This is a genomic window from Nonomuraea corallina, assembly GCF_027620315.1.
GTDB lineage: Bacteria > Actinomycetota > Actinomycetes > Streptosporangiales > Streptosporangiaceae > Nonomuraea > Nonomuraea corallina.
Map to the genome: position 1 here is coordinate 1 of NZ_JAPNNL010000004.1, position 57,671 is coordinate 57,671.

Genomic DNA, 57,671 nt, shown 5'->3' on the forward strand with positions numbered 1-57,671 from the left:
GCGCGCCCGCAGGGGGTTCTTCGCCCGCTGGTCAGGATCGCCGGGCTGCTCGCCTTCAATGTGCGGGTCGCGGCCCGGGTCCTGCGTGGCGGGCGTTCCGGGGCGGTCGTGGCGGTGCACGACTGGATGGGGTGCCTCGCCGGGATCCTGTGCCGGCTGCTCGGCCGCATGCCGGTGGTGTTCCACGTGCACACCTGCGAGCACAACACCGCGCCCGGCGCGCGCCGTACCGCCGTGACCGCCGGCATCACCGCGCTGGAGGACGCGCAGGCCCGGCTGGCCGACCTGGTCGTGGTGCCCAGCGCGAGCATGCGCGACCAACTCGTGGCGCGCGGCTGGCCGTCCGGCCGGATGCGGGTCGTGCCGCACGGCTTCGAGGACCCGGAGCTGGTGCGGCTGGCCGGGCTCTCCCCCGCCGACCGCGACCGGCTCCGCGCGCGGGTGCGGGCCCGCTACCTGCCGGGCGGCGCCGGGCGGCTGGTCGTCTTCGCCGGGCGGCTGGCGCCGCACAAGGGCGCGCACACCCTGATCAGAGCGGCGCGGTCACTGCTCCGCGACGGTGACGAGCTGCGGGTCGTGCTCATCGGCAGCGGCGACCACGCCGAGGTGACACGGCTGATCGAACGGGAGGGCGTCACCGGGCACGTGGTCGCCGACTGCCGGTTCCTCGACCCGCCCGAGGTGTTCGCGCACTTCCTGGCCGCCGACGTGTGCGCCTTCCCCTCCACGTACGAGCCGTTCGGGCTGGTCGCGATCGAGGCGATGGCGCTGGGCCGGCCGGTCGTGGTGGGGCCGGGCTACTCGCCGGAGGTGGCCGGGGACGGGGCGGTGCGCTGCCGTACCGGCTCGCCGGAGGAGCTGGCCGCGGCGCTGTCCCGCTGCCTGGACGACCCCGGGCACGCCGCCGGGCTGGCCCGGCGCGGCGCCGCGCACGTCCGCGCCCGCTACTCCTGGGCGCGTACGGCCGAGAGCACGCTCGCCGCGTACGCGGAGGTGGCCCGGTGACGTCCGGCTCGATCCGCGACCGGGCGGCGCGGCTGCTCGGCGGCCGGGGCTGGGCGGTGTGGCCCACCCTGGGAGGCATCGCGGCCAGCGGCACCGCGGCGGCGACCACGCTCGTCATCGCCTGGGGGATCGGCGCGGCGGCGTTCGGCCGGTTCACCCTGGTGCTGACGATCGCGCTGATCCTGACCGTCGGCATGCTGCTGAACCTGAACTACGTCATGTTCCAGGAGCTGCCGAGAGCCGACCCCGCGGACCGGCCGGCGCTGGTGACGACGGCGCTGTTCACCACGCTGGCGCTGGGCGGCGGCCTGGTCGCGGCCGGTCTGGCGGCCTCCCCGGTGCTCACGCGCCTGATCGGCGTCGACGTCCGCACGCTCTGCTTCGCGCTGGCGCTCGCCCTGTCGATGACCGTCAACCAGCTGACCGAGAGCTTCCTGCGCGGCCTGAAGAAGTTCGCGTTCGTGGCCGGGCTCAAACTCGCCGTCGCCGCTGTCTACCTGGCCGCGGCGGCCTACTGCCTGCTCGTCGCCGGCATCCGGGACGCCGAGGTCTACCTGGCCGCGCTCATCGTCACGAACGTCGTCTTCGCCCTCGTGGCCGTCGCCGGCTTCGACGTCGTCCCCCGGTCCTGGTCGGCGTCGCTGGCCCGCTCGCTGCTGCGGCACGGCGCGTACATGAGCGTCATCGCCGCCTTCACCGCCGTGCTGTTCGGGGTGGACGTGATCTTCCTGAACCACTGGGCGTCCGACAGCGACGTCGGCGTGTACTCCATCTACAACGGCTTCCCGAAGCGGCTGCTCGGCGTGGTGTTCACCGAGGGGATCGGGCTCGTGCTGCTGCCCGTGCTGGCGACGGCCGACAAGGTGGCGGCGCTGCGGCGGATCGGCCGCCTCGGGCCGGCGATCGCGGTGGCCACCGCGGTCTTCTCCTTCGCCGCGAGCGCGCTGTTCTTCCTGGTGCTGCGCGCGGAGTACCCGTACGAGCCCGGGCTGATGGCGCTGTCGGCGGTGGGGATCGGCGTCCACACGGTGTTCAACCTCTACCTCTTCGCCCTGTCGATGGACGGGGTGCGGGGCGCGAAGGTGCTCATCGCCTGTCTCGCCGTCGGGTCGCCCGCCGCGCTCGCCTGCCAGGCGGCGCTCATCTCCTGGCACGGGCTGACCGGGGGCCTGGTCGCCTTCGCCCTGACCAACCTCGTCCTCGTCGCCGTCGTGGCCGCAGCCTCGGCCCGGGTGTACCGATCGCAGACTTCGGAGGTCGAACGGTGAGAGTCGCCTGCGTCATCAACCAGTTCCCGCCCAACATCACCGCCGGCCTCGGCCGCTACGTCGAGGAGATCACGCCGCACCTGGCGGGCGAGCTCCGGCTGGCCGTGTTCACGCTGAACGACGGTCACCTGCCGGCGCACGAGCGGCGCGACGGCGTCACCGTCCACCGGCCGCTGGGCCGCGTGCTCGGCGCGATCAGCCGCCGCCGCAGGCTCAACCGCACGCGCCGGGCCGAGTTCGTGCTGCTGGCGGTGAACGTCGTGGTGAGCAACTGGCGGTACTTCCTGCGGCTGCTGCGGCTGCCGCGCGGTGAACGGCCCGATCTGGTCGCCGTGCACGACTCGACGAACTTCCTGACCGCGCTGCTGTGCCATTACGCGCTGCGGCTGCCGGTCGTCTTCCACGTCCACACCACCGAGTACGGCGTCGCCCCGCAGCGCAGCATCACCGACCCGCTCGGCGTGTTCCCCGCCCTCGAGCGGTGGCTGGCGCGGATCTCCCGCCGGGTCGTGGTCGCCACCCCGGAGGTGCGCGACCAGCTCGCCGCCGCCGGCTGGGGCCGGGAGAAGATCGACGTGGTCTGCCTGGGCGGCACGTTCGAACGGCGGCTCGCCGGATGCGACCGGGCCGCGCTGCGCTCCGGCGCCGCCGCGCTCCGCACCGGGCTCGGCCTCTCCGACGACGACCAGGTCCTGCTCTTCGTCGGCCGCATCGAACCGCAGAAGGGCGTCTACCAGCTGCTGGAGGCGATGGAGAAGATCGCCGTCGCGCTCCCCCGGCTCCGGTTGGTGATCGTCGGCGAGGGGGACGAGGCCGGGGTCGCGAGGATCGTGGCGAACGCCGGACTCGAAGGGCGCGTCCTGACCTCCGGCGGGTTCGTCGACGGCCAGGAGCTGCTGGAGTACTACGAGATGGCCGACCTCTGCGTCTTCCCGTCGCTCTTCGAGCCGTTCGGCCTGGTGGCGACCGAGGCGATGGCCCTGGCCAAGCCGACGATCCTGGGCGACGGGTTCTCCCAGATCTTCCTCGGCGACCCCGCCGAGCCCGCCGTGCGGTACGCGCGGGCCGCCGATCCCGGGTCCATCGCCGACGCCGTGATCGGTCTCATGGAGGACCCGGCGGCCCGCCGCGCCCTGGCGCGGAACGGGGAGCGGTTCGTCCGGGAGCGGCTGAGCTGGTCCAGGGCGGCGGAGGAGACGATCGCGGTCTACCGGGCCGCGCTCACCCAGCGGTGACCCTGCGTCCCGGCCGCGCTCGTCGGGCGGCGGGTGCGGCGTCGGGGGGCTTCTACCGGTGTCGCCTTCGCTTCGATCCCGGGTGGCGGGCGGCGGGCTCGCGGCCGGGCGGCTGGTGGATCTGCCCGTCCGCCGGCGGGTGCGGCGGGTTGGGCCGGGCGATGGCCTCCTGGTCCAGCCGCAGTTCGTCGCCGTGGTGGGTCAGCGTGATCGGCGGGCCCTGCAGCAGTTCGTAGGTGGTCGCCTCGTCCGTGGCGGTGACGCTCAGCAGGCTGCCGCGGTAGCGCAACCGGAAGGTGAGCCGGGTGATGTTCGCCGGCAGCCTCGGGGCGAACCCCAGCCGCCCCTGGCCGGCGCGCATCCCGCCGAACCCCGTCACCAGGACGATCCACGCCCCCGCCAGCGAGGCCATGTGGACCCCGTCGACGGTGTTCTTCTCCAGGTCCTTCAGGTCCATCAGGGCCGCCTCGCCGAGATAGCGGTAGGCGAGGTCGAGGTGCCCCACCTCGGCGGCGATCACCGCCTGGGTGCAGGCCGACAGGGACGAGTCCCGGACCGTCAGTGGCTCGTAGTAGGCGAAGTTCCGCGCCTTGTGCTCCGGGGTGAAGGCGTCGCCGCGCAGGTGCATCGCGAGGACCAGGTCGGCCTGTTTGACGACCTGCCGGCGGTAGAGGTCGAAGTAGGGGAAGTGCAGGAGCAGCGGGTACTGGTCGGGCTTGGTGGCGGCGAAGTCCCACGGCGCGTGCTGGGTGAACGCCTCGTGCTGCGGATGCACCCCCAGGTCCTCGTCGTACGGGACGGACATCGCGGCCGCGGCCTCCCGCCAGGCGGTGATCTCCTCGGCGGTGACGCCGAGCCGCCCGGCGTCGTCGGGATAGCGCGCGGCGGTGTCGGCCGCCACGCGCAGGTTCTGCTGGGCCATCAGGTTGGTGTAGACGTTGTTGTCGACGACGGCGCTGTACTCGTCGGGGCCGGTGACCCCGTCGATGCGGAACCCTCCGGCCGGGTCGTGATGGCCGAGTGCCTGCCACAGCCGGGCCGTGCCGACCAGCAGCGGCAGGCCGCTCTCCCGTTCGAACGCCGTGTCGCCGGTGGCGTCGACGTACTGGGCGACCGCGTGCGCGATGTCGGCGTTGACGTGGAAGGCCGCGGTCCCGGCCGGCCAGTAGCCGGAGCACTCCTCACCGTGGATGGTCCGCCACGGGAAGGCGGTGCCGTGCAGCCCGAGCTGGGTGGCGCGGGCCCGCGCCAGCGGGATGATGGACCGGCGCCACGCCAGCGCGTCGGCGACGGCCCGCGGATAGGCGTGGGTGAGCACCGGCAGGACGAAGATCTCGGTGTCCCAGAACGCGTGCCCGTCGTACCCCGAGCCGGTCAGCCCCTTGGCCGGTATGGGGCGTTCCTCCAGCCGCGCGGCCGACTGCAGCAGGTGGAACAGCCCGAACCGGACGGCCTGCTGCACCTCGGGGTCGCCTTCCACCTCGACGTCCGCGCCGTTCCAGAAGTCGTCGAGGAAGCGTCGCTGGTCCGCGCACAGACCGTCCCACCCGGCCAGCCTGGCGGCGGCGAGCGCCGCGACGACCTGGTCGTGCGTGGCGGCCCGCGAACGCCGCACCGACCACCCGTAGGAGAAGAACTTGACCAGTTTGAGCGGCCGTCCGGGGACGAGGTTCGTGGCGACGGTGATCCGGCTGACGTCGCCGCTGCCGTCGGCGTCGACCAGGGTGCCGTCCGGCCCGTCGATCTCGTGGCTCATGCCGGCGGCCACCCGGATCCCGCTGACCCGGGTGCGGTGCACCATGATGGCCGGGCCGTCCTTGTTCGGGACGTTCTCCTCCAGCACCAGCGGCGACCGCAGCGGCGCGGCCTCCCTCGGGTCGTGGCCCGCGGTCTCGTCGGTCTCGTTCGCCACCAGCTCCGACTGCACGACGACGCGCAGCGGCTCGTCGACCGCCTCGACCTCGTACCGGATCGCGGCGACCGCGCGGTGGGTGAAGGACACCAGCCGGGTGGAGGTGACCCGTACCCGGGTGCCGGTCGGCGAGCTCCACAGGACGGTGCGCGTCAGGGTGCCGGCGCGCAGGTCGAGGACCCGTTCGTGCTCGTGCACCGTGCCGTAGCGCACGTCGAAGGGCTCGTCGTTGACCAGCAGCCGGATCACCTTGCCGTTGGTCACGTTCACGACCGTCTGCCCGGACTCGGGGTAGCCGTAGCCGGCCTCCGCGTACGGCAGCGGTCTCTGCTCGTACACCCCGTTGAGGTAGGTGCCGGGCTCACCGTGCGGCTCGCCCTCGTCCAGGTTGCCGCGCAGGCCGATGTGCCCGTTGGACAGCGCGAACACCGACTCGCTCTGCGCCAGCACCGCCAGGTCCAGCCGGTGCTCCCGCACCGACCACGGCTCGACCGCGAACGCGGGATGCCGGATCATCGCCTGCCTCCCGGTCCCAGCAGGTCGGCCAGGTCGTCGACGACGACGTCGGCGCCGTGCTCGCGCAGCGCGTCGGCCTGTCCCACCCGGTCGACGCCGACGACGAAGCCGAAGCCTCCGGCCCGCCCGGCCGCCACTCCCGCCAGCGCGTCCTCGAACACCGCCGCCTGCGACGGCTTCAGCCCCAGCGCCTCGGCGCCCGCCACGTACATGTCCGGGGCGGGTTTGCCCGCCAGGTGCCGATCGCGGGCGACCACGCCGTCGATCCGCGCCTCGAAGTGGCCGGCGATCCCGGCGGCGGCCAGGACGTGCGCGGCGTTGGCGCTCGACGACACCACCGCCCTGCGCAGGCCCGCGCCCTCGACGGCCTCCACGTAGCGGACGGAGCCGGGGAACACCTCCACGCCGTCCCGGTCGAGTATGGCCTGCACCAGGGCGTTCTTCCGGTTGCTCAGCCCGTACAGGGTCTGTGCGTCCTGCGGGTCGTCCGGCTTCCCCTCAGGGAGGCTGATCCCGCGCGCCCGCAGGAAGCTCCGGGTCCCGTCCAGCCGTTTCTTGCCGTCGACGTAACGGTCGTAGTCGGCGACCGCGTCGAACGGCACGAAGGGAGTGCCGGTGCGCTCGGCCCGGTCGCGCAGGAAGTCGTCGAACATCGACTTCCACGCGGCGGCGTGCACGGTCGCGGTGCGGGTGAGCACGCCGTCCATGTCGAACAGGCACCCGCGCACCCCGTCAGGCATCCCCAGCATCGATCCCCCCGATCAGCCGGTCCCACCTGCACCTACCCCGTCTGCCGCTCTTGTCACCGGGCGGGCGCCGATGCCGGAACGCGGACGGCGGCGCGATCCGGGGTCGCGCCGCCGTCGCCGGTCACTGGAGGATCTTCACATCGTCGACGCCCGCCTCCACCAGGCTCGCGGTCGAGGCGTCGGCGGCCTCGACCAGCACCCGCACGCTCTGGCCCGCGAAGGCGGACAGGTCGACGGTCGCCGCCGCCCACGCGCCATCACGGTCGGTGGCGGCCCCGAGCTGCTGGAAGACGGTGCTCGTGGTGCTGCCGACCACTCGTACCCGCAGGTAGTCGGCACTGGAGGAGTTGCTGCCGTGCGCCAGGTACCAGGAGAACGACAGCTTCGGCGCCCCGGCCGGCAACGTGATCGGCGGCGACTGGATGGCGGTCACGCCGCCGTCCACGTCGTGGGCGCCGGCCGACGACCCGGCCAGCCGTCCGGTGACCAGGTCGTTGACGCCGCTGACCGTGGTGCCGAGCTGCTTGGCGCCGCTGGAGGTGGTGGCCTCAGGGTCGCCCCGCTCCCACAGGCCGCTCGTGGCCGTGCCGGCCACCGGAGTCCAGCCCCGGTCGGTCTCGAAGTCGTCCGACCAGACCACGACGGGCGGGGTGGCGGTGGCGATCGTCCAGACCGCGTACGCCACGGCGTCGGCGTTGCGGTCGAGCGCCGTGTCGTTGATGTTGGCCGTCGTGTCGCAGGCGCGGTGGTAGCAGGGGTCGAAGGCCTGCCCCGCCGTGCCTCCCCAGAGCTGCGCCTGGGCGCTGGACTTGACGCCCTCGGCTCCGGTGAACGTGCCGCCCGCCGGGATGCCGCGGGAGATGAACGGGCCGTAGTCGGAGCGGCCGTCGAAGTCGGTGCCGCGCGTGGGCACGCCGATCGAGCCGAAGTAGTCCTGCAGGACCCTTTCCAGCTCGGCCGATCCGGCGGGTCCGGGTCCGGAGCCGACCCCGTCGGAGTTGTCGCCGTCGTAGATGAAGTAGCCGGCGTTGGGCGAGCCGACCATGTCGAAGTTGAGATACCCCTTGATCTTCGCCCGTTCGGTGGTGGACAGGTTGGTGACGTAGTACTGGGAGCCGCGCAGTCCCAGCTCCTCGGCGCCCCACCAGGCGAAGCGCAGGTGCTTGGCAGGCTGGAGCGACTGCCGGGAGACCTCCAGCGCGGTCTCCAGGATGGCGGCGCTGCCGGAGCCGTTGTCGTTGATCCCGGGCCCGGCGGTCACGCTGTCGAGGTGGGCGCCGATCATGAGGATGTCATCGGGGTTGCCGCCCGGCCAGTCGGCGATCAGGTTGTAGCCGGTGGCGCCGTTGTAGGTGAACGACTGCAGGGTCGTGGCGAACCCGGCGGCGTCCAGGCGGCCCCTGACGTAGTTCGCCGAGGCGAGGTAGCCGGGCCGGCCGTGGGCGCGGTTGCCTCCGTTGGCGTTCGCGATGGACTGGAACTGCGCCAGGTGGGCCTTGACGTTGGCCAGCGGGATGTCGGGCGCGGCGAGCGCCGTCTCGGCCTGCGCCGGCGCCCCGGTGAGGGCACCGGCCAGGGCCAGGGTCACGGTGGTGAGTACGGCTAACAGACGTGATCTCATGCCATTCCTCTGGGGTCGTGAGGAGAGCAGGGTGAGAGCGGGCGGCAGGTTCGGGGTGCCGCGCGAGGTGCCTCCATCGGGATCTGACAGGACGGGACAATCCCCCGGGGATGGTGCTGCAAGGAACGTAATGTCGCAGAGGGATGTCGCCTAGACCCGATCTCGCACCGTCACGACGTCGCGCGTCTCGCCGTCAGGGGCGGTTGTCCTTCCCGTCGAGCCACAGGGTGTCCGATTCGTCGCGGTGAGTCCCGGAGCTGCCGACGTGCTTGGCGTCGATCTTCGGGCCCTTCTTGATCACGTGGACCAGCGCCATCGCGTGACCGCGGCCGAGGCCGTAGTCCTGCTTGAGCCATTCCACGATGGGACCCGCCTTCACGGACGGGTCGTCGAACCCGCGCTCCTTGGCGAGGCCGATGAACTGCCGGGGCGTCAGCCCGGTCTTGTCCTCGATGTTGTCCAAGTACGCCTGGAAGGACATGTGGTTCTCCTTGCCGATCATGGAACGGGACGCGCGCGTCGTACGCGACGGCCTGCGTTCATCTTGGTGACGGCGCCACCCGGACGCCAGAGCAAACCGAGTTCCCGGCATGCCGTTACCGGCGATACCGTTTCCGGCAACGCCATTGCCTGTTCGAGACGGCGAGGGGGACGCTCTGAACGAGAGCCGCGAGTTGCTGGGCCGGTTCCTGCGCGAGCGCCGCGCCAGGATCACCCTCAGCCAGGCGGGGCTCCCCGCCCGGCGGGCGCGCCGGGGGAGAACCCTCACTCAGGAGGACGTCGCCTACCTCACGGGCTACTCGATCCGTACGATCAGCGCGCTGGAGCAGGGAGCCGAGCACCGGCCCACCCCCGGCCTGCTGGAGGCCATAGCGTCGGCGCTGCGGCTCAGCCAGGACGAGCGCAGCGTCCTGTGGTATCTCGCGAACGGCACCCCGCCCCCCGAGCCCGACAGCGTGACCGAGCCCGACCCGGCGCTGCACCGTCTGGTGAACGCCCTCGAACCGCATCCCGCCTACGTGACCGACGACCTGTGGAACGTCCAGGGCCAGAACTCCGCGTTCGCCCGGTGGATCTGCGACTTCACCGCCATGCCCGCCGATCAGCGCACGATCCTGCACTGGTTCTTCCTGCACGAGCACTCCAGGCACGTCATGGTCGACTGGGAGTACGAGGCGACGGCGCTGATGTCGCTGGTCCGCGGCCGGGCGATGCGGTCGCCGCGCGGCCACGAGCTGATGGCCGTGGTGGACGACCTCCGCGAACGCAGCCCGGACGCCGAACGCATCTGGGCGGGCGGCACCGATCTGCTCGTCCAGGGCCCGTCCAGGCCGATGCTCTTCCGCGAGCCGGGCCGCACCGGCGTTCCCCGGCCGGACGACGAGGACCATCACGTCCAGTTGACGATCACCACGCTCGCTCCGGTGCGGGAGGGCGCGGGTCATCGGCTGCTGGCCTTCCTCCTGCCTGACGGCTACCTGGCGCCCGCCGGCTCCGACGGGGTCTGCGCCGCCTGCCACCCGGCCCGCTGACGCGCCTCACGGAGTTGCCAGCAGGGCCGACAGTCTGCGCAGGCCGCGGGACGTGCGGGCCTTGACGGTGCCGAGCGGCACCCGCAGCCGCTCGGCGATCTCGCGCTGGCTCAGGTCGCCGAAGTAGGCCAGCTCGATCGCCTGCCGCTGGGCGTGGGACAGCTCGGCCAGCGCCCTGTCGAGCCGGTCGCGGTCGGCGAGGTCGTCCACCTGGGAGCGCCCGCGTCCCGGCGGGTCGCCGGCCTCCTCCAGCGGCACCGTGACGGGCCGGCGGGCGCGCAGGTGGTCGACGGCGCGGCGATGGGCGATGGCGAAGATCCAGGCGGCCAGGCTCCTGGACGGGTCGTACCTCTCGCGCGAGCGCCAGACGTCCGCGAAGACGACCTGCACCAGGTCCTCGACGTCCTGGGCGGGCACGAAGCGGCGCAGGTAGGAGCGCACGGCCGGGCCGTGCGCGCGGTAGCACGCGCTGAGCGATTCCTCGTCACTGATCCGCATGGCCCTGCCCCTCACCCGAAAAACCTATTCAAAACTTATTCATAGCCGGGCATAGGGGGATGCCACAAGTCCTCAGGTGAAAGCCGTGCTCAGCCGAGCGTGGCCGCGATGCGCGCGATGGCCTCGGGCAGCGTCGACACCCGGACGACGCCCGCAGGCGGCTCGCCCTGCCAGCCGAGCCCGCCGATGACGATCTCGCACGCCGGGCGGAGCCTCGGCAGGGCCGCGAGCGGGGCGGTGTCGCCGGTGATCGCCTGCTGCGACCAGACGAACACCACCACCGGGCCCAGCCGCCGCATCGCGTGGGCCAGCGCCGCGTAGGGGGTGCGCGCGCCGAGCACCCGGGTCTGCACGCCGACCTCGGCGAGCCCGGCGGCCAGCGCGTGCACCGGCAGGCTGTGCTGCTCGTCCTCGGCGCAGGCCAGCAGCACCGGACGGCCCTCGTGCGGCGGGACGCCGCGGGCGATGCGGTGCAGCGCCGCCTGGGTCCGGTCCGACAGCAGGTGCTCCACGTCGATGCCGGCGCCGGTGTCGTCCTGGCGGCGGCAGATGGTGTCGAAGACGGGCAGCAGGAGCCGCTCCCACGTCCACACCACGCCGTGCCCGGCCAGCGTCTCCTCGATCAGGCCGGAGACCTCGTGACTGTCGAGCATGAGCGCGGCACGAGCCAGCGCGGCCGTGGCCGGCCGCCCGCCGGCGCCGGTCACGGAAGAGCCGGTCGCGGGGGCGTCGGTCACGGAAGAGCCGGTCGCGGGGGAGCCGGTCACGGGGGAGCCGGTCACGGAAGAGCCGGTCGCGGGGGAGCCGGTCACGGGGGAGCCGGTCACGGAAGAGCCGGTCGCGGGGGCGCCGGTGGTGCCGGTGACGGGCGTGCCCATCGGAGGTGTGCCCGGCTGGGCTTCCTCGCCGGGTTCCGGCGGGCCGGGGGGCGCGGCGGGCAGGGCCAGGGCGAGTCTCGCCGCCTCCGCCGGCCCCAGGCCCGTGGCGATCAGGCGTTTCATCTCGGCCAGCCGCCGCAGGTCGGTGGCGTCGTACCGGCGGTGGCCGCCCGCGGTGCGGCGGCTGGGCCCCAGGCCGTAGCGGAGGTTCCAGGTGCGCAGCGTGGGCGCGGGCACACCGAGGCGACGGGAGGCGGCTCCGATGCCGTAGCCCGCGTCCTCCACGTTGTCCGGTGTCTCCTCGGCCATGGTCTTCCCGCTGACGTTCGACGTGTCCGACCATCTTTTCGCGGTTACGGACCTGCTTGGACGCATGGAGCAGGCGTGTCCCCCGTCGAATCCCGGCATCCGCTGGTTACCGTGAAGAGGCGATTCGAGATCGCGTGCAACCGGGTCAGCTCCTCCTGCGAAGACTTCCCATAGCGACAGAAGGGGCAGCGTGCATGGACACGGTGATCGCGCGAACGACCCACGTGCGCGAACAGGTCGACCGGCATTTGGCGCGGTTGCTGGACCAGCAGGTGCGCCGGCTCGGCTTCCTGGATCCGGCGGAGATCGGTCTGGTGCGCGAGTACCTGGCGGCGTTCGTCCTGGGGGGCGGGAAGAGGCTGCGGCCCTCGTTCGTCTACTGGGGCTACCGGGCGGCCGGCGGCGAACGGCTGGAGCCCGTGCTGCCCGCCGCCTGCGCCGTGGAGCTGGTGCACGCGGCGGCGCTGCTGCTGGACGACGTGATGGACGAGGCGGGCTCGCGGCGTGGCCGGCCGGCGGCGCACGTCGCGCTGGCCGAGCTGCACCGGCGGTCCGGCTGGCGGGGCGACGCCGGCCGGTTCGGCGAGTCGGCGGCGACCCTGCTCGCGCTGCTGGCGCTGAGCTGGGCCGACGCCGCGCTGCTGGACACGGGGCCGCACCTCGGGGCTTCGCTCGACCTCCTCACCCAGCTGCGGGTGGAGGCGATCGGCGGCCAGTACCTCGACCTCGCCTGTACGGCCGGCGCCCGGACGGGTGAGGAGCCGTCGCGGGTGATCTCGCTCTACAAGTCGGGCAAGTACACCGTCGAGCGGCCCCTGCATCTCGGTCACGCCGTGGCGGACGGCTCCCCGGAGACGCGCCGCACGCTGAGCGCGTACGCGATCCCCCTGGGCGAGGCTTTCCAGCTCAGGGACGACGTCAACGGCGTGTTCGCCGACCCGGCGCGCACCGGCAAGCCCGCCGGGGCGGACCTGCTCCAGGGCAAGGCGACCTACCTGCTCGCCTACGCCAGGAGGAAGACGGGCAGCGCGCTCCTGGACGACATCACCGACCAGCGGGGGGTGGCGGCGGCGCGGGAGCTGATCGTGGAGTGCGGGGCGCTCGACGCGGCCGAGCGGCGCATCGCCGAGCTGGCCGACGAGGCGGTCACGGCGCTGGACCGGCCGCCCGGCATCCCGCACGAGGCCAGGAGGGCGCTGGCGGACCTGGCCGCCCTGTGCACGGAAAGGGACTTCTGATGAGCTCCGTGGTCGTCGTCGGCGCGGGCCTGGGCGGGCTGTCGGCCGCCATCCACCTGGCGGCGGCCGGTCGCGAGGTCACCGTGGTGGAGGCCCTCGACGAGCCCGGCGGCTGCTGCGGAACCGCCCGCGCCGGCGCGTACCGCTTCGACACCGGCCCGTCCGTGCTCACCATGCCGGACGTGCTCGCCGAGGTCTTCGGGGCCGCCGGGCAGGAGCTGCGGGACTGGCTGCCGCTGCGCCGTCTCGATCCCTCGTACCGGATGGTCTTCGACGACGGGTCGCGGCTGGACGTGCGGGCGGAGCGTGAGGCGATGACGGCGGAGGTCCGCGCGGTGTGCGGGCCGGCGGAGGCGGCCCGCTACGAGCGCTACCGGAGCCTGCTCGACGAGCTGTTCCGGGTCGAGTGGCCGGCGTTCATCGACACGGACATGACCCGGCTGCGCGCCCTGGCCCGGCCTGCGGCGCTGCTGCGGCTGGCCCGGCTGGGCGGGTTCCGCCGGCTGGACCGCCTGGCGGCCCGCTATCTGACGGACCCGCGGCTGATCAAGGCGCACACGTTCCAGTCGCTGTACGTGGGACTGTCGCCGCAGCGCGCGCTGGGCATCTACGCGGTCATCGCGCACATGGACACCGTCGGCGGCGTGTACTTCCCGCGCCACGGCGGCATGCACGCCATCCCCGCGGCCATGGCGGCGCTGCTGGAGAAGCTGGGCGCGAACCTCCGCTACGGCACACCCGCCGAACGGGTCGAGACGGACGGCGACGGCGTCACCGGCGTGCTGCTGCGGGACGGGGAACGGCTGGCGGCCCGGCACGTCGTCGTGGCCTGCGACCGGCTGGCGGCCCGGCGGCTGCTTCCCGCCCGCGCGGGCGACTGGCGGCTGCGGCGTCCTCGTCACTCCCCGTCGTGCCTGGTGATGCACGTCGGCCTGGACCGCCCGCCGACCGGCCAGGCGCACCACACGCTGCACTTCGGCCGGGACTGGAGCGAGACGTTCACCGCGCTGGAGGCGGGCCGGCCGCAGCCCGACCCGAGCCTGCTGGTCACCTGCCCGGAGCCGGACGGCGAGGCCGCGCCGGCCGGGCACGCCACGCTCAGCGTCCTGGAACCCGCGCCCAACCTGCGGCACGCCGACTGGGACCGGCTGCGCCCCCGGCTGGAGTCGCGGCTGCTCGACCGCATGGCGCGACTCGGCTACGGCGACCTGTCGGGCGCGCCCCGGCTGGTGCTGGACCCGCCCGCCTGGGCGGCGCGCGGGCACACCGCGGGCACCCCGTTCGCGCTGGACCACCGCTTCACGCAGACGGCGTGGCTGCGCCCCTCCGCCGTGGCCCGGCGGGTGCCGGGGCTGCACTTCGCCGGCATGTACACCGCGCCCGGAGTGGGGGTGCCGCCCGTGCTCATCTCCGGCCGGCTCGCCGCCGAACGCATCCTGGAGGAGACCCGTTGACGCTCACCGCCAGCTACGAACGCTGCCGGCGGCTCCACGCCCGCTACGGCCGCTCCTACTACCTGGCCACCCGGCTGCTGCCGCAGTGGAAGCGGCGGCACGTGCACGCGCTGTACGGTTTCGCCCGGTACGCCGATGAGATCGTCGACTCGTTCACGATGACCGCCGACCGGGCCCGCGCGCTGGACGCCCTGACCGTCAAGGTCGAGGCCGGGCTCGCCGGGGCGAAGCAGGACGATCCGGTGCTGCCGGCCTTCCTGCACACCGTTCACTCCTTCGGCATCGACCACGACGACATCGCGATCTTCCTCGCGTCCATGCGCGCGGACCTCACGGTGACCCGGTACGCGACCTACGACGACCTGCTCGGCTACATGGCCGGGTCGGCCGCCGCCATCGGCACCATGATGCTGCCGGTGCTGGAGCCGGCCCCCGGGTGCGAGGAGGCCGCCCGCGAGCCCGCCCGCCAGCTCGGTCTGGCCTTCCAGCTCACCAACTTCCTGCGCGACGTGCGCGAGGACCACGCCAGGGGCCGCGTCTACCTGCCGATGGAGGACCTGGACAAGTTCGAGGTGGACCCGCGGGAGCTGGGCGCCCGCCGTACCGGGCCCGCCCTGCGCGACCTGCTGGCCTTCGAGGCGGGGCGCGCCCGCGACCACTACCGCGCCGCCGCGCGTGGCGTCGGCCTGCTCGCCCCCTCGTCCCGGCCGTGCATCCGCGCCGCCTTCGACCTGTACGGCGGCATCCTCGACGAGATCGAGCGCCGGGGCTTCGAAGTCCTGGCAGGCAGGGTACGGGTGCCGCGCCGGCGCAAGGCGGCCGTCTTCGCCCGCCACCTGCTGGCCTCCGCCGAAGCGGGCAGGGCCGAACGCCGCGTCACCGTGGAGCTCCCGTGACGGCCCGGCCTGTGACGCCCGTGACGGCCGCGCCTGTGACGACCGCGCCTATTACGACGCCCGCAGCCTCGCGTCCCCTCCCGCCCGTGGGAGCACCGGTGGTCCTGGACGCGATGGGCGGCGACCACGGGCCGGCCGCCACGGTCGCCGGCGCCGTGTCGGCGTGGCGGACGCACGGGGTGCCGGTGGTCCTGGTCGGCGATCGGGACCGGGTGGAACGGGAGCTGCGCGGGCACGGCGCCGCCGGGGAGATCCCGGTGGTGCACGCCGAGGACGCCGTGCCGATGGCCGAGCGCGGCGCCGCCGCCGCGACGCTGACGACGTCGAGCCTCGCCGTGGGCTGCGAGCTGGTCAGCCGGGGCGAGGGCGGGGCGTTCGTCTCCGCCGGGTCCACCGGCGCGGTGGTCTCGTGCGCGGTGCGCGGCATCGGCCGGGCCGACGGGGTGCTGCGGCCCGCTCTGGCCGTGGCCCTGCCCTCGCTGACGGGCGGCGCCAGCGTGCTCGTGGACGCGGGCGCGACCGCAGACCCGACCCCGGCCATGGTCGCCCAGTTCGCCCAGTTGGGCGCGGGCTACGCGCGGACCGTGCTGGGCCGCCCCGACCCGCTGGTGGGGCTGCTGTCGATCGGCTCCGAGCCGGGCAAGGGCAACCGGCTGACCCGCCGCGCCGGGGACCTGCTCGCCGCCCTGCCGCTGCGCTTCCACGGCAACGTGGAGGGCCACGACGTGCTGGCGGGCACCGTCGACGTGATCGTCACCGACGGCTTCACCGGCAACGTCGTGCTGAAGAACGTCGAAGGCTGCGTCCGCACGGCGCTGACCATGGTCGCCCAGGCCGGCATCGCCTCCCCGGAACGGCTCACCGAGGTCGCCCGCCGCTACGACCCGGAGACCCACGGCGGGGCCGCCCTCCTGGGCCTGCGCGGCACGGTCGTCGTCGCGCACGGCTCCTCCCCCGCGGCCACGATCGCCCGCGCCTGCGTGGTGGCGCACGCGCTGGCGGCGCAGGACCCGGCGGCCGGCATCGAGGCCGTGGCGGAACCGGTGTCATGACCGGCTCAGCGCAGCGGGTCGATCCCGTCCCAGGTGCCTTCGGCGGCGTACGGGGTGAAGCGGGCGAACAGTTCCTCGGCGTACCAGTCGTCCGCCCGCACCCGCTCGATGACCTGCCGGTGCGCCTCGCCCCGGTAGGCGAAGGCGCGCACCGCCTCCCGGTCCCGCCACAGGGAGAACGTCGCCTGCCGGGCCAGCGGCCACTCGCCGACGCCGATCGAGGCCAGGCAGCCGTCCTGCCGCCGCAGCAGCTCGTCGACCGGCGGCACCGACCGGTAGAACGCGACCAGGCGGCGGGGCCGGATCGACGCCCTGGTGAGCACGGCCACCGGCCCCCCGCGCCCCGCGGACGTCCCCTCACCCCCGGAGCCGAAAGCACGTTCGACCCTCTGGGGTTCCGCGGGAGTGTCGCCGGATGGCGGTGGGAGGGCGAAGGGGTCGCGGCCCGACCAGGCGCCGCGCGAAGCCGTCGGGGCGAGCCGCACCTGCCAGAACTCGGACGCCTCCGACCGCCAGCGGGCCGCGATCGGCGAGGCGCGCAGGAAGGCGTCCAGATCGTCCTCGCCGCGCCAGACCGCGAACAGCGCCCACCGGCGCAGGTCGGCGCCCAGGGACATGGCCCGGCCCTGGCCGGTGCCGAGCAGCCGCCAGAACAGCAGCCCGCCGGCCCGTCGCAGCAGCGGCCGGTCGAAGGCCATGTGCCGCATCGCGCGGGCGCTGTCGTACCGGATGAGGTGGAAGGACGCGATGGTTGAGGTGCTGGTGTCGGTCATCGCCGGCTACCTGCTCGGCTCGGTGCCGGTGGCGGTCCTGGTGGCGCGGGCGCACGGCGTCGACCCGCGCGACATCGGCGACCGCAACCCCGGGTACTGGAACGTCAAGGAGCAGCTCGGCCGGCGGGCGGCGGTGCCGGTGTTCGCCGGCGACCTCCTCAAGGGCACGCTGGCCGCCCTCGTGGGCCTCCTGGTCAGCGGCGCCGACACCGCCACGCTGGGGGTCGTCACCGGGGCGAGCGTGCTGCCGGTGTACCTGGCGGTGGCGGCGGCCATGGTGGGCCACGCGTGGCCGGTGTTCGCCGGCTTCCGCGGCGGGCGGTCGATCCTGACCTTCGCGGGGGGCGTCGCGGTCATCTGTCCTCCGGCGTTCGTGCTGGCGATCACCGCGCTGGCGGTCACGGCCGTGGCGCTGCGTTCGTTCGCGGTGGGGGCGCGCCTGGCGGTGTTCGGCGTGCCGGTGCTGCAGCTGCTGTTCGCGCCGGTGGAGCTGGTGGCGGCCACCGGGCTGCTGATGTGCCTCATCGGTCTGCGCTTCGGTCAGGCCGCGCTCGCCGCCCGCCGCCGCTGACGTCCGGGTACGTACGACCGCGCCAGGTCCGTACGGGGCGCAGCGTCGCCTGGGTGAGCCGGAACGCCGCGGCGGGGTCGAGCAGCGGCGAGAGCAGCAGTCCCGGTCCAGGGTCGCGGTAGCTGCCGCGCAGCGCGCCCGCGAGCAGCAGCCGCACCGCCAGCAGCGCCGCGTCCAGGCGGGTGGCGCGGCCGGCCGCCAGGCGGAGCACCGGCAGCGCCCCGGTCAGCCAGATGACGGCCAGGTCGGCGGCCTGCCAGCCGGGGGCGGTGACGTCGCGCAGCGGGAGCGAGCGGCCCCACTCACGCCACAGCTCGCCCACCGAGTCGTGCATGTCGACCTCCAGCAGGCTGCCCGCGTCCAGGAAGCCGACCGTCCAGCCTCGGCCAGCCAGGCACCGGGCCAGGGCCACGTCGTCGGTCATCCGGTCGCGTACCAGCGCGAACCCATCCACGTCGGTCATCCGGGCCCGGCGGAAGGCCATGCACTGGCCGTTGGCGACGGTGCGGTGCGGCGGCGGCGGGCTCGCGGGGCCGACGGGCCCGAACCGGTAGACCAGCGTCGCCAGCATGGCGGCGTGCAGGGCCTGTTCCAGCACGCCGTCGCAGACGAACCGGGGGGCCGCGCTCACCAGGTCGTAGCGCTCCAGCGTGGCCGCGAGCGCGCCGAACAGTCCGGGCCCCGGCCGCGCGTCGGCGTCCAGCGTGACCACGACCTCGCCGCCGGCCGCCGCCACCCCCTGACGCAGCGCCCACTGCTTGCCCACCCAGCCGCCGGGCAGCGGCTCGGCGGTGACGACCTTGGCCCCGGCCGCCGCCGCGACCTCGGCCGTACCGTCGGTGGAGCCGTCGTCGACCACGATCACCTCGGTGACGGCCGGGTCGCCGAGCGCGGCCCGCAGGCACGGCCCGATCCTGGCCGCCTCGTCGCGCGCGGGAATCACCACGGAGATCGTCACGCCCGCGTCGCCGCGCGGCCGGAGCGGCGGCAGCCGCCGCCGGCCCCGCGCGAGCCTGGCCAGCGCCACGCCGGCGGCGACCCCCTGCACGACCGTCAACGGCCTCACCGCGAACCGTCCCACACGCACCACCGCCTCACCGCGAGCCGTCCCAGGCACCGCCGCCTCACCGCGAACCGCCTCGCAGGTCGGTGGTCGTGGGCGGTGCTGGGTGGAAGTCCTGGGTCACCAGGTCGGCCACGATGCGGGCGCCCAGGGTCACCATGGGCAGCCCGCCGCCCGGGTGCGCGGAGCCGCCGACCAGGTACAGGCCGCGCCGGGGGCCGCGGTTGCCGGGGCGCAGGAAGGCCGACGTCCGGCCCCGGTAGGCGCTGCCGTAGATGGCGCCGCCCCAGGCCCCGTAGCGGTCGCGCAGGTCCGCCGGGGTGAAGACGTCGGCGAAGCGCATCCGGCCCGCCAGGTCGTGCCCGCGCTCGGCCAGCCGTTCCAGGACCAGGTCCCGGTACGCCTCCACGCCGATCGGCCACCGGCCGGGGTCGCGGGCGGGCACGTTGACCAGCATCGTCCAGTTCTCCGCGCCAGCCGGGGCCTGCGTCGGGTCGTCCACCGCCGAGCAGCCGACGTAGACCGTCGGGTCCAGAGGCGGGCGGCCGCGGTCGAAGATGTCGGCGAACTCCCGTTCGTAGTCCGCCGAGAACAGCACCGAGTGGTGCGGCAGCCCGGGCGTGCGCCCCTCCACTCCGGCCAGCACCAGCAGCGCCGACGACGAGCGACCCAGCCGGGCGATCCGGCGCAGCCGCCCGCGATCGGGCAGCAGGCGGCCGTACAGCGCGGCGGCGTCGGTGTTGGCGACCACGACGTCCGCCCGGACCCTCTCCCCGCTCGCCAGTCGCACCCCTGTGACGGCGGAGCCGCCGGCCTCGATCGCCTCGACGGGCTCGGACAGGAACACCTGCACGCCGGCGGCCTTCAGCAGCAGGCCCAGGTCGTCGGCCAGCCGGGGCAGGCCGCCCGGCGCGTACCAGACGCCCTGGCCGTGCTCCAGCGCGGGGACGCAGCCCAGCGCGGCGGGCGCGCGGTACGGGCTGGACCCGGCGTAGGTGGCGTAGCGGCCGACGTACTGCCGCAGCCGGGCGTCACGGAAGTGGCGGCGGGCCAGGCCGTCGAGCGTGCGCGCGGGCGCCACGGCCAGCAGGTCGGAGAGCCGGGCCTCGCCGGGGCGCCGGATCAGCGGCCCGGCGAACACCGTCCGGTTCGCCGCCTCCAGCGCGCCGCGGGCCCAGTCGTGGAAGGCGCGCCACGCCCGCCCCTCGCCCGGGGCCAGCCGGTCCACCGCTTCGGCCATGCGCTCGGGGTCGCGGTGGGCGTCCAGCACCGTGCCGTCGGCGAACCGGTACCGGCACAGCGGGTCCGGTTCGATCAGCTCGCGTTCCAGCCCCAGCTCGCGGAAGAGGCCGGGCATGGTCAGCAGCGACGGCCCGAGGGAGAAGGTGAACCCGTCACGGTGGTGCTCGGCCAGCTTGCCGCCCAGCCGGGGCAGTTGCTCGTACAGCCGCACCTCGTGTCCCCGGCGGGCCAGCAGCAGCGCGCACGCCATACCGCCCACGCCGCCGCCGATCACCGTCACTTCTGCCATGTCCGCCTCCAGGCCAGCGCGGCGAACGCGCCCATCGTGATCCCGCCGACCACCGCCACCACCGGGTCGGTCGGGTCGAACACCGCGGCGAAGGCGACCGTCTCCATGACCGCCATGACCGTGTACAGCGCGAGCAGCCCGCGCCCCGGCGGGGCGTCGCCGCCGATGCGCCCGGCGGCCAGCATGACCACGGCCGACACCAGCAGCCAGCCGGCGAAGTTGCTGAGCGGGATGCCCCGGTAGAAGCCGTCGTCCGCCGCCCACGTCCACAGGCCGAGGCGGACCATCTGCGGGTCGAGGAACAGGTCCCACGCCGTCATCGCGGCCGCGCCCACGCAGACCCGGGCCCAGCCGCCGGAGGGGACGATGGCGGCGGCCACCGCGTACGCCGCGAGCCCCATGCCGCCCCACGCCACCGCCACCACGAGGGGCACGCCGCCCACCTGGGGCCACAGCACGTCGCTGTAGGCGTACGCGCCGAACGGGAAGCCGGTCAGCACCCCGACCACCTCGGCCGCGTACCCGGTCAGCACGGCCGCGCCGAACGCGGCCAGCGCCCTGCGCGTCCCCCACGCGCCGGCGGCGAAGGCGACGGCGGACACGGCGAGCACCGCGACGATCAGCCCGGTGAACCGTTCCGGCCGCGCGGCCAGCCCGGACGCCACCTGCAGGCCGACCATGGTCAGCAGGGACAGGACTCCCAGCGCGCGTGCCGGCCCGAGGGCCACGCGTCCCGCCTGTTCGCTTCTCGTCTGTTCCACACACTGTCTTTCGAAGCCGTCGCGATCACGGATGCACGTGCCCGGTGGCGTCCCAAACGAGCGTCATGGCCGTCCGAGCATCGGGGCAAGATTCTCCCGGCGCCGCCGTGACCTGGCGGGACGCAGGCGCGCGGGGGGCGTGCGAGCGGCCGTGGTGGGCAGCTTGTGTGGCATGGCTGAGGACCAGCGCCTGGGCAGGCCGCGAGTGGCGGTGTCGAGCTGCCTGCTCGGCGAGCGCGTACGGCACAACGGCAATCACAGCCGGTCCCGCTACCTCACCGACGACCTGAAGCCGTTCGTCGACTGGGTGCCGATCTGCCCGGAGATGGAGATCGGCCTCGGGACGCCCCGCGAGTCGATGCGGCTCGAACAGTCCCCCGGCGGCCCCCGGCTCATGACCCGCACCAGCCGCCGCGACCTCACCCCGGCCATGACGGCGCTGGCCGCCGAGCGGTCCGCCCGGCTGGACGTCGACGGGTACGTGTTCAAGGCCAAGAGCCCGAGCTGCGGCATCCACGGCATCCCGCTCTACGCCGGGAGCACGGCCCTGTCCCGGCAGCACCGGGGGCTGTTCGCCGACGCGGTGATCGAGGCGCACCCGCTGCTGCCGGTCGAGGACGAGGGCCGGCTCAACGACGCCGTGCTGCGTGAGGCGTTCACCGAGCGGATCTTCGCCCTCGCGCGGCTGCGTGAGCTGCTGGAGAGCGACTGGCGGCCCCGCGACCTGGTGGCGTTCCAGTCCCGGCACAAGATGCAGCTGCTCGCGCACTCACCCGTGGGCTACCGCGAGACCGGCCGCGTGGTCGCCGAGGCGGGCACCCGCCCGCGTGAGGAGCTCGCCGGCGCGTACGGGACGGCGTTCCGCACCGCGATGGCGGTCCGGGTGTCGGTCGGGCGCAACGTCAACGTCCTGCAGCACTGCCTCGGCATGCTCGGCGACGAGCTCGACCCGGTGCGCCGCGCCGACCTGGCCGAGGTCATCGGCTCCTACCGGGCGCGCCGGGTGGCGCTCAGCGTGCCGCTCGCGCTGCTGCGCCACCACGCCCGCGGCGAGGCCGCGACCTACGTCCAGGAGCAGACCTTCTTCTCCCCGTACCCGGACGAGCTGGGCCTGCGCAACCACGTCGGGTGACGGTTTGGCGGTCCGGCGTCCGGGCAGGCCACGGCCATGGAGCAGACGCGGTACGACTTCGCCTTCGACCGCCGCTTCGGCCCGTGGCTGGGGATGCTGGGGGTCCGGCCGGACAACAGCCACGTCCTGGTGACCGAGGAGGCGCTGCGGGTGCGGTTCGGGCCCTGGGAGGTGGCGTCCCCGTTGTCCAATGTGACGGACGTGAGCGTGACCGGCCCGTACTCGGCGATCAAGGCGATCGGGGTGCGCATGTCGCTGGCCGACCGCGGGCTGACCTTCGGTTCTGACGTGCGCGAGGGCGTGTGCGTGCGGTTCCGGCAGCCGGTGCGCGGCAGCGAGCCGCTGGGGCTGGTGCGTCACCCCGGGCTCACCGTCACCGTCGCCGACTGCGCCGCTCTGGCCGACCGGCTGCGGCGGCTCGTCCGTACGGTGTGAGGCCCTTGACGCGATGATGGGCATATCCATGACCGCGCCTGGGCGTGCCGGGGCGGACGCGGGTAGGGCGCCGCTCATGACGAAGAAGCGGAAGGAAGAGCCCTCGGTGGGGGACGAGGTCACCTGGAAGAGCCACGGCTCCACCGCCCACGGCAAGGTCGAGAAGAAGCTCACCCGCAGGCAGCGCGAGGCCGGGCGCACGGTGGCCGCCTCGCCCGACGATCCGCAGTACGTGGTGCGCAGCGAGAAGAGCGGCAAGAAGGCCGTGCACAGGCCGTCGGCGCTGCGCCAGGAGAAGGACTCCTGATGACCGAGGAGGAGCGGCGGGCCGTCGTCGCCGAGTTCGACCGGGCGGTCAACATGACCGCCCGCGAGCTGGAAGGCTGGCTGGCCACGGACGAGTCCCAGGCGGTGGGCCAGAAGGACGACGGCGGCGAGTCCACCGGGCACGCGTCCGGCCGCAGGATCGTCGAGCTCCTGCGCGCCAGGCGGTCGTCCCTCACCGATCAGGACTACGCGCACATGCGCAAGGTGGTCGGCTACGTCCACCGGCACCTGGCGCAGCGGCCCTCAGGCGACGTCCGGGAGACCCGGTGGCGCTACTCGCTGATGAACTGGGGCCACGACCCGCTCAAGTCCGGATGAGTCGAACCTCTCGGCGCGGGCTGCGTATCTCTGAGAGAAGAGAGCTCGGCCCGCGCACCGAAGGGGCACCATGACGATCCATCCCGGCAAGCTGCTCGGCGTCGCCTGCGCCGTGGTCCTGGGCGCGTCCCTCACCGCCTGCGGGGCGTCGGAGACCGGGGCGCGTCCGCCGGCTCATCACGGCGGCCATGCGGCGCCACCGGCCGCCGGCGGCCCTCCGGCGCCGGAGGCGACCGAGCAGAGCATCGACCAGCTCGGCGCCGCTCTCGGCTGCCCCCGGCCCGACGTGCAGGTCGACGCCGAGGAGCTGCGGCAGGCCGCCTGTCAGACCTCCAGCAACCGCGCCACCCTGGTCACCTTCGCGACGGGCAAGGGCCAGCGCGACTGGCTGGACGCCGCCCAGCCGTACGGGGGCAGCTACCTGGTGGGCGAGCGCTGGGTGGTCGTCTCGGAGCCGCCGGTGCTGGAGAGCCTGCGCACCCGGCTGGGCGGCCGGATCGAGTCGACGCGGCATCACTGAGCGCCTGGAGCGCTCACCGGCTTCGATACTTTCGTCGCCGGGCCCCGACCGAAGACGGATGTGCGCTCCGGTGTCCGGGACCTAGCTTCACCGCATGCACCTCACCGTGACGCCCGCCCGAGTGCGCCTGCCGCTCGCCGCCGCGCTGTTGCTCCTGGCCCCGGTGAGCGCCGAGTACGTCACCGGTTACGACACCAGCACGGGAGACCCGCTCGCCCTCGTCGCCGGGCTCGTGATCTTCGCCCCGCTGTACGGCGCCCCGGCACTGCTGATCCGTGAGGCGGCGCGGCGCCGCGGGGTGGGCTGGCCGGGCATGCTGGCGCTCGCCGCCGCGTTCGGCATCGTCCAGGCCGGCATGATCGACCAGTCGTTGTTCAGCGACTCCTACCGGGACATCGAGGGCTGGTCCGGCACGTACCTGTCGACTCTGGTCGGACCGCTCGGGTTCAGCGCCTACTACGCGATGTCGTTCATCGCCGGGCACGTCATCTGGAGCTACTGCGTGCCGATCGCACTGGTGGAGTCCTTGCGCCCCGAGGCGGCGGGGCGGCCATGGCTGCGCGTGCCGGGCCTGGTGGTGGCGGTGGCGCTCTATGCCGGGGCGGCGGCGCTGATCCTCTCGGAACACCTGCGCACCGAGCGGGACCACGCCTCGGCCGCCGAACTGGCCGGGTCGGCCGTCGCCGTGGCGCTGCTGGTGGTCTACGCCTTCACCCTCGGACGGCGGCGGCCGCGCCCCCGGGACGTCCGCGTACCCCGGCCTCTCGTGGTCCTGGTCGTCAGCCTGGTGGCGGCGCTGGTCTTCAACGTCGTGCCGGAGACCTGGGCGGGCTTCGCCTGCGGGCTCGCCGTCCTCGCGGCGGCGGCGGCCCTGGTCAGCATCCTGGCGCGGTCACCCCGCTGGGGAGACCGGCACGTCGCGGCTCTCGCCGCCGGGGCCCTGCTGGGGCGGTGCGTGGTGGGGTTCCTCGTGGTCCCCCTGGGCGACGTCTCGCTCATGGCCAAGTACGGGCACAACCTCGTCTTCTTCGCGGGAGCCGCGCTGCTGGCCTACCACGCCGTCGCCAGGCCGCTCGGGGCCGTGGAGCGCGACGCGCCTCTTGACAGGTGATCCAGGGCATCGCCTAACCTTTGATATGTGAATAGGTCTTCAGATGAGAGTGCGTTGTCCATCGACGGCTGCACCGTCAAGGTGGTCGACCCCGACCGGGTCACCGCCGTGCGCGAGCGGATGCCCGACGCCGGAGACCTGATCGACACCGCGGACGTCTTCGGCCTGCTGTCGGACCCCAACCGGCTCCGGCTGCTGGTCGCGCTGCTCGACGGCGAGCTGTGCGTGTGCGACCTCGCGGCGGTGACCGGCCAGAGCGAGTCCGCCGTCTCCCACGCCCTGCGCCTGCTGCGCGCCCATCGCATCGTGGCCGCCCGCCGCTCCGGCCGGATGGCCTACTACCGGCTGGAGGACCCGCACGTGCGAATGCTGCTGGACCTCGCCCTGGCCCACATCCAGCACACCGAGGCGATCCACCCGGAACGCGACGGGAGCGAGTGATGGGCCACGGCCACGGGCACGGACACGCGGGCGGCCGCCACCGCTGGCGGCTGGCGGTCTCCTTCGCCCTGATCGGCGCCTTCTTCCTGGTCGAGCTGGCCTACGGCCTCCTGTCCGGCTCGCTGGCGCTGCTGTCGGACGCCGGTCACATGGCCGCCGACGTGGTCACCCTCGGTGCGGCGCTGGTCGCCACGCGGATCGCCACCCGCCCCGACACCACCGGCCGGCGCAGCTACGGCTCCTACCGCGCCGAGGTGTTCGCCTCCCTGCTGGCCGTGATCCTGATGCTCGTCGTCGCCGTCTACGTGGCGGCCGAGGCGATCGGCCGCATCGGCGCCCCCGCCGAGGTCTCCTCCGGCCCGATGCTGGTCGTCGGCGCCATCGGCCTGGCCGTCAACCTGGTGGCCCTGCTGCTGCTGCGCGCCGGGGCCGCCGAGAGCCTCAACGTCAAGGGCGCCTACCTGGAGGTCGTGGCCGACACCGCCGGCTCCGTCGGCGTCATCGTCGCCGGCTGGCTGGTGGCCTCCACCGGCCAGTCCTTCTGGGACACCGTCGTCGCCCTGGCGATCGGCGTCTTCGTCGCCGTCCGGGCCGTGGCGCTCGGGCGACAGGTCTTCGCCGTGCTCGGCCAGCACGTGCCCGAGGGGATCGACGCCACCGCCGTGGCCGGCGACCTGGCCGCCATCGACGGCGTACGGGACGTGCACGACCTGCACCTGTGGACCCTCACCTCCGGCATGAACGTCGCCACCGCCCACCTGGTCACCGCCGACCAGAGCGACCACCACGCGGTGCTCGACCAGGCGCGCGACCTGCTGCTCAGGCGACACGGCGTGGCCCACGCCACCCTCCAGGTCGAGCCCGCCGACCACAGCGGCTGCGACGAGCTGGGCTGGTGACCCCCGTCAGGGGGTGAGCTCCTCGACGGCCACGGCGAGCGCCTGAGGGTCGGTCGACAGGGCGATCAGAAGCTGGGCGCGGCCCGCTGAAACCGCCGCGAGGGGGCCGTGAAACCGGCGGCGCCGATGGTGTGGCCATGAACATCACAGAACTCGGCCGTACCGGGGACGGCGCCGCGCCCCCCGGCGGGACGGAACAGGCTGTGCTGGCCGCGGGGCTGGTCAAGGCGTTCGGCGAGCAGCGCGCCGTGGACGGGATCGACCTGGAGGTGCGGTCCGGCGAGATCTTCGGCGTCCTCGGGCCGAACGGCGCCGGCAAGACCACGATGCTGCGGATGCTGTCGACCCTGCTGCCGATCGACGCGGGCCACGCGCGGATCTTCGGGGTCGACGTGGCCGGCGAGCCGCACGTGATCCGGCAGCTCGTGGGCGTCACCGGGCAGTACGCGTCGGTGGACGAGAACCTGACCGCGCGCGAGAACCTGTGGCTCTTCGCCCGCCTGCAGGGCATCCCGTCCTCGCGGGCCAGGCGGATCGCCGACGGGCTGCTCGGCCAGTTCGGCCTGGAGGAGGCCGCGGACCAGCCGATCGCGCAGTTCTCCGGCGGGATGCGGCGCCGCCTCGACCTGGCCGCCAGCCTGATCACCAGGCCGCCGCTGATCTTCCTGGACGAGCCGACCACCGGCCTCGACCCGCGTACCCGCGGCCAGATGTGGGCCACGATCCGCGGCCTGGTCGCCGACGGCTGCACGGTCCTGCTGACCACGCAGTATCTCGACGAGGCCGACCAGCTCGCCGATCGGATCGCCGTCATCGACCATGGCCGCAAGGTGGCCGAAGGCACGCCCGACGAGCTGAAGACGGCGGTCGGCAACGCCACCCTGCAGCTGGTGCTCGCCGAGCCCGCCGAGTCGCCGGCCGCCGCCGAGGCGGTCCGTCGGGTCATCGGCGCCGATCCGGTGCTCAGCCCCGAGAAGGGCCGGCTCAACGTCCCGCTCGACCAGGCCGACCTGGCCGCCGACGTGCTGATCGCGCTGCGGGCCGCCGGGCTCTCGATCTCGTCGGTGAGCGTGGCCAAACCCAGCCTGGACGAAGTGTTCCTAGCCCTGACGGGCCACGGGACGGACGCGGAGGAGAACCGATGAGCGCCACGATCACACCGGACCGGGAGACCGTCCGCCCGGCCGACCGGGTGGCGGCGGCGCGGCGGCGCGTCTCCGTCGGGGAGACGCTCGACCAGACGCTGTCGATGGCCTGGCGGTCCGTCAAGAAGATGCTCCGCAACCCCGAGCAGTTCTTCGACGTGGCGTTGCAGCCCATCCTGTTCACCGCGATGTTCGCGTACATCTTCGGCGGCGCGATCGCCGGCGACGTGCAAAGCTACCTGCCGTTGATGATCCCCGGTATCCTCGCCCAGACCGTGCTGACGACCTGCATGGTGACCGGGACGCAGCTGCGCGAGGACATGGAGAAGGGCGTCTTCGACCGGTTCAAGTCGCTGCCGATCGCCCGGATCGCGCCGCTCGCCGGGCCGATGGTGGCCGACCTGGTCCGGTACACGATCGCGGCGACCCTCACCTTCGCCGTGGGCGCGCTGATCGGCTACCGCCCCGGGGGCGGGGTCCCCGGGGTGCTCGCCGGGATCGTCCTGGCGGTCTTCACGGGCTGGTCACTGGCGTGGGTCTTCACCTGGCTCGGCACGATCGCCCGCAGCGTCCAGGCCGTGCACGGCATCTCCCTGATGATCCTGTTCCCGTTGACCTTCCTGTCGAACGCGTTCGTCCCCGTCGACACGCTGCCCGGCTGGCTCGCCGCGTTCGTCCGCGTCAACCCGGTCTCCCACCTGGTCACGGCCACCCGCGACCTCGCCAACGACGCCGTCGTCAGCGGGGAGGTGGCCTGGACGGTCCTGGCGTGCCTGATCGTCATCGGGGTCTTCGCCCCGCTGTCCGTACGGGGCTACAAGCGGCACCTGTGACCCGCGGCCGGACAGCCGCGCGACGAGCGTCCGCGCCTCGCCGATCAGACCGGCCCCCCGCCGGTCGCCGTACCGGGCGCGGACGCGGGCCAGGGCCCCGGGGGCGGCCTTCTCGGCGTACGGCTCGATCCGGTCGAAGGCCATGCCGGCCATCATGTCGTGGTAGGAGAACCGTTCGGCCAGCACCAGCAGCGCGACGGCGTCGTCCGGGGCGAGCGCGGCCCGGAGCAGTCCCCAGGCGCCGATCGCGAAGAGCAGCGAGCCGCAGACCGGATAGTCGAGCAGCCGGCTTTCCTGGCTCAGCGCATCAGGCCCCCGCCGGGTGAGGCAGGCCAGGAACAGCTCCTCGCCGTACGGGAGATCCGCCGGTTCCGCGTGGTAGGCGTACGCCGTCAGGGCGAGCGCCTCGGCCACGATCGGCCACGGATCGGACGGCCCCGGCAGCCGCTGGTCGCGCGCCCCTCGGACGGCCAGCCGGTACTCCGCGAGCGCGGTGGCCCTGTCGCCGCGGGCGAGCGCGATCTCGGCGGCGCACACCGAGGCGATCGCCAGGCTGCCGGGGACCGGCTCACGGGCGTTGACCAGGTTCATCTCGGCGAGTTCGGTCTCGGCGGTGTCGTGGTCGCCGTCGGCCAGCGCGGCCACCAGCAGCACCGAACGCAGCTGCGTCTCGTCGTCGGTGGCGCCGACCCGCCTGATGGCCGGCAGGGCGGCCCGCGCATGACCGACCGCCCGCCGCCGGTCGCCGTGCCGCATGAGCAGGTGGGCCATCGTGGAGTTCAGGATCGCCTGGAGCCACGGGTTCTCGTCGTCGGGGAGCAGGGTCAAGGCATGATCGGTCGCCTCGATCGCCTCGGCCAGGTCACCCGCGTTCTCCAGCACGTGGGCGCTCATCTGCGCCGCGGCCAGCGCCACGTGGCGGTCAGGGCTGCGGCGCAGCTCGGCCAGCCGTTCGCGCCGGTCGGCGACGCCCGGGCGGCTGAACGCGAGCGTCACCTCGGCCGTGGCCGCGAGGCGCGGATCCGTCGTGTCGCCGACGGGCAGGCGGCCGAGCAGGTTGTCCAGCGGCTCGCGGTGGCCGCTCATCATGATCATGGCGTTGACGACGGTGACCACCAGGGCCGCCCGGGTGATCTCGACGAGCTCGGGCGGCGGGAACCAGCCGGTGACGGCCTGCTTGATCGCCTGCCCGAGCGCGATGATCTTGGCATGGTCGCCGCGGACGGACCACAACGCCCCCAGACCGGACAGCAGCTGGACCGCCGTGGCGGGATCGGGCTCGGCGAGCGCCCGGCGGAGCAGGTCCGTCAGGTTGATCTCCTCGGCCCGCAGCGCGTCGACCGCAGCGAACTGGCCGGGACCGAACAGGCCGGCGCCGTGCCCGCAGGCGTAGCCCGTCGCCCACGACCGCAACGCCGCCCACGCCGGCTCCTCCTCGCCAGCCTCCTCCAGCCGCATCCGGCCGAACTCCCTGACGGTCTCCAGCATCCGGTAACGGACGCCGCCGGCCGTCTCGTCCACGCTCAGCAGCGACTGCTCGGCCAGCGCGTGCACCGCCGGCAGCGCATCCGGACCGAGCACCCGCTCCGCCGCGTCCGGCGTGCAGCCGTCAGCGAACAGCGACAACCACCGCAGGGCCCGCCGCTCGGGCTCGCCCAGGAGATTCCACGACCAGTCGATGACCGCGAGCAGCGTCCGGTGCCGGTCGGGAGCGCTGCGGTCACCGCCGCGCAGCAGCGCGAAGCGGTCCGCCAGCCGCCGCGCGATCTCCTCCACCGCCATCACCCGCACCCTGGCCGCGGCCAGCTCGATCGCCAGCGGCAGCCCGTCGAGCCGGGTCACGATCTCGCGTACCGTGCCCTCGTCCACCCGCGCGGCCGGGCGGGCGGCCGTGGCACGCCGGCGGAAGAGCTCCACCGCGTCGCCGGCCTCCAGCGCGCCGAGCGGGTAGACACACTCGGACATGATCGACAATGGGGCCCGCGACGTGGTGAGGACCCGCAGATCGCGCGTGGCCGCGACCAGGAAAGCCGTCAGGTCGGCCACGGCCTCGATCACATGCTCGCAGTTGTCCAGGATGAGCAGCGCCGGCGCCTGGTCGAGCCGCCGGGCGATGCGACTCCGGACGTCGGCCCGCTGCTCCGGCGTCAACGTACGGCGTCCGCTGACCGAGTCGCGCACCCCGAGCGCCGAACCCACCTCGGCCACGACTCCCTCGGGCGAGGAAACGCCGACGAGCCCGACGAAATGGACCACGGGCTGGGCGGCATCCCGGCCGGCGGCATGGGCCAGCCGCGTCTTCCCCAGCCCGCCGGGCCCGACGACGGAGACCACCCTGTGGGTCCGCAGCAGGGCGTGCACCGCCTGGATGTCGCCGTCACGCCCGAGCAGCGGCGAGCCGTCGAACTGCACACCCTCCCGTACGGGCCGGTCCGCCGCGAGCAACTCGGCGTGCACGCGCGCCAGACCGGGCCCCGGATCCGCGCCGAGGCTCTCGGCCAGGTCGGCGCGATGGCGCTCGTACCGCTCCAGAGCGGAGGCGACACCCCGCACCGCGGCCTCGCTGCGCAGCAGGCAGGCGAGCAGCTCCTCGTCACGGGGACGGCCGGACGCCGCCTCCTCCAGCAGCGGCAGCGCCCCCTCATGATCACCGCAGCGGGACCGCGCGACGGCCACCAGCCGCCGCGCCTCAGCCAGCCGCACGGCGGCGACGGCCCGCAACTCCCCCAGCGCCCCCGGGCCCTCTTCCAGCCCGGCCGGCCCGCCAGCACCCTCGCGCAGCCCGGCCCCGCCCGCAGCCGCCTCCACGCCGGGTGCGCCCGCCACCTGGGGCCCGCCGGTCACCAGCGCCATCGCCTCCGCCGCGAGGCGCCGCGCCCCCGCCACGTCGTCGGCGGCCAGCGCGGTCCGGGCCCGCTCGACCAGCACCGCCAGCAGCAGCGCGTCCACCTGCTCGGCGGGCAGCCCAAGCCGGTAACCGCGTTCGGTGCGCAGCACGACGTCGGCGGCGGTCGCGGCCCTGGTCCGCGAGACGACCACCTGAAGCGCCTTCACGGGGTTCGCCGGAGGCTCGTCCGGCCATAACTCCTCGACCAGGCGCTCAGGACCGGCGCCCGCCCGCCCGTGCAGCACGAGCACCGCCAGCAAGGTCCGCGCGCGATCCCCGACCACGCGCGCCCCCCGCCAGCGGACACCATCGAGCAAGGTCAGCACCGGAGCCACGGTCTTAGCTTACGGACGCCCGTGCGGACCGGACATGCCTCACGTCGGCCGTTCGAGCCGGCCCGCTCGGACCCGATCAGTTCCGGGCGTCGGGCGGGACTTCGTGTGAAGGAGGGCTCGTTCAAGCCCGTAGAAGCAGGTTGTGCAGAAGGATGCTCAGCTCGTTCGGCAGGAGAGGGCGGCGATCTACGAGGAGCCGGCGGTAGAGACCGAGGTAATGGCTCTCGCGACGTGGAACGCTGCCGTCGGTGCCGAAATTCGTGGTGACTCGCCCGTTCTGCACGAGATATCCGGCCACGGCGTGATGGTCCAATAGCAGCTCGGCCCCGGAGGCGAAGCGCAGGCGGGTGCGGCGGGCGGCGTCGGTGACGCGCCAGCTCGTCATGATCAGTGCCTCGACGGGATCGCCGTCAGAGGTGCACCGGATGCGAGCTTCATAGGTCAATTCGTCCAGCCGGCGCAGGGACACCCGATCGACGGGATCACAGAACCTGGCCAGGACACTGAGCGCATTGATCCCTGAGTCGATCCAACTACTGGTGAACCGCTCACGTGCCGTCTCAAGGTCGGCGGCGTAGGGGTCGGCGAACCAGGCGTGGACCTCCCGTACGGGGCCTAGTTCATGTGTACGGACGATCTGCTCGCCCCACAGCACCTCGGGAGCGTACGCCATGTGGAACGCGACCTCGATCCCGTCGACCAGGAGCTTGACGGCTTCGGCCAGGCCGTCGGCGGCCGGCTTCTCCACCAGGATGGTGGCGCCGGGGAAGAGTTCGCGCGCCTGCCGGCAGAGCGCGCTGTGGGTGGCAGTGGGCGTGGCGATGACGACCAGCGCCGGGGTCTCGGTGACCTCGCGAAGGGTGGCGGCCACAGGAAGGTCGTGGCCGCGGAAGCTGATCGCCTCCGGTGGCGAGGGGTCGACTCCGGCGATGACATCGACCTGGGGCAGGCCCGCCAGGACTGCCAGATGGGTACGTGCCACCGCGCCCAGTCCCACCATGAGCACCGAGTCGGTCATCGCGGCCTGCCTTCTCTAGGGATGATCGCGGTCCAGCGTCGACGGGTCGCGTCGGTGCCGTCGATCCAGTCGATGTCGCCGAAGGCCGCGCCGTTCCCGGAGGGGTTCCACCAGGCGGCGATCTGCCCCCAGAAGCGGTTCCCGCCGAGTGTCGCGGTGATCTGGGTGAGGTGGGCGGTCGCGGTGGCGTGCTCGTCCTCACTGGCGCGGACGGCGCTGCTGTAGGCCCGGGCACTCCAGCACCAGATCTCGCCACCGGGATAGCCGCAGTCGATGGTCAGAGTGAGTCCGCGCGCGATCTCTTGCTCGGCCTCGTCGTAGCGGGCCTGATTGACCAGTGCGACGGCGGTGGCCGCGTGGAGTTTGACGAGTTCGATCTGGTTGCTGATGGTCTCGTTGATCCGCTGCGCGTCGGGCAGCAGTCGCAGTGCCTCGCGCGGCCTCTGCCAGGCAAGGGTCTGAATGAGGTCGGTGAGGGCCTTGCCTTCCGCTCCGAAGTTGGCGCTGTCGCGGGCCAGGGCAAGTGCTCGACGGTAGACGGACTCGGCGTTCGCGAACAGGGCATTGACCCGGTATACGTGTCCGCGCAGGCGCAGAATCTCTCCCATCAGCTCCTCGTGCTGCTCGCCCAGAGCGTCGAGAGAGGCGAGGGCGGCGCCGAAGTCGCCGACGAGGAATCTGTAGTCGGCCAGCCAGTATCCGGCCTCCGTCGCGAACCCGTTCGCGCCCGTCGTGGTCAGCGTCAGGTAGTGCTCGGCGGCATGGGCGTACCGACCGGCGACTCGTAACGCGTGAGCGTGGTGCAGGAGTAGGAAATGCCGGAGCCTGTCTTCCTCCGGCTGCAGGGCGAGAGCTTGTTCGGTGGCGGCGATGGCCTGTTCCAATTGTCCCGATCGCCGCTCCCGAGCCCCGCGCAGCCCCAGCAGCAGCGCCGACGCCGCGGTCTGGGGCTGCGGGAAGTCAGGGAAGTGGTTCCACCGGCCGGACAGCAGCAGCCGCTGCGCGGCATCGACCAGCCAGTAGGGGAAACGGTCGGTGTACGCGCACAGGAGAAGCGCTTGCCTGAACGCCGCCACTTCGGTGTTTCGGTCACCACGCGCCGCTGCCGCCGTACAAACCTGACCCAGATGCGCGGTGAGCCGGTCGGCGACCTCGGCCCGCTCTCGCGACGACCATGAATCGGCCAGGTCCACGTCCGCCTCGCGCAGCGCCTCCCGCAGCACCTGATGCAGGGAGTACGGCCACGGCCATGCTGGATCCACCTCCAGGAACGAGCGGTCCTTGAAGGTGCGTAGCGCCGCATCGGGAGTGGCGGGGCAACCGGCGCCGAGCATGCCGAGATCAAAGGTGTCCAGCAGCGCCGCGGTCCGTAGTAACTCCCGTTCGTGCTGGCCCAGGTCACGCAGCACCCGTGCGGCGACCGTACGCAGAGGCTGCCCGAAATCCTCGGCCGTGGGCATCCTTCCGCGCGCCAGCAGATCCAGATACCTGGTGACCGCGAGATCCAGGTACAGCGGAAGTCCGCTCCCGGCCGCGACGATGCGCTCACGGATGGCGGCGTCCATCACCGGAGTGTCGTCTCTCACCATGGCACTGCGCAGGTAGTCGTCGGCGTCGTCCGCCGACAGATACCCGACCAGGTGCTGGCGAGGCTCCTCGCCGCGGTTGTCGGCGTGCAGGCCGGGCCAGCGTTCGGGGCCGGGGAAGTCGAGCTCGTCGACGTCGGCCCAGTCGATCCGGTTGCGGCCTGTGATGACGAACAGCACATTCGGCATGAGGAAGACGGAACGCTGAAGAAACCGCTCGAAGTCGCGGTGGTGCCGCCCGCCGGCGTTCTCGTAGGTGTCCAGGAACACCGCCGCACGAGGGTGCGGTTCGGGCAGGCGATCGAGGTCCCAGGCCAGCAGGTACGGGAAGTACGACAGCGTCTCCACATCGGCGTCGGCCTCCAACAGCTCGCCCAGCAGCTCACACCTCTTCAGGGTGCGGTGGTTGGCGATGGCCTTGGCGGCTTTGTTGTAGAGCAGGCTCCCCACCCGATGAGTGACCTCGCCCACTCCGGGCAGCACTCCGATCACCTCGGCGATCGTTCCCGTGATCTGCTCAGGCAATCCGATCGCCTGAGAGGTACGGCTGAGCATCGAGTCGCCGTTGATGAACTCCTCCAACGGCCGCCCGGGATGCGCCCGTTCCCAGTACGCGCACAACGCCAGATCGAACGCCGGCCACCGCCGCGCCAGATGTCCGAGGCCGGCACGCAACCGCAGCACGTATGACTCCACATCCGGCACCGCCGACTCGGCGAAGTCGACCCGTACCGCCGCCCGCTCGTCCTGGCTCATGAACCGGCGCTCGAGCTCGGTCGAGAGCGTCGTCTTGCCGATGCCGCCCACGCCGTAGTAGACGAGCACGTTCCACCTCGGCACCCTCCGGTCGGTCACCGGCGAGATCTCCGCCGCCTCCAGGCGGGACGCCAGGACCTCGATCGACCTGTCGAATGCGCCTATTTCAGACACGCGATTAGTGAAGATCTGTTGTGCAGATATTGGGGAAGCAAGCCCCAATGCGAACGCGGCACGCAGGTTCAGCCTCGACACATCATCCAACGCTACGCAGAAACACTTGACCAGCGAGCCCTACTGACTAGTAAGACCACCGTTCAAAACCCGATTCTCCACAAGGAAGGATTTTAGCTGTTTCAAGTCTTTTTGTGGCCAACCAGTGCGTGACCCCGAGCGGGCCAGCCGTCCCATCACCCTCTTGGTGGATCACCAGCCGACAGTTACGGCGTCTACTGGCGGCATCGTCGACCTGCGCGACCTTCCACATGGTTGCTGCCGCCGGATTCCTGGCCGCACGTCACGCCCGGCACCCGGTTCGGTTCGGCGCGGAGCGTCACCCGGCGTGCAGGGATGAGGGCTTTCCCGTTTCTAGGAGTCGATCAGTCCGGCCTCGTACGCGAGGATCGCCGCCTGGACGCGGTTGTTCAGCCTCAGTCTCAGCAGGATCGCGCTGACGTGTGACTTGACCGTGCCCTCCGAGACGAACAGCTCCCGTGCGATGTCCTGGTTGGATCGCCCCCGGCCGACCAGCGAGAGGACGTCGAGTTCGCGGGGCGTCAGCGCCGCGAGTTCCTTGCGCGCGGTCTCCTGCCTGGACATGCGTCCGCCGCTGAACTGGACGATCACCTTCTGCGCGATCCGCGGTGACAGGTAGGCCGCGCCGTCGGCGACCGCCCGGACTCCCATGATCAGCTCACGGGGGTCGGCCGCCTTGAGAAGGAACCCGGCCGCGCCGGTGGCAAGGGCCCGGGCGACGTACTCGTCCTCGTCGAACGTGGTCAGCATGACGACGGCGATCTCGGGTGCGGTAGCGCGCAACTGCTCGGCCGCGGCCAGGCCGTCGAGGCGCGGCATGCGGATGTCGAGCAGGGCGATGTCCGGCCGGTTTGCCAGGACCACGTCGACCGCCTCGCGGCCGTCGGCGGCTTCGGCGACCACCTCGATCTCCGGATCGGTGGTCAGGATCGACCGCACCCCTGCTCGGATCATGGCCTCGTCATCGGCCAGCACCAACCGGATCACCGGGTGCTCTCCGGGAGCCGTGCGGTCACCGTGAACCCGCCGTCGCCATCCGGCCCTGCGCGCAGTGAGCCGTCCAGCAGCCGGACCCGCTCGCGCAGGCTGCCCAGCCCACTGCCGCCGCCACTCGACGGATCCGGCGTGCCCGTCGCCGCCCCGTTGACCACGGTGACCGTGATCCCCTCGTCATCCCGCGCCACCTCGACTCCCACCTCGGCGCCCGGCGCGTGCCGCGCCGCGTTGGTCAGTGACTCCTGCACCACCCGATGCACGGCCCTGTCCACCAGGGGCGAAAGCGGTCCGGCCGTGCTGTGGAACTCGACGGCCAGCCCGGCGGCCCGCACGCGCTCCACGAGGCTCTCGACGCTCTCGTCCGGCGACTCGGTCGGCGGCTCGGTCGGCGCCCGGCCGTCTCCCGGCCGGTCCTCGCGCAAGACACCGACGGTACGGCGGAGCCGGTCGGTCGCGATGACCGCCGAGGCGCGCAGCTCGGCGGCTGCTTCACGATTCCGCTCCGTCATGTCGGATGCCAGCTCCAGCGCTCCGGCTCGCAGCGCGATCAGCGCCAGCTCATGGCCAAGCGAGTCATGCATGTCAGCGGCGATCCTGGCCCGTTCCCGGAGCAGAGCCCGTTCGGCGATCAACTCCCTCTCCCGTTCGAGCCGCGCCACCCGCTCCTGCCCGGCCCGCACCAGCGCGGCTTGCTGGCCTCGGAAGCGCCCGGCCAGCCACGGCAGGACCACGAACACACCCAGCGTCAGCAGCGCGGTGCCACCGTTCCAGAAGTCCGGCACCATGAAGAACCCCGCAGGGGTCGCGGCGACCGTCAGGACCAGCCAGTCGCGCCGGCTGATCAGATGTCGGCCGTGCAGGTACGCGGCCACGGCCACGACGGCGAACAACAGTTGGCGCCAGGGCGGGACCTGCCCCAGGTACAGCCCGTTGGCGACGCAGACCAGCGCGATCATCGCCAGGATTACCCGGTTTCTCCAGATGGTCCAGCTCTTGCCCGTCTTCATCGCGTGGAGCCTACCGACCGCCAACGGCGCAGCCGCGTCAGTACCGTCACCAGGCCCGCGACGGCCGCCACCACCAGCGTGATCGTCAGTGGCGCGGCATGGTAGGTGAGCTGCTCCCAGGTGACCGTCCTGCCGTTCATCAGGAACGAGATCGTCGCCGGGTACAGCGCCAGCAGCACGGCCGGCAGCAGCATCGGGATCATCCGCAGGCCCACCCGCCGGCCGGGCCGCCCGGCCCAGCGCGCCGCCCACCTGCCCGCCCGCCGTACTCCCAGCACGCCGAGCCCCGCCGCGGCCAACGCGACCAGCCCCAGGATCACCTCGACCAGCTGCCGATCACCGCCAGGAACCTCCGGCGTCTTGCCCTGACTCATGGCCACCAGCCCGGTGAGCACGTCGTAGGTGTCGTCGTAGAGGCCCGCGCTGTTGGTCATGACCGCGAAGCCGTACCCCGTCCTGGGGTCGATCGCCTCCACCGCCGTGTAGGTGAACAGGTTCCCCGCATGCACCAGCAGGTCGGCGCCGTTCACGCTCTGCCTCCCCCAGCCCATGCCGTAGTCGTGCACCTTCGACGGCGCGTGCATGGCCGCCAGGCTCTCCGCTCCGACCAACTGCTTGCCCTGGCCGGACTGGGTGATCAACCACTTCCCCATGTCTCGTGCGTTGGTGACGACACTCCCCGAGCCCCCGCCGTACGAGAAGTCGCGTAGCTCGGAGCGCGGCACCCACACCCCGAACAGCGAGTTGAACCCGTCTGCCGGCCTGACCGCCGGATCACCGACGGCGCTTGCGCTCATCCCCAGCGGCTCGAACACCCGCTCCTTGAGGTAATCCCCGAACCTCCGCCCGCCGGCCACCTCCACCAGCCGCGCAGCCGTCTCGTAGTTGGCGTTGCTGTAGGTCCAGCGCGTTCCGGGATCGGCCGCCAGCTTCCCGTCGCCCAACGCCGCGACATACCCCGCCAACGACGGGGCGCTCTCCGCCGCCCGGAGATCGACCGTCGAGTCCGAGATCCCCGAGGTCTGGTCGAGCAACTGCCTGACCGTGATCTCCTTGGCTCGCGGGTCGGCCATCCGGAAGTCCGGCAGCCGTTCGGCCACCGGCTCGTCCAAGGCGAGCTTGCCGTCCTCGACCAGGGTCATCACGGCCATCGCGGTGAACGACTTGGACAGGGAGGCAACCCGCATCGGCGTGTCCTCCGTGACCGGCTTCCCCGCCGCGTCGCGACCGTATCCCGCCGCGTGGACGACCTTGCCCTGGTGCGTCACGACCGCCGACAGGCCGGGCAGGGCTGTGGATTCCCATGCTCGGGTGAGGTAGGCGTCAATGGCCGCGGATTCGAGCTCCGCGGTGGAGGCAGAGGCGGGTACGGCAGGCGCGAGAACCAGTCCCGCACCCAGGGCCAGGGTCACGAGCCGCATCTTCTTCATGAGCAAGACGGTAGAAATCACCACCCTCCCGGCGACTCTGGCGAACGGCCACGATCACCCCTGACGAAAGGAGGAGAGCCGCCTGGCCCACCGGCCCTCGCATGCGTCCGTGCTCGCCGACCTCGATGATCTGGGAGCCCGGCAGGCCGGCGAGGATCGGTGAGTGCGTGGCACAGATGATCTGGCCGCCCTCCCGCGCGATCCCCGACAACCCGCGCCCCCCGCCAGCGGACACCGTCGAGCAAGGTCAGCACCGGCGCCGCGGTCTTAACTTACGGACGCCGGACGGCTCCGGACGTGCCGGCGACCTTCGACCCGAGGCAGGCCGCCAGGACTTGTGGACTGGGTTACGTGCCGCCGTCGCCCAGCCCGGGTACGAGAACCGAGTCCGCCATCAGCATGGTTGACCACGGCACGCCAGAGCGTCTATTGTCGTGAGCACCTACATATATGACTGTGTACTCATATCACAGCACTTCTTGGCGGCTTGACTCTCTGTAGTCGAGTGCCGCATGCGTAGCCCCAAACAGTGGTCCGTTGATTTTGACATGCCCGCCGTTGGATCGCTCCCAACAGGCAGGATCGATTCGTTCCCCCGGAGGACGCATGAGCACGGTCGAGCGAAATATGGTGATCGCCGGGGAACAACTGGCCGTAGATCACATCTACGACTGTGTGACCCAGGACCGCAAGGCCGTCGAGAGCTTTCGCCTGAGCAACCTGGGAGACTGCCCCGACGCGGGGCTGGTGTCTCACCCTGACCTCCCGAAAGAGTACGGACGCCGCGAAGACCTCGGCCACCAGCCTTTGGTGATCGAGCGGATCGATCTGATCGAGGACCCTGACGACAGGCTCACCTGGTACATCGGCCGTGGCACGGTACGCGACCGCCAGGGCGACCTGGCGCTGGTGAAGTGGACCTCCAAGCTGGCGACCGCCTGGCGGCTGGCCGGCCCGGACAATCCCGGCGACGTACGGCGGCGGCGTCAGCTCCGATGCGAGGGCCCCAAGGTTCTGGACTACAGCGACACCGAGATCCAGGTGATCACCGACAAGGGTGAGACGGTCCCGGCCCCGATCCTGGACGAGGAGCCCGATCCATTCCTCCTCGCCGACCTGGACCTCGCCCGCGACGGCGTCATGCGTGACATCGTCGAGACCATCCAGCGCCACCAGCTCAGACTGGTGGCCGACGATCGCAAGGGCCTGCTCGTCATCCAGGGCGGACCGGGCACCGGCAAGACCGCAGTCGGCCTGCACCGCGTCACCTGGCTGCTGGACAACGAGCATTTCACCGCCGACCAGGTGCTCGTCATCGGACCGCACAAGGCTTTCCTGCAGTACGTACGGGACGTCCTGCCTCGTCTGGGCAGCCGTGGCGTGGCCACCGTGGACGTCGCGGCCCTCTGGCCGGGCGACGTCCGCGCGACCGACCCGATCACCGCCCGCCTGGTCAAGTCGGACGAGCGGATGGCCAAGGTGCTCCACAACGCGGTCGAGAACCTCATCCGAGAGGATCTCGCCATCGACGAGGGGTTCAACTTCCGCGGCGCGCGGCTGGACATGGACAAGGCGGAACTCGTCCGGCTGATGGAAGCAGCCCGCGAAGCCAGGGGTTCCTACCTGGTACGGCGCCGCCGCTTCATCGACACCACGATCGACTGGTTGATGACCCAGTACGCGGAGCTGACCCGGGTCAAGAACACCGACGGCCGGCTCCGTACACAGTTGGAGAAGGTGTCAGCCGTGTCGTCGCTCTTCAACCGGCTGTGGCCGTCGGCCAGCGCCGAACAGGTCTTCCGGCACCTTCTCGCCGACAGGGACAGCCTCAAGGCCGCGGCTTTCGGCGTGCTCACCCTCGACGAGCAGGATGCGCTTGCCCGCCCCCAGGCCAGACGCCTGTCGGACGAACCCTGGTCCGCCGAGGACCTCGTCTGCCTGGAGGAACTCCGCTGGCTTCTGACCGGGGAGAACGAGCGGCGCTACCAGCACCTGATCATCGACGAAGCCCAGGATTTGACGCCCATGCAGGCCAAGTCGCTGGCTCGCTGGTGCCCGTCCGGTTCGATGACGGTCCTCGGGGATCTGGCGCAGACCACGGGCGTCCGCCAGTACGACGTATGGGAGCGCCTGGCGGACATCATGACCGGTCCCGAAGGTTGGCACATCGCGGAACTGGGTGTCGGCTACCGAGTGCCCACCGACGTCATGAAGTTCGCCGCGATGCTCGGTACCAAGATCTCGCCCTCCACATCGATCCCGGCCTCCGTGCGACCGCCATCGGCCGACGCCTTGGAGGTCGCATCGGTCTCCAAGCAGCGGATCGTCGCCGAGACGGTCAGCCGTGCCCAGCGACTGGCGATGAAGGATGGCGACCAGGCACGTTCCGTCGCGGTGCTGACGCCACCGAGCGACGAACTCCATTCCGAGATCGCCGATCGGATCGCCGCCGCCCAGGAGTCCGCCTTGCCGGGGATCGGGCAACAGATCACTGTCATGCCGGCCCACACCGCAAAAGGGCTGGAGTTCGACCATGTCGTGGTGGTCGAGCCGCACCTGTTCGCCGAGCAGAACTCCGCGGGCCTTCGGCAGCTCTACGTCGCTCTCACCCGGTGCACGCAGTCCTTGACGGTGCTCCACTCGTCCCCGTTGCCCGCCGAACTCGGCGGGCCGGTCAAGGCGCCCCTCGCCGTCGAGAAGGCCCAGGTCGCTCCTCCGCCCGCGGGCGAGCGGTTCGCCGACGGCGACGAGTTCCGGGTCTCCCTCAAGGAGCGCGCGGGTACCGACCGTAAGCAGGCCGCGCACGCCCAGCTCAAGCACATGCTCGCCGCCGAGCTGTACGGAAACGAACGCGTGCCCCAGTTGGACACCGACTTCGCCGACATCGTGTGCGAGGGGGCGGATGGGCTCGGCTTCTACGTGATCTCCACGCAGGATGCCGACACCTACGCCGAGCTGCGCGCCCTGGCCCCTCGGCTCCTGGAAGTCGAATGGGCCAGTGCCCAGGAGATCGACCGCCTCTTCCTGGTTCTGCCGAAGGAGCCACAGGACCTGTGGGCGGTCGACGTCATCAAGCGGCTCTTCGACGTCCAGATCATCTGGAGGACCGAGACGGGCTGGGCCGGCCCTTCAGCGGACGCCGCTCTGGGGCGGTGACCGGCACCCGCCTCTACCGCCACGCCTCCACTATGAGCGTCCCGACGTGATTCTGAGCCGGGGCCGGATGGATCCGGGCGCGCACGTCGCGGAACCCGACACCGAGCAGCAGTTCGCGCCACGTTTCCGGCTCGTACGCCCATCGATAGATCCACACCGCCCGGCCAGTGAAGCCATTGCCGTACATGCCCTGCACGCCGTAGCTTCCCGGCACCGCCGACGCCTGCGAGAAGACCAGTTTGCCGCCCTGCGCCAACCGCTCGAATACCAGCGGCAGCAGCCGCTCCGGGTCGGTGAACCACACCGCGCCGAAGATGCTGTAGATCGCGTCCCACTGAGCGCCTGGCAGGTCGGCCAGGTAGTCCAGGACGTCGGCCTGGACGAAGTGGGCGTCGGGCAGATGGCCCCAGGCCGACAACGCGCGCTCGACCTGGACGGGAGAGAGATCGACGCCGGTCGCCACGATGCCCTTGGTCGCCAGCGCGGCCACGGCGTGCCCGCGGCACGACCCGAGTTCCAGCGCGGTGGCAGGGTCGCCCAGCAGTTCCTCACCCGGACCGTGCCCGCTGTACTGCGTCCACCCGAAGGCGCTCTTCAACGCATCCTCTGGATGGTCCTGCGAGACGCCGGAAGCATAGTGATTCCAATAGTCGACGCGGTCGGTGATGGTGCGCATGGACGGTTCCCTGTGGCGCAGCGGACGGAACCCGCGACACCGTACCGGTCGCACCCGCCTGCGCACCGGCGAACACGCTGCTTGAGCCCTTTTCGCTCCGCCAACGGCAGATCGAACCGGGCGCCCAGCCTGAACTCAACGAGCTGCGCCCCTGAGCATCGCCGCCCAGACCCGCTCAGTCTCCGCTGTCGCGGTCCACACCGTCTCGTGGACCACGCCATCCGCGGATCGCCGGACGAACGCTAGCCCGCCCGCGACACAGAACTCGTAGCAGGGCGCGCAACGGCTGCACGTGTGCTCGCGCACCCGGACCCGGACGCACCGAGCGGCAGGAGGAGCCCAGGCGATCCGTTCATGTCCCTCCTGCACAGGAGCCACGTGAAGGCCGTGATACTCCTCCAACAGGTCTGACGCCCCCCTCATCGCCGACCCGCCGTACGAGGCAGCGCGAACCAGGTCGCCTTGCCCGCCAGTCCAGGGCATGTGGCGAACCCCTGCGGAATGCAGCCATAAAGCCCGGCCGACAGCTCCGCAACGATCAGCAGTCCCCGCCCGCGCTCGGCTTGAGCATTCGCACCCCGGCGCACCGGGAGAACGGCGCCGGCGTCGACCACCATGCACACCACTTCGGCCGGATCGACCCGTACCACCAGCTCGTACGGCGCGTCACCGTACAGAACCGCGTTCGTGACCAGCTCGCTGACCATCAGCACGGCGTCGTCAACCAGCTCCCGCCCCAGACCGACCAGCAGGAGCGCGCGCCGGACGAGGTCGCGGGCATCACCGACCGCACGGGCGTCATCCCGAAGCCGCCAGACCATGCTCCGGCCAACAGTGCTTGAACGCTCCGCCACCGCAGCGGCCTTCGCCGATTGAGCGGCTCCCGGCACGATTTCGCCGAACAAGAGCCCGTCCACTACGCCACCTCCCAGATCCATGTAGTCGCTCCCGTGTCACCAGGCATAAGCCGGCCAGAAATGCACTAAGTCCTGGGTCGAATGCAGTAAAGGATAAACTGCTCCTATTCGCGGCTTAAATACTGCATGTCCAGAATCTTCAGCCCTGCCCGATCAGACTGGAAGCAGCGACAGCTTGTGTGACCCACGCCGCTTCACCTGTTATTACTTGCGCTTCCCGCTACACAGAGTGCCTGTGGTGAGCTACATTACGGAATGGAATGGATGACACACCGTTCGGACAGTTCTGTAGTACCGGCCGTCTGATTGGCGTAGGACTCTCGTGCTAATTGCCGGAACAGGAGTCACGGATGCCCGCACCCCTTGAGCTTGACCCCACGGCCAGCCCATTGGCTTTCTTCGGTGCCGAGCTGCGCAAGTTCCGGAAGAGTGCAGGATTGTCCCAGGAACAATTGGCGGAAATAATCAGGTTCAGCCCCAGCCTGGTCGGCCTCATCGAGAGAGCTCAGCGGACGCCGAGCAAGGACCTCGTCCAACGCTGCGACGAAGCCGTGGGAGCCGAGGGGGAGTTGCTCCGCCTCTGGCCTCTCATAAGCCGTGAGGCGAGCCCTCGATGGTTTCGCGAGTGGCTGGACATTGAGCAGGAAGCTCAGAGCCTCCGAACATGGCAGCCTCTCCTCATCCCAGGACTGCTGCAGACGGAGGATTACGCCCGCGCCATGCTGCGTGGCGAACCCGGCGTAACGGAAGAGCAGGTCGAGAAATCCGTACAAGCACGCCTGGAGCGCCAGATCATTTGGTCTCGCCCCAACCCCCCGATGTTCTGGGTACTGCTCGATGAAGGCGTACTCCAACGTCCCATCGGAGGTCGGGTGACTATCCGCCACCAGCTCGAACACCTGGTCCAGATGGCAGCACGGCCACACATCGCTATCCAAGTGGTCCCCATGGCCTTTTGCGCCACCACAGGACTCCTCGGCGGCTTCGTGATCGCCCAACTAGCCGGAAGTCCAGATATCGTGTACTACGAGTCCACGGGGCACGGGCAGATGACTGACCGACCGGAGGACGTCGCTGCGATCCAGATGAAATACGACGCCATCCGAGCTGAGGCACACCCCCAGCATGTGTCTATCGAACTACTCAGAGAGGCAGCCAAGACATGGACGTGAACGACGAACTGAGCACCGCCGCCTGGCGGAAGGCCACCAAGAGCGGATCGAATGGCGGAGACTGCATCGAGGTCGCCCCCTTGTCCGGCGGACGAGTGGCCATCCGTGACACCGACAGCCCAGGGCAGGCTCCATTCGTGGTGACCGCCAGCGTTTGGGACGCTTTCGTGGACGGGGCCAAGCGAGGAGAATTCGACTTCTAGACGGCTGCCAAGATCGGGCTCAACGGGACGGCGCCGTCCCTAGCCCGCCTTCCGAAGCGGCTGAAGACGAACACTGAGACGCATGTCGAGGGCCCCGGTGAGACGTTTCCAGCATGAGGATGGTGGGCATCCGTGCCGCCGGCCTCGAACCGCGCCACAGCCGGATGCTTGCGCTCACCCATGTCGATCACTCCTCGTCCACCGTGTGCGAGCCGGCAACACATCGCTGCATGGCCCGCACAGCTCATTCGATCTCGGCGGTCTCCCGCATCCGCTCTTACGGAAGACCGTGAGCAGGAATCAACGAGTATCCGCCATTCCTATGAGCAGATACTTAGTCCGCGTGATGCCAGTCGTGAATGAGTGGGAAACAGTTACTTCGAGAGTGGCGATGATCTGACGCTCGTACCAGTTACGAAGCTGAGGGACAAGGTCCTCTCTTACTTTACCAGCTATCACTTCGCCCTCTGGAGTCACAAGCTCGAACGCATTTCGAAGGCTGCTTACCCCGCGGAGAGCTCCCACCCTTTCCTGGGTTTCCTCTCCGATTCTCGCACGCTTCAGAACCTCATGAATTCTGCGAGCTTGGGTGGCGCTCAAATTCGCCCTTTGCTCGCCATCGACCGGTGAAAACAGGCTGAGTTCAGCGTCGATACCGGAATCTGCCATTATCCGGAGCAGGCTGTTGAGGTGTTTATGCGTTCGTGGGCCGAGTGGGTACACGTCATCAACTAGGGCGTCCTCGTTGAGATCCTCGGGTTGTGCATCGCGAGCCACGAGGATGAGTCGCTCAACTGCCGCCACCGCGAGTGGCGCGGGGCGGTCTGTCGTCTCCGGGAAGGGAAGTTCTTCTCCAGTTCGAGGGTCAGCAGGAGCTCGCAAGTGGAGGACGATCGAGCCAGGCGCTGTGGCTTCTAGAGAAAGCGAGGTCTGATCTCGAATGTCTGAAGGTATAGAACTGAAGGCAGTCGCGCTCCCACGCAGTGCTTGTCCGATCGACGATACCGTTTCCTGCAGCTCATCCAGAAATGGTCCGAGCGCATCCAGCTTTATCTCAGTGCCGGCGACGGCCGACCCCGTGAGGTCGATACGCACCTTGGGGCGTTTACAATCGTCGAGGCGCGCGAGAATCTGTTCCAATCTGCGCCGCAGGCTTGCCAGGGACAAGCGAACACTCGGAGATGTGTCGTTCGCTCGCTCGGCAATCATGTGTTCGAGTGCTTGGCGCTCCTCTTCGAGGCTGGCGATCCAAGTCATCACCGTACCTCCAAATAGCCCTTGGCCACTCCTGGACGGAATCGGGACCAGGCGTCATGCCAGTAGTCCCGTTCGTTTCGATAGAGACTCGCGCGGTGATCACTTTCGGGGAACACAGAGACTATGTAGCTGTCGACATGCGAATAGGAGAGCTGGCCGCGACTGTTACACAACTCTGTGAGCACGTCACGACGCCACCTCGGAAGGCGATCATAAGCGGGGCCATCCACAAATGTGACGACGTCAATATCACCAGGGCTCAATTTACTAGTGACAAAACTGCCATCTATCCACTGATAGAGCACGGGAGCGAGCTGCTTCATGGCTGCTCTGTGCGACCGCCACTCGCCATAGATTGCCGTCCGGTTGCTTGCGTATGAGAACGCTTCAACAAATCGGTGTTTCACATCCCCGGGCGAACACTGGTATCGCCCCGGAGGGAGAACCCCCTCTTCGGTGAAGGAGGGAAGCGTAATCTGTCGGACGACCGTCAAGGCCCCTCCCGTCGGCAACAGCATAGCTAGACCACAATAGCTGACCTGGTGATAGTTCAGCGGGGACAGTCACAACGACTCTGGGTGTCACCGGGTCGCTCGTGGCCGGATTGTCGCGTCCTACCCGTAATTCACCGGTTCCGACTGCCGTCGAGATGATTCCTCCGGTCACGCTGCCAGAGCCGTATCCAGGTAAGTGATGTCGCCGGTCGCCACGTACAGGCGCCAGCTCAGCAGGCCGTGGCGCGTCACGATGGTGACGCGGACGCCGGCGGTGGCGAGCCAGACGACGAGGTCGGCGAAGTAGCCGTCTCCCGAGCCGATGAAGACCCGTTCGAAGCGCAGGTCGATGCGGTCGCCGATGGCAACCTCCGTCAGCACGCTGTCGGCGCCGTCCGGGCCTGAGCGGGTCAGGATCTGGGCTCCGCAGATCCCGCGGCCGACCTCGACCAGTGAGCGGGGATTTACTCCGACGACGAACTGGTCCAGGGGGCCGACCGGCACTCGCTGCCCGTACTCGCTCATGGTCTGCTCGACCTCCGCCGTGGTCGGCAGAGGTGACGCCGTCAGGTTCTCGATGTCCAGTAAGTGAATCGCACGCCCGTCACGCAGGGATCGCATCGCCCTCACCCTCCTCGGCTATATGACCGGGAAGGCTAGTTGACTGTGAACTCAGTATGCAAGCGACTTCTAGGGTGTGTACACATCAGCTTGGCAGTGCTAGCGTGCTGTCAACGGTTGTGCGGTCGGAACGCTGGAGAAGCGCGTGTCCGTTGATGAGACGCCTGCAAGACTGAGCCGGATGTCCCACTGACTGAAGGAGATGGGCCACCTCGTGGCGAAGCTGACGTTGCCGCAGCTTGAGCGGCACCTGTTCGGAGCGGCCGACATCCTCCGCGGCAAGATGGACGCCTCGGAGTTCAAGGAATACATCTTCGGGATGCTGTTCCTGAAGCGCGCTTCCGACCAGTTCGACGTGGTGCGCGACGAGCTCATCAAGAAGTGGCTCGCCCAGGGCAAGAGCCAGGAGGAAGCCGAGCGGATGGCGGGCTCCCCCGCCTTCTACCGGGGTGAGAGCTTCTTCGTGCCTCAGGAGTCCCGCTGGTCGCACATCCGGGACCACTCCCGGGAGAAGAACGTCGGCAACCTGCTCAACAAGGCGCTGGAAGGGCTGGCCAACTACAACTCCACCGCCCTCGAAGGCGTGCTGGAACACATCGACTTCATGCGCAAGGTCGGCCAGTCGACCATCTCCGACAAGCGACTGCAGCAGCTCATCGACCATTTCCAACGGGTGCGGCTGCGCAACGAGGACTTCGAGTTCCCCGACTTGCTGGGCGCGGCGTACGAGTACCTGATCGGGCAGTTCGCCGACTCGGCCGGCAAGAAGGGCGGCGAGTTCTACACGCCGCGTGGTGTGGTGCGGATGATGGTTCGCCTGGTCAACCCGAGGCCCGGCATGCGCGTCTACGACCCGTGCGCCGGCTCGGGCGGCATGCTCATCCACGCCAAGGAGTACATCGACGAGCACGGCCTGGACTCTCGGGACCTGACCCTGGCAGGGCAGGAGGCGGCGGGCACGACCTGGGCCGTCTCCAAGATGAACATGATTCTCCACGGGGTGCTCAACGCCGACCTGGAGAACGAGGACACCCTCGCCGATCCCAGACACCTCGAAGGCGGAGAGCTCGCCCGCTTCGATCGGGTCCTCACGAATCCGCCCTTCTCGCTCAACTACTCGGCCGCCGACATGAAGCACAAGGAGCGCTTCAAGTACGGGTACGCGCCCGAGACCGGCAAGAAGGCGGACCTCATGTTCGCGCAGCACGTGCTCGCCGTTCTCACTCATGACGGCATCGGCGCGACGGTCATGCCGCACGGCGTGCTCTTCCGCGGCGGCAAGGAGAAGGAGATCCGGGAAGGCATCATCAAGGACGACCGCCTGGTGGCGGTGATCGGTCTGGCACCCAACCTCTTCTACGGCACCGGCATCCCGGCCTGCATCCTCGTCCTGCGCGGCACCGACCCCCGGCCTGCCGAGCAACGCCGCAAAGTGTTGTTCATCAACGCCGACCGCGAGTTCACCGCCGGGCGGGCGCAGAACTACCTCGACCCGCAGCACGCCGAGAAGATCGTCGCGGCGTACGAGGAGTACCAGGACATCCCCGGCTTCGCCCGCGTCGTGGACATCAAGGAGTTGCGGAAGAACGACTTCAACCTCAACATCCGGCGGTACGTCGACAACACCCCGCCGCCCGAGCCCCAGGACGTCCGCGCCCACCTGCACGGCGGCGTCCCCAAGGCGGAGGTGGCAGCCAAGGCGGGACTCTTCGAGGCGTTCGGCATCGACCCGGCCGAGTTGTTCGTCGAGCGCGATGCTGACTACTACGACTTCCTGCCCGAGGGGTGGAAGGCGACCGCCGAGCGCCTTCCCTCGTTGGCCGAGCCCACTGAGGCCCGGTTGCGCAAGGCGTTCTCCGAGTGGTGGGTACGGCACAGCAAGCGGCTGGTCGAACTACCCGACACGCACAAGGTCATGGAGACCCGGGCCGAGCTGCTCGACTCCTTCGTCACCGAGTTGTTGCCCCTGAAGGTGCTCGACCGGTTCGAGCTGGCCGGCATCGTGGCCGCGTGGTGGGGCGAGGCGCAGTACGACATCAAGACACTTGGACTCAATGGGTTCGAAGGCGTGGTCGAGGGCTGGCTGACCACGATCGAGTCGGCGTTCGAGCTGGACGAAGAAGAAGTCGAGTACTGGGACAAACAGAAGATCGCTGCGGAGAAGCGCAAGGCACGTGACCATCGGGTCGTGCCCGCTCTGATCCCGGACTACCTCATGGAGTTGGAGGAGGCAGAGGCGGAGTACGCCGAGTTGAACGCTCAGCTCAAGGCGGCCACGGCCAAACCGTCCGAGGACGACGAGGACGAACCTGCCGAGGAGCAGCTTTCCGGGACCGAACTCAAAAATCTCAAGGCGCGTACGGCCGCCGCCCGCAAGAAGGTCGGCAAGCTGGAGGACCACTTCCTGCCCCGGCTCCGCATGGCTGTTGGCGCACTCGACAACGACTCCCGCCGCGACCTTGTGATCGATGTCCTCCGAACGCAACTCTCAGCCCGCCTAGAATCTTGTACGGCTGCCGCCCGCCGACTGGCCGAGTCGGCATTCCAAACCTGGGCCGAGAAGTATGCGGTCACGTTGCGCGACTTGGAAGCGCAACGCGAAGCGGTTGCGGCCCGCTTGGAGAACTACCTCAAGGAGTTGGGCTATGCGTGAGCATTCGATAGGTATCCCAACGGAGGCTGACTGGCCAGAAAGCATACTTAGAGACCTCTGCCATTTGGTCTCGCGAGGGACAGCTCCAACATACGTCGAGAACAGCCCGGTCCTGGCAATCGGTCAACGCTGTATTCAGAATTCTGGTTTTGACGCCAGCAATGCTCGCCCACACGATCGACGCCACAAGCGCATTCTGTGGGCTGCTCCTGGAGACGTACTTCTCAACTCCACCGGCACTGGAACGATTGGCCGTAGCTGCATCTTCGACAAGTCGAATATGTTCATGGTGGACAGTCATGTGACAGTGATCCGCGTTGACCGAACAAAAGCAGAGCCGCGCTGGATCAATGCACTACTCCGTACAAGTTGGGGCCAGCGACACCTAGAGTCACATTGCTACACAGGATCCACCAACCAGATCGAACTTTCGCGCAGCGAGTTGACATGGATGTCAGTTCCAGTACCACCATCCAGGGAGCAGCGGCGGATCGCGGAGATCCTCGACACTCTCGACGCTCAGATCGAAAACCAGCAAGATGTTCTCGAAAAAATCAAGGCCGTCACAACTGCAGTCATCACTGATGAGCTCACGCGAATCGTCGACTTGGCCGATGCGGTCCTTCCGCTCGTAACACTTGCGAGCATCACGAGCGGCGTGACCCTAGGAACAGAGACTGGCGGTTCAGTCGAGCTTCCTTACTTGCGTGTGGCAAATGTCCAGGACGGATTTATCGACACATCCGAGATGAAGAACGTGCGAGTCAGTCGTGCGGACGCGAAGCGCTACCTGCTCGAAGCAGGAGATGTTCTTCTGACTGAGGGCGGGGACCTCGACAAGCTCGGGCGCGGTGCGGTGTGGGACGCCAGGATTGACCCTTGTATCTGCCAAAACCACGTCTTCCGCGTTCGTTGCGACAAGACTCGCCTGCTACCAGAGTATCTTGCAGCGTATTCCTCATCACACCAGGGAAAGCGCTACTTTCTCAGCATCGCTAAGCAAACGACAAATCTGGCCAGCATCAACTCGACTCAGCTAAAAAACATGCCTATCCCGCTTCCCGCCATCGAACTCCAGAAACGACTTATCGATGTGGCAAGCACTGGAGCAGGGCGAATCGCCAGCGAGTCCGATCGACTGCAGCGCCTGAAGGTATTCAGGCAGGGTTTGATGGAAGACCTGCTGACCGGACGGGTTCGGGTTCCGGAGAGGGAAGCCGTACACGAAAGTCTTTAGCCCCGACTTGGGCAGGCTCCTACTTGTCCCGGTAACGCGGCTATTTGTTCGGGGGAACAATGTTAGACGGTTTACGGAGGGAGTCGGACGGTGGCCGACTACGAATACACGTTGGTGGAACGTCCCCTGATCGAGCAGCTCAAAAGCATGGGCTGGAAACACGCAGCCGGCGCCGAGAAAGGCGCCGTCCTGCCCCTCATCGCCAAGGCGTCCCTGCGCACCACCTTCGACGAAGTGATCCTTGAAGACCACGTACGGGACGCGCTCGCCCGCATCAACCTCGACGACCAAGGCCACCCCTGGCTCGACGACACCAGGATCAGCCAGGCCCACAACGCCCTGACCCGAGTCCCCGCCGCCAGCCTCCTGGAAGCCAACAAGCACGTCACCGACAAACTGATCAACGGCGTCGCCGTCGATGGCCCGGACGGCGGCCGGGACCGGACGGTGCACTTCATCGACTGGAAGACCCCGGGCAACAACGACTTCACCGTCGTCAACCAATTCCGCGTGGACGTCCCCGGCACCGGCGGCAGCAAGCCGATCGTCCCCGACCTCGTCCTGTTCGTGAACGGCATCCCCCTCGTAGTCATCGAGTGCAAGACCCCCACCGAGAGCGACCTCGGCAAAGCAATGGGCCAAATCCGCCGCTACGCCACCGACACCCCGAAACTCTTCCACTCCGTACAGCTGACGGTCGCGACCAGCGGCGAGGACGCCAGGCTCGGCACCATCACCGCCGCCCACGAGCACTACGTCCCCTGGCGCGACCCGTACCCGCTGACCATGACCGAGCTGGCCACCCGGCGGAACAAGACCGAGAAGCAGCTCAGCAAGCAGGAGATCCTCGCCGCGGGCGTGCTCGACCCGGTCAACCTGCTCAACATCGTCCACAACTTCGTCACCTTCATGACCATCGACACCGGCACGACGGTCAAGGTGGCACCCCGCTACCAGCAGTTCCGGGCGGTCGAGCGGACCGTCCACAGGCTGCTGACGGGCAAGCCGGGTCAGCGCGGCGGGATCATCTGGCACACCCAGGGCTCGGGCAAGAGCCTCACCATGACGTTCCTGGTCCGTCGGCTGCGGTCGATCGTGGAGCTCGCGCACTACAAGGTGGTGGCCGTCACCGACCGCACCCAGCTCCAGGACCAGCTCCAGGAGACCATGCAGCTGAGCGGCGAGAAGGTGGACATCGCCAAGAGCAGCGCCCGCGCCAAGACGTACCTCGGCCGGAGCGGCCCCGGCGTCGTCTTCGTGATGATCCAGAAGAACCAGGACGGCTCCCCCAAGGACCGTATGGACCTGGGCGAGGTCAACGCCGACGACTCGATCGTGGTGCTGATCGACGAGGTGCATCGCTCGCACACCGCCTCCCTCGGCTCGAACCTCCGCGAGGCGCTGCCCAACGCCGCCCGGATCGGCTTCACCGGCACACCGATCATGACGAAGAAGGGCCGGCGCAAGACCAGCGTGCAGCTCTTCGGCTCGTTCATCGACACCTACCGCCTCCGTGAAGCCGAAGAGGACGGCGTGATCGTGCCGATCCTGTACGAGGGCTACAGGGTCAAGAGCGCGCTCCGTGACGGCCAGGACCTGGACGAGCTCTTCGAGGAGGCGTTCGAGGACCTCACAGACGAGGAGCGGCAGCAGCTCCAGCAGCGCTGGGCCACCAAGGGGACGGTCTCGACGGCGCAGAAGCTCGTGGACGTGAAGGCCAACCACATGCTGCGCCACTACGTGGACAAGGTGCTGCCCGAGGGCTTCAAGGCCCAGGTGGTCGCGCACGACCGGGAGACCACGCTGCGCTACCGGGAGGCGCTGCTCGACGCCCGCGACGAGCTGGTCAGGGACGTCATGAACCTGCCGCCGAAGCTGCTGGACCGCGACCCTGACGACCTGAGGCCGCGCCAGGCCCAGCTCGTCCGGGCCTACCGGCAGCTCGACCTGCTCAAGCGGATCGACTTCGTGCCGGTCATCTCCAAGGGGGACGCGGAGGGCGAGAGCCGGTTCGACGAGTGGACCGACGAGAACAAGCAGAAGGCGCGTGTCGACGGCTTCACCCGGCCCTTCGGGGAGAACGACATCGCCTTCGTGATCGTCAAGTCGATGCTGCTGACCGGCTTCGACGCGCCGATCGAGCAGGTGATGTACCTGGACCGCAAGATGGAGATGCACGACCTGCTCCAGGCGGTGGCCCGGGTCAACCGTACGGCCGACCGCAAACCGTACGGCTACGTGGTCGACTACCGCGGCGTGGCGCAGAACCTGGTGGACGCGCTGCGCGTCTACGCCGACGACAGCTTCGACTCCGGGGAAGGCGGGGACGTCGCGGACGCGCTACGCGAGATGCGGGTCGAGATCGCCAAGCTGGAACCGCAGGTGCAGCGGCTCCGGATGATGTTCCGCGATCACACCGACGTGGACGGCTGCGTCCTGGACCTGGCCGATCCGCAGCTGCGCGACAGGTTCAGCGCCGAGCTGGCCATCTTCGCCCGTACGGTCAACACGGTCCTGCCCGATCCGGCCGCGAAGCCGTACCTGCCGGACCTCAAGCGGTTCATGGTCATCAAGCTGACCGCGAACCGGCGCTACTACGTGGACGGCGGAGAGTTCGATCCCGGCGCGTACGGCAAGAAGATCAAAGTGCTGATCGACGAGCACGTGATGTCGCTCGGCATCGAGCAGCAGCTTCCGCCCATCGCGCTGACCGCGGCCAACTTCGCGGCCAAGGTCGAGGAGATGACCGGCGGCTCGCGGTCCAAGGCGTCGGTGATGGAGAACGCCATCAGGCACCACATCGAGGTGCACCGCGGCCAGGACCCGGCCCGCTACCAGCTCCTCAGCGAGCGTTTGGAGCAGATCATCACCGAGCTCAAGGACGAATGGGACCAGCAGCTGCTCGCGTTCAAGGATCTGATGGAGGACATCGTGGCGGATCGGCGGGACAACCCGCACAACCTCAGTTCCGTCGAGAACGCCCTGTTCGGCCTGCTGCTGACCGAGCTGGCCACCTCCGCCGAGGACGTCGACGACCCGCGGTACGTCGAGGCCAGCCGGGAGATCTACCAGAAGGCGGCGCGGACCGTCCACCGCCTGGACTTCTGGAAGAAGAGGCAGGACGTGGAGGACTTCCGCAAGGAGATCCTGGAGATCCTGGTCACCCACGATCTGGGCGATTTCCATCGGCTGGGTCCGGTCGCCGACATGGCGCGTGACGTGGTTCAGCAGAACCGGGCGGATATCCCGAGGGCATGAGCCTGGCATGCTGGTGACCGTGAGTGATTTTCCTGGAGTCCTGCGGGTCGGCGACCTTGAGGTCGCCGTCTCGGTCAGTGAGCGCCGCAAGAGCGTGCGGCTCACGGTGGAACGGGACGCCTCCATCACCGCGGTCGTCCCCTCGCAGGTTTCCCGTACCGAGCTGACCAAGGTGGTCGAGGCCAAACGTTCGTGGCTCTACGGCAAGGTCGCCGAGAAGCGGGATCTCGGCGAGGCGCCGCCGGACAAGGAGTTCGTCTCCGGTGAAGGGTTCCTGTATCTCGGTCGTTCGTACCGGCTGCGCGTCGTCGACTCCGGTGACGTACGCCTGATCCGCGGGAGGCTGGAGCTGGCCCGAGGCGGTGGCGCGAAGGAGCTGGTCGACTGGTACCGCCGGGTCGGCGCGCCCTGGCTGACCAGGAGGGTGCAGCCGTGGGTGACGCGGATCGGGGTCGAGCCGAGCGGGCTGCGCGTGCGCCCGCTCGGCTATCGCTGGGGCTCGTGCTCCCGTGACGGCCAGGTCAACATCCACTGGGCGACGATGCAGCTACCGCCGACGTTGATCGACTACGTGCTGGTGCACGAGCTGGCGCATCTCCACCGGGCCGATCACGGCGCCGAGTTCTGGCGGATCGTGGAGCGGGCGCTTCCCGGTCATGAGGACTACCGCGAGCGGCTCCGCCGTACGGGACATGATCTCTGGCTGCCGGAAGAGGGCCGATAGATGCGCGACGACGTCACGGTCAACGCGGCGGACATCGCCCGGCTTGCCGACGTCGGCCGGGCCGCGGTCAGCAACTGGCGCAAGCGGTTCGACGATTTTCCCCAGCCTGTGGGCGGAACCGCGACCAGCCCGGCCTTCTCCCTGGTCGAGGTCGAAGGCTGGCTTCGCCGGCACAACCGCTACGTGGAGGTGGCGCCGGTCGAGCGGCTCTGGCAGAGACTCCGCTCGGCCACCGACGACCTGCGGCTCGGCGAGGCCGTGGGATTCGCCGGGACCGTGCTCCTCCGCCTCCAGCGGGAACCCGGCCTCGATGAGAAAACCCTGTTCGTCGAGATGCGGGAAACGGCTCCGTACGGCCTGGACGTCGATGCGGGGCTCGTCGCGGCTATCGTCGAGGTGGGCCGGGCCGAAGGGCCGGCCGAGGCGTTCGACGGCATCTGTGATCGCTATGTGGATCTGCACTCCCGCCGACTGCTCGCCACCCCTCGAGACGTGGCCAGGCTCATGGCACGCATCGGCGACACCTCCGGCCGTACGGTGCTCGACCCGGCATGCGGAATAGGGACGCTTCTCCTCGAATCCTCCGGATCGCTCACCCTCGGCCAGGACGTGAGCGAGAGCGCGGCCCGCCTGGCCGCCCTCCGCCTGCGGTTCCACGGCTACGAGTCGCGCGTCGAGACGGGTGACTCGCTGCGCGCCGACGCCTTCGCCGGGGAGCAGGCCGAGGTCGTGATCTGCAACCCTCCCTTCAGCGAGCGCGGCTGGGGCTACGAGGAGCTGACCAGCGATCCCCGCTGGGAGTACGGCCTGCCGCCCCGTGGCGAGTCCGAACTGGCCTGGGTGCAGCACTGCCTGGCACACGTCCGGCCCGGTGGCACGGTGGTCATCATGATGCCGGGCGTCGCCGCGAGCCGCCGGCCCGGTCGACGGGTCCGCGGAAATCTGCTGCGTGCCGGAGCACTCCGGGCGATCATCACGCTCTCGGCGGGCGCCGCTCCCGCTTCCAGCGGAGCTCCCGACCTGTGGGTCCTGCGCCGTCCCGAGGCCGGCGTCGCACCACCGTCCGAGGTGCTGATGGTGGACGCCGGAGAGGATCTCGCGCTCGCCGAAACCGCCTGGCAGGCGTTCTGCTCGTCCAAGGGCCTTCCCCAAGGCAGCGACGCCGTGAGGATCATCGACCTCCTGGACGAAGAGGTCGACCTGACGACCAGCCGTCGGATCACGGTCCTCAGGCAACCGGACGCGTCGAGCTTCTCCGCCCTGCGTGAGAAGGCGGCGGCACTGGCCAAGTCACTGGCCGCCACCCTGCCTCGCCTCTCGGCCACCCAAAGGCACGAACGAGCGATGTCCAGCATCGGAGAACTCGCCCGTGCCGGGGTCGTGACCATCCTGCAAGGCCCGCTCAAACTCCCCGGCGAAGGGGAGCTTCCCGTCCTCACCACGAAGGACCTCCTGCTGGGACGAGCGCCCACGGGTCGCAGCGCCGACGCGCCCGGCCTGGCGCGGGTGGAACGCGACGACATCGTCTCTCCGATCGTCACGGACAGCGGCTGGTTCCCCCGTGTCATGACGGAATCAGGGGCGGTCCTCGGCCCTCAACTCCTGCTCATCCGCACCGACCCCGACCGGCTCGACCCTCACTTCCTGGCCGGATGCCTGCGCGCGGCCAGCAGCTCACGAGTTCGGCACGGTACCTCTGTCCGGCTCGATCCCCGTCGTGCGCAGGTGCCCAGACTGGCCATCGACGAGCAGCGCCGGTACGGGGAAGCCTTCCGCCACCTGCTGGCCTACGAGGACGCCACCCGCGCGCTGCGCGAGATCAGCGATAATCTCGTGGCGGCCGGCATCGACGGCCTCTTCAACGGAAGCCTGCATCCCGAGTGATCCGCCCTTTGTGGAGGCATGGGTGACCCTCGTCCTCGATCGCTACCGGCTTGACCCCGTCCACCTGGGCAGGGGCGGTATGGGCGTGGTGTGGGGCGCCCAGGATGAGAAGCTCGGCCGCCGGGTGGCGATCAAGTTCATCCGGTTCCCGGATGGGATGCCTGATCCGGAACTTGAGGCCCGGTTCACCCACGAGGCGAAGATCATGTCGAGGCTCGCCCACCCCGGTGCGCCCGTGTTGCATGATTTCGGCAGCTATCAGGACCCGGCGCGGGGAAGCCGCCTGCTCATGGTGATGCAGTTCGTCGAGGGCACCGGGGTCGACGACGTCGTCGCCGAACACGGGCCTCTCCCGCTGGGATGGGTCGCGTCCATCGGCGCCCAGGTAGCGGCCGTGCTGGCGGCGGCGCACGAGCTCGGCATCCTGCACCGCGACCTGAAGCCGCCCAATCTCATGCTGCGCCGGGACGGTTCCATCCAGGTGGTGGACTTCGGCCTGGCGCTGATGGACGATCCCGCGCTGACCAGGCTGACCAGAACCGGCCAGCAGCTCGGCACCGCCGCCTACATGTCCCCTGAGCAGGTCAGTGCCGGCCAGCCCACGGAGAGAAGCGACATCTACTCGCTGGGCGCCGTGCTGCACGAGCTCCTCACCGGGCGGCATCTGTTCACCGGACCGTCCGAGTACAGCGTGATGGACCAGCACATCAACGCGCGTCCCGTCGCGGTCGGGCAGCTCCGGCCGGACGTCCCGAGGGCGCTGGACGAGCTGATCCTCGCGATGCTGGAAAAGCAGCCGGAGGATCGCCCGGCGACGGCGGCCGAGGTGCATGATCGGCTCATGCCGTATCTGGCGGGGACGGGTCCGCTCGGCGACATGGCCACCCCCGGATCCAGCCCCACCAGGATGTACGCGCACGCGATCAGCCGCACGCTCACCGACGGAGTCCGATCATCGGTCCCCGCCACGATGAACGCTCCCGCAGATGACCAGTTCAGCCGCAGCGACATCAGGCTCGCTCGCAGGCGGGCGATGTCTCTCGTCAAGGAGTCGCGATACGGAGACGCGGCGGACGTGCTCGCCCGGACCGCCGCGCCGGCGAGCGACAACCTGGGTGCGGTGGAC

Annotated in this window: 48 protein-coding genes and 1 pseudogene (1 of these 49 running past the window's edge); 28 read left to right on the plus strand and 21 right to left on the minus strand. The window is 70.3% G+C overall.

From position 1 onward, the window contains the following. From OUY22_RS01650 to OUY22_RS01660, 3 genes are all read left to right on the plus strand, one after another. Window positions 1-1,005: glycosyltransferase family 4 protein (locus tag OUY22_RS01650; protein ID WP_270152884.1), on the plus strand; the 1,005-nt coding region annotated here is incomplete at its 5' end. Beyond that, window positions 1,002-2,273: an MATE family efflux transporter gene (locus OUY22_RS01655; protein ID WP_270152885.1), complete on the plus strand. Its 1,272-nt coding sequence runs from the start codon at window positions 1,002-1,004 to the stop codon at window positions 2,271-2,273. The genes OUY22_RS01650 and OUY22_RS01655, both read left to right, overlap by 4 nt. After that, the gene (locus tag OUY22_RS01660; protein ID WP_270152886.1) at window positions 2,270-3,508 is read left to right on the plus strand and encodes a glycosyltransferase family 4 protein; all 1,239 of its coding nucleotides are present in this window, start codon (window positions 2,270-2,272) and stop codon (window positions 3,506-3,508) included. Before OUY22_RS01655 ends, OUY22_RS01660 begins: the two co-directional genes overlap by 4 nt. A gap of 52 nt (window positions 3,509-3,560) precedes the next feature. Here the strand turns inward: OUY22_RS01660 and OUY22_RS01665 are convergent, their stop codons facing one another. From OUY22_RS01665 to OUY22_RS01680, 4 genes are all read right to left on the minus strand, one after another. After that, window positions 3,561-5,936 (minus strand): glycoside hydrolase family 65 protein, encoded by a 2,376-nt coding sequence (locus OUY22_RS01665; protein WP_270152887.1) that lies wholly within the window; start codon window positions 5,934-5,936, stop codon window positions 3,561-3,563. Further along, the gene (locus OUY22_RS01670; RefSeq protein ID WP_270152888.1) at window positions 5,933-6,685 is read right to left on the minus strand and encodes a beta-phosphoglucomutase family hydrolase; all 753 of its coding nucleotides are present in this window, start codon (window positions 6,683-6,685) and stop codon (window positions 5,933-5,935) included. Before OUY22_RS01670 ends, OUY22_RS01665 begins: the two co-directional genes overlap by 4 nt. Window positions 6,686-6,806: 121 nt before the next feature. Next, the gene (locus tag OUY22_RS01675; protein WP_270152889.1) at window positions 6,807-8,306 is read right to left on the minus strand and encodes a M28 family peptidase; all 1,500 of its coding nucleotides are present in this window, start codon (window positions 8,304-8,306) and stop codon (window positions 6,807-6,809) included. A gap of 193 nt (window positions 8,307-8,499) precedes the next feature. Next, window positions 8,500-8,787 carry a DUF4287 domain-containing protein gene (locus OUY22_RS01680; RefSeq protein WP_270152890.1) on the minus strand — a complete coding sequence of 96 codons (288 nt, stop codon included), beginning with the start codon at window positions 8,785-8,787 and terminating at the stop codon, window positions 8,500-8,502. Window positions 8,788-8,932: 145 nt separating this feature from the next. Here OUY22_RS01680 and OUY22_RS01685 point away from each other — a divergent pair, with 145 nt between their 5' ends. Then, complete coding sequence (locus OUY22_RS01685) at window positions 8,933-9,838, plus strand: helix-turn-helix domain-containing protein (protein ID WP_270152891.1); 906 nt, start codon at window positions 8,933-8,935, stop codon at window positions 9,836-9,838. A 6-nt stretch (window positions 9,839-9,844) separates the two neighbouring features. Here OUY22_RS01685 and OUY22_RS01690 read toward each other — a convergent pair whose 3' ends face one another. Further along, a complete protein-coding gene (locus OUY22_RS01690; RefSeq protein WP_270152892.1) occupies window positions 9,845-10,336 on the minus strand; it encodes an RNA polymerase sigma factor in 492 nt (163 codons plus the stop codon). Window positions 10,337-10,425: 89 nt separating this feature from the next. After that, window positions 10,426-11,523: a MerR family transcriptional regulator gene (locus OUY22_RS01695; protein WP_270152893.1), complete on the minus strand. Its 1,098-nt coding sequence runs from the start codon at window positions 11,521-11,523 to the stop codon at window positions 10,426-10,428. Between the two features lie 194 nt (window positions 11,524-11,717). Here OUY22_RS01695 and OUY22_RS01700 point away from each other — a divergent pair, with 194 nt between their 5' ends. The 4 genes from OUY22_RS01700 (at window position 11,718) to plsX (ending at window position 16,163) form a co-directional block, all read left to right on the plus strand. Continuing rightward, the gene (locus tag OUY22_RS01700) at window positions 11,718-12,761 is read left to right on the plus strand and encodes a polyprenyl synthetase family protein (RefSeq protein ID WP_270152894.1); all 1,044 of its coding nucleotides are present in this window, start codon (window positions 11,718-11,720) and stop codon (window positions 12,759-12,761) included. Beyond that, the gene (locus OUY22_RS01705; RefSeq protein ID WP_270152895.1) at window positions 12,761-14,215 is read left to right on the plus strand and encodes a phytoene desaturase family protein; all 1,455 of its coding nucleotides are present in this window, start codon (window positions 12,761-12,763) and stop codon (window positions 14,213-14,215) included. Before OUY22_RS01700 ends, OUY22_RS01705 begins: the two co-directional genes overlap by 1 nt. Continuing rightward, entirely contained in the window at window positions 14,212-15,111 is a 900-nt protein-coding gene (locus tag OUY22_RS01710; protein WP_270152896.1) for a phytoene/squalene synthase family protein, read from the plus strand. The genes OUY22_RS01705 and OUY22_RS01710 overlap by 4 nt, the downstream gene beginning before the upstream one ends. Window positions 15,112-15,197: 86 nt before the next feature. Further along, complete coding sequence (gene plsX / locus OUY22_RS01715) at window positions 15,198-16,163, plus strand: phosphate acyltransferase PlsX (RefSeq protein WP_270152897.1); 966 nt, start codon at window positions 15,198-15,200, stop codon at window positions 16,161-16,163. 5 nt (window positions 16,164-16,168) lie between these two features. Here the strand turns inward: plsX and OUY22_RS01720 are convergent, their stop codons facing one another. Further along, on the minus strand, window positions 16,169-16,936 hold the full coding sequence (locus OUY22_RS01720; RefSeq protein WP_270152898.1) for a spheroidene monooxygenase: 768 nt from the start codon (window positions 16,934-16,936) through the stop codon (window positions 16,169-16,171). Here OUY22_RS01720 and OUY22_RS01725 point away from each other — a divergent pair. Then, window positions 16,911-17,507 carry a glycerol-3-phosphate acyltransferase gene (locus OUY22_RS01725; protein WP_270152899.1) on the plus strand — a complete coding sequence of 199 codons (597 nt, stop codon included), beginning with the start codon at window positions 16,911-16,913 and terminating at the stop codon, window positions 17,505-17,507. The two genes, OUY22_RS01720 and OUY22_RS01725, sit on opposite strands and share 26 nt — an antisense overlap. Here the strand turns inward: OUY22_RS01725 and OUY22_RS01730 are convergent. Genes OUY22_RS01730 through OUY22_RS01740 form a run of 3 tightly spaced genes read right to left on the minus strand, consistent with a single transcriptional unit; the run spans window position 17,458 to window position 20,862 of the window. Beyond that, window positions 17,458-18,573 (minus strand): glycosyltransferase, encoded by a 1,116-nt coding sequence (locus OUY22_RS01730; protein WP_270152900.1) that lies wholly within the window; start codon window positions 18,571-18,573, stop codon window positions 17,458-17,460. The genes OUY22_RS01725 and OUY22_RS01730 overlap by 50 nt on opposite strands. Before the next feature lie 58 nt (window positions 18,574-18,631). Next, a complete protein-coding gene (locus OUY22_RS01735; RefSeq protein ID WP_270152901.1) occupies window positions 18,632-20,101 on the minus strand; it encodes a phytoene desaturase family protein in 1,470 nt (489 codons plus the stop codon). After that, window positions 20,089-20,862 carry a carotenoid biosynthesis protein gene (locus OUY22_RS01740; RefSeq protein ID WP_270152902.1) on the minus strand — a complete coding sequence of 258 codons (774 nt, stop codon included), beginning with the start codon at window positions 20,860-20,862 and terminating at the stop codon, window positions 20,089-20,091. The genes OUY22_RS01735 and OUY22_RS01740 overlap by 13 nt, the downstream gene beginning before the upstream one ends. A gap of 172 nt (window positions 20,863-21,034) precedes the next feature. Here OUY22_RS01740 and OUY22_RS01745 point away from each other — a divergent pair, with 172 nt between their 5' ends. From OUY22_RS01745 to OUY22_RS01790, 10 genes are all read left to right on the plus strand, one after another. Next, the gene (locus OUY22_RS01745) at window positions 21,035-21,994 is read left to right on the plus strand and encodes a YbgA family protein (protein ID WP_270152903.1); all 960 of its coding nucleotides are present in this window, start codon (window positions 21,035-21,037) and stop codon (window positions 21,992-21,994) included. 36 nt (window positions 21,995-22,030) lie between these two features. Beyond that, window positions 22,031-22,429: a hypothetical protein gene (locus OUY22_RS01750; protein WP_270152904.1), complete on the plus strand. Its 399-nt coding sequence runs from the start codon at window positions 22,031-22,033 to the stop codon at window positions 22,427-22,429. A 76-nt stretch (window positions 22,430-22,505) separates the two neighbouring features. Further along, complete coding sequence (locus tag OUY22_RS01755; RefSeq protein WP_270152905.1) at window positions 22,506-22,736, plus strand: hypervirulence associated TUDOR domain-containing protein; 231 nt, start codon at window positions 22,506-22,508, stop codon at window positions 22,734-22,736. Then, complete coding sequence (locus OUY22_RS01760) at window positions 22,736-23,074, plus strand: DUF3140 domain-containing protein (RefSeq protein ID WP_270152906.1); 339 nt, start codon at window positions 22,736-22,738, stop codon at window positions 23,072-23,074. The genes OUY22_RS01755 and OUY22_RS01760 overlap by 1 nt, the downstream gene beginning before the upstream one ends. A 70-nt stretch (window positions 23,075-23,144) precedes the next feature. Then, window positions 23,145-23,594, plus strand: a complete 450-nt coding sequence (locus OUY22_RS01765) for a hypothetical protein (protein WP_270152907.1) — start codon at window positions 23,145-23,147, stop codon at window positions 23,592-23,594. A gap of 94 nt (window positions 23,595-23,688) precedes the next feature. Then, window positions 23,689-24,705: a hypothetical protein gene (locus OUY22_RS01770; RefSeq protein ID WP_270152908.1), complete on the plus strand. Its 1,017-nt coding sequence runs from the start codon at window positions 23,689-23,691 to the stop codon at window positions 24,703-24,705. A gap of 54 nt (window positions 24,706-24,759) precedes the next feature. Further along, the gene (locus OUY22_RS01775; protein ID WP_270152909.1) at window positions 24,760-25,146 is read left to right on the plus strand and encodes an ArsR/SmtB family transcription factor; all 387 of its coding nucleotides are present in this window, start codon (window positions 24,760-24,762) and stop codon (window positions 25,144-25,146) included. Further along, window positions 25,146-26,045 (plus strand): cation diffusion facilitator family transporter, encoded by a 900-nt coding sequence (locus OUY22_RS01780; RefSeq protein WP_270152910.1) that lies wholly within the window; start codon window positions 25,146-25,148, stop codon window positions 26,043-26,045. Before OUY22_RS01775 ends, OUY22_RS01780 begins: the two co-directional genes overlap by 1 nt. Before the next feature lie 137 nt (window positions 26,046-26,182). Beyond that, window positions 26,183-27,190, plus strand: coding sequence for an ATP-binding cassette domain-containing protein (locus OUY22_RS01785; RefSeq protein WP_270152911.1), 1,008 nt, complete (start codon window positions 26,183-26,185; stop codon window positions 27,188-27,190). After that, on the plus strand, window positions 27,187-28,023 hold the full coding sequence (locus OUY22_RS01790; protein WP_270152912.1) for an ABC transporter permease: 837 nt from the start codon (window positions 27,187-27,189) through the stop codon (window positions 28,021-28,023). The genes OUY22_RS01785 and OUY22_RS01790 overlap by 4 nt, the downstream gene beginning before the upstream one ends. Window positions 28,024-29,700: 1,677 nt before the next feature. Here the strand turns inward: OUY22_RS01790 and OUY22_RS36835 are convergent. The 6 genes and pseudogenes from OUY22_RS36835 to OUY22_RS01820 form a co-directional block, all read right to left on the minus strand. After that, window positions 29,701-31,245: pseudogene (locus OUY22_RS36835) on the minus strand (ATP-binding protein); the annotation flags it as partial. Between the two features lie 121 nt (window positions 31,246-31,366). Then, a complete protein-coding gene (locus tag OUY22_RS01800; protein ID WP_270152913.1) occupies window positions 31,367-32,263 on the minus strand; it encodes a Gfo/Idh/MocA family protein in 897 nt (298 codons plus the stop codon). Beyond that, on the minus strand, window positions 32,260-34,860 hold the full coding sequence (locus tag OUY22_RS01805; RefSeq protein WP_270152914.1) for a tetratricopeptide repeat protein: 2,601 nt from the start codon (window positions 34,858-34,860) through the stop codon (window positions 32,260-32,262). Before OUY22_RS01805 ends, OUY22_RS01800 begins: the two co-directional genes overlap by 4 nt. Window positions 34,861-35,193: 333 nt before the next feature. Next, window positions 35,194-35,847: a response regulator gene (locus OUY22_RS01810; protein ID WP_270152915.1), complete on the minus strand. Its 654-nt coding sequence runs from the start codon at window positions 35,845-35,847 to the stop codon at window positions 35,194-35,196. Then, window positions 35,844-36,863 (minus strand): sensor histidine kinase, encoded by a 1,020-nt coding sequence (locus tag OUY22_RS01815; RefSeq protein WP_270152916.1) that lies wholly within the window; start codon window positions 36,861-36,863, stop codon window positions 35,844-35,846. Before OUY22_RS01815 ends, OUY22_RS01810 begins: the two co-directional genes overlap by 4 nt. Then, a complete protein-coding gene (locus OUY22_RS01820; protein WP_270152917.1) occupies window positions 36,860-38,293 on the minus strand; it encodes a serine hydrolase domain-containing protein in 1,434 nt (477 codons plus the stop codon). The genes OUY22_RS01815 and OUY22_RS01820 overlap by 4 nt, the downstream gene beginning before the upstream one ends. A gap of 606 nt (window positions 38,294-38,899) precedes the next feature. Between OUY22_RS01820 and OUY22_RS01825 the strand changes: the two genes are divergently transcribed. Next, window positions 38,900-41,449 carry a HelD family protein gene (locus OUY22_RS01825; protein ID WP_270152918.1) on the plus strand — a complete coding sequence of 850 codons (2,550 nt, stop codon included), beginning with the start codon at window positions 38,900-38,902 and terminating at the stop codon, window positions 41,447-41,449. Window positions 41,450-41,462: 13 nt separating this feature from the next. On the opposite strand, the gene OUY22_RS01830 is transcribed toward OUY22_RS01825, so the two are convergent. Further along, entirely contained in the window at window positions 41,463-42,125 is a 663-nt protein-coding gene (locus tag OUY22_RS01830; protein WP_270152919.1) for a class I SAM-dependent methyltransferase, read from the minus strand. A gap of 419 nt (window positions 42,126-42,544) precedes the next feature. Then, a complete protein-coding gene (locus tag OUY22_RS01835; RefSeq protein ID WP_270152920.1) occupies window positions 42,545-43,063 on the minus strand; it encodes an ATP-binding protein in 519 nt (172 codons plus the stop codon). Window positions 43,064-43,392: 329 nt separating this feature from the next. Between OUY22_RS01835 and OUY22_RS01840 the strand changes: the two genes are divergently transcribed. After that, window positions 43,393-44,214 carry a helix-turn-helix domain-containing protein gene (locus tag OUY22_RS01840; protein WP_270152921.1) on the plus strand — a complete coding sequence of 274 codons (822 nt, stop codon included), beginning with the start codon at window positions 43,393-43,395 and terminating at the stop codon, window positions 44,212-44,214. Then, entirely contained in the window at window positions 44,205-44,417 is a 213-nt protein-coding gene (locus tag OUY22_RS01845) for a DUF397 domain-containing protein (protein ID WP_270152922.1), read from the plus strand. The genes OUY22_RS01840 and OUY22_RS01845 overlap by 10 nt, the downstream gene beginning before the upstream one ends. Before the next feature lie 300 nt (window positions 44,418-44,717). Here the strand turns inward: OUY22_RS01845 and OUY22_RS01850 are convergent, their stop codons facing one another. The 3 genes from OUY22_RS01850 to OUY22_RS01855 form a co-directional block, all read right to left on the minus strand. After that, complete coding sequence (locus tag OUY22_RS01850) at window positions 44,718-45,674, minus strand: hypothetical protein (protein ID WP_270152923.1); 957 nt, start codon at window positions 45,672-45,674, stop codon at window positions 44,718-44,720. After that, window positions 45,674-46,192, minus strand: coding sequence for a DUF6932 family protein (locus OUY22_RS36840; RefSeq protein WP_408638090.1), 519 nt, complete (start codon window positions 46,190-46,192; stop codon window positions 45,674-45,676). The genes OUY22_RS01850 and OUY22_RS36840 overlap by 1 nt, the downstream gene beginning before the upstream one ends. A gap of 144 nt (window positions 46,193-46,336) precedes the next feature. Then, the gene (locus OUY22_RS01855) at window positions 46,337-46,789 is read right to left on the minus strand and encodes a hypothetical protein (RefSeq protein WP_270152924.1); all 453 of its coding nucleotides are present in this window, start codon (window positions 46,787-46,789) and stop codon (window positions 46,337-46,339) included. A gap of 214 nt (window positions 46,790-47,003) precedes the next feature. Between OUY22_RS01855 and OUY22_RS01860 the strand changes: the two genes are divergently transcribed. The 6 genes from OUY22_RS01860 to OUY22_RS01885 form a co-directional block, all read left to right on the plus strand. Beyond that, on the plus strand, window positions 47,004-49,442 hold the full coding sequence (locus OUY22_RS01860; protein ID WP_270152925.1) for a type I restriction-modification system subunit M: 2,439 nt from the start codon (window positions 47,004-47,006) through the stop codon (window positions 49,440-49,442). Continuing rightward, a complete protein-coding gene (locus tag OUY22_RS01865; protein WP_270152926.1) occupies window positions 49,435-50,679 on the plus strand; it encodes a restriction endonuclease subunit S in 1,245 nt (414 codons plus the stop codon). The genes OUY22_RS01860 and OUY22_RS01865 overlap by 8 nt, the downstream gene beginning before the upstream one ends. Before the next feature lie 90 nt (window positions 50,680-50,769). Continuing rightward, window positions 50,770-53,937 carry a type I restriction endonuclease subunit R gene (locus OUY22_RS01870; protein ID WP_270152927.1) on the plus strand — a complete coding sequence of 1,056 codons (3,168 nt, stop codon included), beginning with the start codon at window positions 50,770-50,772 and terminating at the stop codon, window positions 53,935-53,937. 19 nt (window positions 53,938-53,956) lie between these two features. Beyond that, on the plus strand, window positions 53,957-54,661 hold the full coding sequence (locus OUY22_RS01875) for a M48 family metallopeptidase (RefSeq protein WP_270152928.1): 705 nt from the start codon (window positions 53,957-53,959) through the stop codon (window positions 54,659-54,661). After that, window positions 54,662-56,545 carry an HsdM family class I SAM-dependent methyltransferase gene (locus OUY22_RS01880; RefSeq protein WP_270152929.1) on the plus strand — a complete coding sequence of 628 codons (1,884 nt, stop codon included), beginning with the start codon at window positions 54,662-54,664 and terminating at the stop codon, window positions 56,543-56,545. 22 nt (window positions 56,546-56,567) lie between these two features. Further along, window positions 56,568-57,671, plus strand: partial view of a serine/threonine-protein kinase gene (locus tag OUY22_RS01885; protein ID WP_270152930.1) — the 5' portion only. It continues 423 nt past the right edge of the window; the window shows 1,104 of its 1,527 coding nt (coding positions 1-1,104); its start codon is at window positions 56,568-56,570; the stop codon falls past the right edge of the window.

What these genes read in the sequence shown, in the direction of transcription:
- OUY22_RS01665 (WP_270152887.1), bottom strand. Translation starts at nt 5,936, where the DNA reads ATGATCCGGCATCCCGCGTTCGCGGTCGAGCCGTGGTCGGTGCGGGAG.
- OUY22_RS01670 (WP_270152888.1), bottom strand. Translation starts at nt 6,685, where the DNA reads ATGCTGGGGATGCCTGACGGGGTGCGCGGGTGCCTGTTCGACATGGAC.
- OUY22_RS01675 (WP_270152889.1), bottom strand. Translation starts at nt 8,306, where the DNA reads ATGAGATCACGTCTGTTAGCCGTACTCACCACCGTGACCCTGGCCCTG.
- OUY22_RS01680 (WP_270152890.1), bottom strand. Translation starts at nt 8,787, where the DNA reads ATGTCCTTCCAGGCGTACTTGGACAACATCGAGGACAAGACCGGGCTG.
- OUY22_RS01690 (WP_270152892.1), bottom strand. Translation starts at nt 10,336, where the DNA reads ATGCGGATCAGTGACGAGGAATCGCTCAGCGCGTGCTACCGCGCGCAC.
- OUY22_RS01695 (WP_270152893.1), bottom strand. Translation starts at nt 11,523, where the DNA reads ATGGCCGAGGAGACACCGGACAACGTGGAGGACGCGGGCTACGGCATC.
- OUY22_RS01700 (WP_270152894.1), top strand. Translation starts at nt 11,718, where the DNA reads ATGGACACGGTGATCGCGCGAACGACCCACGTGCGCGAACAGGTCGAC.
- OUY22_RS01705 (WP_270152895.1), top strand. Translation starts at nt 12,761, where the DNA reads ATGAGCTCCGTGGTCGTCGTCGGCGCGGGCCTGGGCGGGCTGTCGGCC.
- OUY22_RS01725 (WP_270152899.1), top strand. Translation starts at nt 16,911, where the DNA reads ATGGTTGAGGTGCTGGTGTCGGTCATCGCCGGCTACCTGCTCGGCTCG.
- OUY22_RS01720 (WP_270152898.1), bottom strand. Translation starts at nt 16,936, where the DNA reads ATGACCGACACCAGCACCTCAACCATCGCGTCCTTCCACCTCATCCGG.
- OUY22_RS01735 (WP_270152901.1), bottom strand. Translation starts at nt 20,101, where the DNA reads ATGGCAGAAGTGACGGTGATCGGCGGCGGCGTGGGCGGTATGGCGTGC.
- OUY22_RS01745 (WP_270152903.1), top strand. Translation starts at nt 21,035, where the DNA reads ATGGCTGAGGACCAGCGCCTGGGCAGGCCGCGAGTGGCGGTGTCGAGC.
- OUY22_RS01750 (WP_270152904.1), top strand. Translation starts at nt 22,031, where the DNA reads ATGGAGCAGACGCGGTACGACTTCGCCTTCGACCGCCGCTTCGGCCCG.
- OUY22_RS01755 (WP_270152905.1), top strand. Translation starts at nt 22,506, where the DNA reads ATGACGAAGAAGCGGAAGGAAGAGCCCTCGGTGGGGGACGAGGTCACC.
- OUY22_RS01760 (WP_270152906.1), top strand. Translation starts at nt 22,736, where the DNA reads ATGACCGAGGAGGAGCGGCGGGCCGTCGTCGCCGAGTTCGACCGGGCG.
- OUY22_RS01765 (WP_270152907.1), top strand. Translation starts at nt 23,145, where the DNA reads ATGACGATCCATCCCGGCAAGCTGCTCGGCGTCGCCTGCGCCGTGGTC.
- OUY22_RS01770 (WP_270152908.1), top strand. Translation starts at nt 23,689, where the DNA reads ATGCACCTCACCGTGACGCCCGCCCGAGTGCGCCTGCCGCTCGCCGCC.
- OUY22_RS01780 (WP_270152910.1), top strand. Translation starts at nt 25,146, where the DNA reads ATGGGCCACGGCCACGGGCACGGACACGCGGGCGGCCGCCACCGCTGG.
- OUY22_RS01785 (WP_270152911.1), top strand. Translation starts at nt 26,183, where the DNA reads ATGAACATCACAGAACTCGGCCGTACCGGGGACGGCGCCGCGCCCCCC.
- OUY22_RS01790 (WP_270152912.1), top strand. Translation starts at nt 27,187, where the DNA reads ATGAGCGCCACGATCACACCGGACCGGGAGACCGTCCGCCCGGCCGAC.
- OUY22_RS01800 (WP_270152913.1), bottom strand. Translation starts at nt 32,263, where the DNA reads ATGACCGACTCGGTGCTCATGGTGGGACTGGGCGCGGTGGCACGTACC.
- OUY22_RS01815 (WP_270152916.1), bottom strand. Translation starts at nt 36,863, where the DNA reads ATGAAGACGGGCAAGAGCTGGACCATCTGGAGAAACCGGGTAATCCTG.
- OUY22_RS01820 (WP_270152917.1), bottom strand. Translation starts at nt 38,293, where the DNA reads ATGAAGAAGATGCGGCTCGTGACCCTGGCCCTGGGTGCGGGACTGGTT.
- OUY22_RS01825 (WP_270152918.1), top strand. Translation starts at nt 38,900, where the DNA reads ATGAGCACGGTCGAGCGAAATATGGTGATCGCCGGGGAACAACTGGCC.
- OUY22_RS01830 (WP_270152919.1), bottom strand. Translation starts at nt 42,125, where the DNA reads ATGCGCACCATCACCGACCGCGTCGACTATTGGAATCACTATGCTTCC.
- OUY22_RS01835 (WP_270152920.1), bottom strand. Translation starts at nt 43,063, where the DNA reads ATGGATCTGGGAGGTGGCGTAGTGGACGGGCTCTTGTTCGGCGAAATC.
- OUY22_RS01840 (WP_270152921.1), top strand. Translation starts at nt 43,393, where the DNA reads ATGCCCGCACCCCTTGAGCTTGACCCCACGGCCAGCCCATTGGCTTTC.
- OUY22_RS01845 (WP_270152922.1), top strand. Translation starts at nt 44,205, where the DNA reads ATGGACGTGAACGACGAACTGAGCACCGCCGCCTGGCGGAAGGCCACC.
- OUY22_RS01850 (WP_270152923.1), bottom strand. Translation starts at nt 45,674, where the DNA reads ATGACTTGGATCGCCAGCCTCGAAGAGGAGCGCCAAGCACTCGAACAC.
- OUY22_RS36840 (WP_408638090.1), bottom strand. Translation starts at nt 46,192, where the DNA reads ATGCTGTTGCCGACGGGAGGGGCCTTGACGGTCGTCCGACAGATTACG.
- OUY22_RS01855 (WP_270152924.1), bottom strand. Translation starts at nt 46,789, where the DNA reads ATGCGATCCCTGCGTGACGGGCGTGCGATTCACTTACTGGACATCGAG.
- OUY22_RS01865 (WP_270152926.1), top strand. Translation starts at nt 49,435, where the DNA reads ATGCGTGAGCATTCGATAGGTATCCCAACGGAGGCTGACTGGCCAGAA.
- OUY22_RS01880 (WP_270152929.1), top strand. Translation starts at nt 54,662, where the DNA reads ATGCGCGACGACGTCACGGTCAACGCGGCGGACATCGCCCGGCTTGCC.